The sequence below is a fragment of the Limibacillus sp. MBR-115 genome (genome assembly GCF_040549425.1).
GTDB classification, from domain to species: Bacteria; Pseudomonadota; Alphaproteobacteria; order Kiloniellales; family CECT-8803; genus Limibacillus; species Limibacillus halophilus.
This window is the reverse complement of the sequence record NZ_JBEPTJ010000008.1, coordinates 1-57,671: the sequence shown is the minus strand read 5'-3', so window position 1 is coordinate 57,671 and position 57,671 is coordinate 1. Positions and strand designations below refer to the sequence as shown.

Sequence of the window (57,671 nt, the reverse complement as noted above, 5' to 3'; positions counted from 1 at the left end):
ACAGATTTGTGTGAGATTGAGGGGGCGTGCGATGCCTGATCTTTTCTTTTATGGAACATTGCGCGATGCGCTGGTGCGCGAACGAGTGATCGGTCGGGCCGGTGCGCTGCAGGACCTGAGGAGCGCCACGCTTTCCGGTTTTGCCGTGCGCCGGGTGCGTGGCACGGCGTACCCCATGCTGGTAGCAGAGGAGGGAGCCAGGGCCGAGGGAATTGTTATGATCGGCTTGGTTTATGACGAAATCGCGCGCCTAGACCGGTTTGAAGGTGTGAACTATCGGCGCGTGGCCGGCGATGTGATGTTGGGCGATGGCTGGTCCTCGGTAGAGTTCTATCTGCCATCCAGACCGCTTCCCCAGGACAAGGACCCTTGGGTCTTCGAGCAGTGGCAGCGTGAGGATCGCGATCGCTTTTTTCATCGTGATTTCAATCTTGAGGGTGTGAAGCCGCCCGCCTGATCGATGCCGATGGCGGCCTGCTCAAAGAATTCGGCCGCGCAGGCGTTTGTATAGCTCCATGACGACGACAAGCCCTAGTGCCAGGGGCAGAACTGATACGATCATGTACCAGGTTGGCTGGACGATCCCAAGGGTGCTTCCCAATCCCGGAATCCAGGCAGACGCCAAGTGAAGTCCTAGCGCTAGTAGGATAGACGAGATCAAGACGGGGTTGTCACGCAGCGGCAAGCGAAGGATCGAGACCCGTTCCGAGCGGCTGTTGAGTGCTTGCACGTTCTCGAAAAGCACCATCATCAGCAGGGCCGTCGTTCTTGCCTCCGCTTCACTCCAGCCTTGCGCAATGGCTTGTTGGAAAACGAAGAACGTGGCCACTCCCATGTAAAGTCCCGCCAGCAACACCTGTTCGGCCATACGGCCGTCGAACAGTGCTTCCTCCGGTGGGCGGGGCTTTTGCTTGAGCACATCCCGATCACTCCGTTCGAAAGCCAGCGCGATATCTTGAATGCCATTGGTTACGAGATTGAGCCACAGCAGTTGGACCGCAAAGAGCGGTAGGGGCAGGTTCGCGACCAGCGTCAGCAGGAACAAAACGATTTCACCGAAGCCAGTGGCCAGCAGAAGTAGGGTCACGCGACGGACGTTGTTATAGGCAATTCGTCCTTCCTCGATCCCATTGACAATGGATGCGAAGTTATCGTCCGTGATGATGAGGTCGGCGGCTGCGCGGGCCACATCGGTGCCAGCCTGACCCATGGCCACACCTACATTCGCAGCGCGCAGGGCAGGCGCGTCATTGACGCCGTCGCCTGTAACCGCGACGAAGTGCCCTGTTTCGCGCAGGGTCTCGACGATTTGCAGTTTTTGCATCGGTTCAACCCGCGCAAATACCTGCGCGCGTGCGATGAGGGCCGCGGCACTTTCGCCGGCCTCACGCAGTTCCGTGCCGGTGAGGACCTGATTTGGGTGCTGAGCGATGCCAAGGTCGGAGGCAACGGCCAAGGCGGTTTTCGGGTGGTCGCCGGTGACAAGGCGAACCTCGATTCCAGCTTGCTGACATCGCTGGACAGCGAGTGGTGCGTCGGGGCGTAGAGGGTCGCTGATTCCTGCAAATCCCAAGAACTTTAGGTTCTGAGGGGGCTCCCCCTTTTCAAGGGCCTCGCGCGGGACCTGTCCTTGAGCAACGGCAATTACGCGCAAACCCTCGGCAGCCCAGGAGGCGGCCAACTGAAGCATTTCCCCGGAACTGTCGGCGCAAAGGGGTAACACCGTTTCCGCCGCGCCTTTGACACAAGCCAGATAACCCCCTTTGGCATCGTCGTGGAGAGTGGCTTGAAAGCGCTTTGCGGGTTCATAGGGAATTTCTGCCAGCCGGGGGTGCTCCAGTGCCATTTTCGCGCGCTCCAGTCCGCTTCTGCGGGCGGCCATTAGAAACGCGCAGTCCACGCTGTCGCCTACCGGACCGTTCGGTCCGATCTCTGCATCATTGCAAAGGCAGGCTGCCTCCAAAAGTCGTGCCTTGCCCGGCGATGAGGTGTCGATATCTATTGCCGAGTCCCAGCTCCCGTCGAGAGGCGAAAACAGTTGCACGACCGTTAGCTTGTTCTGCGTGAGGGTCCCGGTCTTATCGCTTGCGATCAGCGTGCAAGCGCCGAGCCCTTCTACGGCAGGGAGCGAACGCACGATGACATGCCGCGCCACCATGCGGCGGCTGGCAATCGATAGGGCAACGGTGATTGCAATCGGCAAACCTTCGGGAATGGCTGCGACGGCCAGGGCGACGGCGGTTACGAAGACCTCTTCCAGGGCGGTGCCTCGGCTGTAGGCGGCAAACCCAATTGCCGATACGGCGAGAAGGCTGAGGATCGATAGGCGCCGGGTGAAATGCCGAACCCGCACGACCAGGGGCGGGTCGCTCAGATCCGGGCTGTGCAGGGATTTTGAAATGCCTCCGATAGCCGTCTTGGCCCCGGTCGCTGTGACGAGGCCCACGGCGCGGCCTCGATCGATCGTCGACCCGGCAAAGATCATTCCCCGTTGATCCGCCAATCCGCATTCTGTCGCAGATTGGTGCTGGGCGTCCTTACTCGTGGGTTCTGATTCCCCGGTTAGCAGAGACTCGTCTGCGGCAAGGGTTTGGGCGAACAAAAGACGTATATCAGCAGGCACGGCATCGCCGCCTTCAACCTCGACCACGTCCCCGGGAACGAGTTGGCTGGCGGGCTGCCGGATGAGCGTGTGACCGGAATCGCTCGGTCGCCGCACACGGGCAATTGTTCCCAGATAGTGATCAAGGGCCTCGGCGCTCCGTTCGGCTTTCCATTCCTGAAACGCACCAACGAGGGCGTTGAACAAAAGGACGGCGCCGATAAACAGTGCGTCCGCAGGCTCTTCGATAAGCAGCGATACCGATGCGGCGGCGATTAGAAGCACGACCAGCGGATTTGCGAACTGGCGCAGGATGATGGCGACGGGGCCCCGCTTCCGTGGCCTTGGGAGGCTGTTCGGTCCTTCCCGCGCCAGACGCCGCGCGGCCTCCTCCGTTTCCAGCCCTTGCATCGACGACCGTAGGCGCTCAAGCGCTGCGTCCGGTGTCAAGGATTGGAAGGGTGCCTCGGCCTCGCCGTTGTTTTCGCGTCGCGGTGGCGTCATTCCAAAGTCACCGCATCACGATAATCGGGAACCCGGCAACGCCAACCGAGGGCTTCCTCGATACTGTGGCGCAAGGCATCGGCGGCGGCAGGCTCGCCGTGCGTGACAAAGGTTGTGCGAGGCGCGCGTTTGAAGGTCGTCAGCCAAGCCAGAATCTCAAAGTAGTCCGCATGTGCTGAAAGCATGTCGAGCATCTCGACCTTAGCGCGCAACGGATAATAGTAACCGTGAATTTTAATTCGGTTAGCCCCCTCGGCCATATCCGCGCCGCGCGTGCCGCCAGCCTGGAAACCGGCGAACAGAATGGTGTTCTTCGGATCCGGCGCGAAATGCTTGAGGTGATGGAGCACGCGCCCGCCCGTCGCCATGCCGCTGGCTGAAATGATGATGAGCGGCATGCTGGAGCGGTCCAGTGCTTTTGAGCCTTCGACGTCGCGTACAAAGGTCGCCGCCCGACACGCTGATCGGCTCTCCGCCGCCGTCAGTCGATGTTCATCGTGATGTGCCAGGAAAAGCTCGCTTGCGTCGATGGCCATGGGGCTATCGAGATAAACTGGCACGTTTGCTATTCGCCCAGTCTGCTTTAGTTGGTGGAGATGATAAAGCAGCGCCTGTGTCCGCCCGACCGCAAATGAGGGGATCAAAACACTGCCGCCGCCCGACACTGTCTGATTAATGACGTCGGCCAGCTTTTCCTCGACATCGCCATCTGGATGCCTGCGGTTTCCATAGGTTGATTCCACCACCAGGTAATCGCATTCAAGCCCAACCGTAGGTGGTAACATGACGGGATCGTTTGGACGTCCAAGGTCGCCGGAAAACAGCAGGCTGCGTTCCTCGGCACGCAGTTCAACCATGGCCGCGCCCAGGATGTGACCTGCGCGCCGTAAGGTGAAAGTGACGCCGTTCCCGAGTTCCATGGACTCTTCGAAGGGGACCTCCCGAAGGGAATCCAACGCTAAGCGGGCATCCTCTTCTGTGTACAGCGGCAAAGCCGGAGAATGCTTCGAGAAACCATGGCGGTTGGCGAACTCGGCGTCGCGCTCCTGTAAATGGCCGCTATCCGGCAGGAGTATGCCGCAAAGCGCGGCGGTCGCGCGGCTCGTAAAGATCGGGCCCTTGTAGCCGTCACGCACGAGCAGCGGCAGATACCCCGAATGATCAATGTGGGCGTGCGTTAGGATCACGGCATCTATTGTTGCTGGGTTAACAGATAGCGGTTCACGGTTCCGCAGGCGCAGGTTTTTGAATCCTTGGAAGAGGCCACAGTCTATCAACAGGCGTTTGCCGGCAGCTTCGACCAGATACTTTGACCCGGTCACTGTTCCCGCCGCACCGAGAAAGGTTATACGCATGGTGACTATGATCTCCGTTCCTGGGGTTGAACCGCCACAATCTCAATTGTCGCTGCATAAACCGATTAGCGGGATGACGTAGATCAATCGGCGGTGTCATTAGCGCCTGAGGCAAGGAACCGTCGGGTGTCGGATTTGTTCTAGTTAGAGTCGAGAGAGGGCTGATTTCTCCAAGTCGCTGCCCCTAGCATCATACGGAGAGGGCAGCACCAAGGGAGTTCGCCACAATGACTGAAGAGAGCCCGCGCCGCCGCCGTCGCCAATCGGCGCGTGAGGATTTTGAAGCGCGTGCGCTAAACCAAATTTCCTGGCGCAACATCGAATCGCCGTTTCCGCCGTTATGTCCTCTGAGCGACGATCAATTGGAAGCGGTGCACGAGGCCTCCCTTCGCTTGCTTGCCGAGCAAGGCGTCGAGGTTATGAGTGTCCGGGCCCGCGACCTGTTTCGCAAGGCCGGGGCCACGGTCGATGAAGCCTCCGGCGTTGTCTGCCTGGAGCCTGAGCTGATCTTGCAGCTCATCTCGACAGCGCCAAGTGAGTTCATGCTAACGCCCCGTAATGCCGGTCACGCAATTCGGATTGGTGGAAATGCAATCAATTTCGGGTTGGTTTCTGGCCCGCCCAACGTCCACGACTGCTTGCGTGGCCGTCGTGCCGGTAATCTCGAAGACTACTGCAGCCTCATCAAGATGGCGCAAAGCTTCAACGTGATTTCCTTCCTGGGCAACCAGGCAACGGCGCCTCAGGAGTTGCCCGCAAACAACCGTCACCTCGATACCTGTCGGGCCAACATCGTCTATACGGACAAGATCTGGAACTGCGTATCGATCGGTGCGGGTCGCGCCCGTGATGCCGCCCAGATCATGGCCTTGTCGCGCGGGCTGACGTTGGAGGAAATGGCCGAGAGCCCCGGCGCCATCACCAACATCAATATCAATTCGCCCCGTAAGCTCGATGAAACCATGGCCGAGGGCGCCATGCAGATGGCCGAATTGGGACAGGCGGTAATTGTCACGCCCTTCACGCTGATGGGGGCGATGACGCCTGTCACCATGGCGGCGGCGTTGGTGCAGCAAAATGCGGAAGCCTTGATCGGCATTGCTCTCACCCAGTTGGTCCGCGCCGGTGCGCCAGTGATCTACGGCGGCTTCACCTCCAACGTGGATATGCGATCAGGCGCCCCCGCTTTTGGCACGCCGGAGAACTGCAAGGCGAATATGGCCGGCGGACAATTAGCAAGACGCTATGGGCTGCCTTACCGCACGAGTGCCTGCAATGCCTCCAACACGGTCGACGGTCAGGCTGTTTACGAGACGCAGTTCGCCCTTTGGGGTGCCGTCAACGGATATGGGAACCTGATCTATCATGCCGCCGGGTGGCTGGAGGGTGGGCTCGTCGCCTCCTTCGAAAAGCTGATCATGGATGTGGAGACGCTGCAGTGCATGGCCAAGGTTCTGGAGCCGATTGTGGTGTCAGAGGAGGAGTTTGGTCTAGAGGCGATCCGCGAAGTGGGGCCGGGTGGGCATTTCTTTGGATCGTCCCACACGATGGAGCGCTATAAGACCGCGTTTTATGAACCGCTCCTCAGTGACTGGCAGAACCACGAGAATTGGGAAATTGCCGGCGCGAAGGATGCCACGGCTCGCGCAACGGAAGTTTGGCAAAGGGTGTTGCAGGAATACGAGGCACCGCCAATCGATCCCGCGCGGCTGGAAGCGGTCGATGCCTACATCGCGCGACGCAAGGAGGCGATCGGAACCGGCGAACCCTGAAGGGGGCGCTGGCAAAGGCGACATTAACGGCCTCTGGCCACTTGGACACGAGAAGCAAGGAAGAAGGCCCACACTATGAAGTCCCACGCGCAAGTTGTTGTCATCGGCGGTGGCGTCGTCGGTTGCTCGGTTCTCTATCACCTCGCGAAGTTCGGTATGAAGGACTCGGTGTTGCTGGAGCGTTCGGAGCTTACCTCCGGGTCGACCTGGCATGCGGCGGGCGGCATGCATACGATCAATGGCGATCCCAATGTCGCCAAGCTGCAGAAATACACCATCGAGCTTTACCGGGAGATCGAGGCGCTGTCTGAGCAATCAACGGGCCTGCATATGACGGGCGGCGTGATGCTGGCGGCGACCGAGGCGCGATTTGATTGGATCAAGGGGCTTGTCGCCAAGGGTCGCTATCTGGGGATCGAAGCCGAGATCATCACGCCGGAAGAAGCGCATCAGGACATGCCCTTGCTCGACCCCAAGTGTTTTGTCGGGGCTATGCGGACGGTTGTCGACGGCCACCTCGATCCTTCGGGCACGACCCATGCCTACGCCAAGTCGGCACGCAAACTGGGCGCCGAGATTCACCGTCATACCAAGGTCGAAGACATCGTACGCCAACCGGACGGGCAATGGCTGGTGGTGACCGACAAGGGCAATATCCTGGCGCAGCACGTGGTCAACGCGGGCGGGCTTTGGGCGCGCGAGGTTGGGCGTATGGTGGGGTTGGAGTTGCCAGTTTTGGCGATGGAGCACATGTACCTCATCACCGAAGACATGCCCGAAGTTGCCGAGGTCAACCGCACCACGGGTAAGGAAGTGGTGCACGCTGTGGATTTCGACGGCGAACTGTATTTGCGCCAGGAACGCGGCGGCATGTTGATGGGGACCTATGAGAAAGCCTGTGTCCCCTGGTCCGAGAAGCGAACGCCCTGGGATTTCGGGCATGAACTTCTTGAGCCGGATATCGACCGCATTGCACCGTCGTTGGAGGTGGGCTTTCAGCATTTTCCGGCCTTCCAGAACGCCGGCATCAAACAGATCATCAATGGCCCCTTTACCTTCGCACCGGATGGCAATCCGCTTGTCGGCCCGGTTCGCGGCTTGCCGGGGTTTTGGTGCGCCTGCGGCGTCATGGCGGGATTCTCCCAGGGCGGTGGTGTCGGTCTCGCGCTGGCGAATTGGATTATCGAAGGTGACCCGGGTTTCGACGTCTGGGCCATGGACGTCGGCCGCTATGGCGATTGGGCAACGCTAAAATACACCAACGCAAAGGTGCGCGAGAATTACTCGCGCCGCTTTTCCATCAAATTCCCCAACGAGGAGCTGACCGCCGCGCGGCCGCTCAGAACCACGCCCATCTACGACAAATTAAAGGAATCAGGCGCCCAGTTTGGTGCCGCCTATGGATTGGAGGTTCCTCTGTGGTTTGCGCCAGAGGGGGTCAAGGACAGCTTTTCATGGCGGCGCTCAAGCGATTTCGAAAAGGTAGGCAAAGAAGCCAGGGCCGTCCGCAGTTCCGTGGGTTTGAGCGAGATTTCAGGCTTTGCAAAATACAGTGTGACCGGCACGGGCGCGCGCGCTTGGTTGGACGGTATCTTGGCCTGCCGGATTCCCAATCAGGGCCGCATGACCTTGGCGCCAATGCTCAAACACGACGGCAAGCTGATCGGCGATTTCACGCTCGCCAATCTGGGCGAAGATGCATTCTTCATCGCGGGATCGGGGATCGCCGAGGAATACCATATGCGCTGGTTCGAAGAGCACCTTCCCGAAGATGGCTCGGTGACGGTCAAGGCGGAGGGTCTGGGACTCGTCGGTCTGGCGCTGGCGGGGCCGAAGTCCCGAGATTTGCTGGCGCGCCTAACGGACCACGATCTGTCGGATCAGGCCTTTCCCTTCATGGCGATTTCCTGGATGGATATCGGCATGGCACCCGCTTTGGTTGGGAGGGTGAGCTACACCGGCGACCTGGGTTACGAGATCTGGTGCCGCCCGGAGTATCAGCGCTACCTCTTCGATGTTCTGATGGATGCAGGTGCGGCGCATAGCATCGCGCTCTTCGGGTCACGTGCGCTCAATGCTCTTCGCCTCGAAAAGGGTTTTGGAAGCTGGGCGCGTGAGTACCGACCGATCTACGGCCCTTATGAAGCGGGCCTTGGACGGTTCGTGTCCCTGACGAAGAACGCGGACTTCATTGGCAAGGCGGCGGCAACCAAGGAAAAGCAGCAGGGCGGCAAGCTCCGTCTTTGCAGCTTCATACTTGCAGCCAAGGACGCCGATGTGATCGGTGACGAGCCGATCTGGTTCAGAGGTGAAGTGAAAGGTTGGGTGACTTCCGGCGGCTATGCGCACGCTTCCGGAAAATCGGTTGCCATGGGCTATGTTCCGAGGGAGATCGCCGGAGAGGCAGAGGGCTGGGAGATCGAGCTGCTAGGCGAGAGATTGTCCGCGCGTCTGCTCAGCGAGCCCTTGTTTGATCCCAAGGGCGAAAGAATGCGCGGTGCGATCTGAGTGCGGTTTTCTGCGACCTGTTTTGAAAGGGAGAGTCGGGGATGAGCATTGATGCAGTAGAGGTTGCCGGCGGGCATGCGAAAGAGCTTGCGTCGATGGCACGCCAACACGGTGCCATGGAGTATACGCAAGCTCCCGTGGACCTGGATGTGGTGCGTCTTTACCGTCTGGGTCGCCTGCGAGAGGAGATGCAGAAAGCCGATGTCGCCGGGTTACTCCTCTATGACCAAATCAACACCCGCTACGCAACCGATGCGACGAACATGCAAATCTGGTGCTCCCATTATGAAGCGCGCTGCGTTTTCGTGGCACTCGACGGTCCGGTGGTCCTTTTCGACTATGCCAACTTGCCGCATCTGGCCGAGGGTCTGCCGACGGTGGATGAGTACAGGGTCAACTCCTCGGCCTACTACTTCACCGCCGGCCCCCATGCCGAAGCGCGGGCCAAGAAGATGGGTCAGGATGTTGCCGAACTCATGCGCCAGTACGGCGGCGGTAGCAAGCGCCTCGCAGTGGATCGATTGTCCCATCTGGGGAGCGACGCGCTGCGGGCCGAAGGTTTGACGCTCCTGGAAGGCGAGGGGATCGCGGAGCGTGCCCGCGCCGTGAAGTCAACGCAAGAACTGGCGCTCATGCGGGCTTCTATTGCGGTCTGCGAGGAAGGCTGTCGCGAGATGCGGTCCATCCTTGAGCCCGGCATCACGGAGAACGCACTCTGGGCCAAGCTGCATGAAGTAAACATTCGTTTGGGCGGTGAGTGGATCGAAACGCGGCTGTTGTCTTCCGGGCCGCGAACCAATCCCTGGTTTCGAGAATGCTCAATGCGTGTCATCGAGCGAGGGGATATGGTCAGCTTCGATACGGACCTCATTGGCCCCTATGGCTACTGTGCCGACATTTCCCGCGCTTGGCTGTGCGGTGACAGGCCGAACGACGAGCAGCGCCGTCTCTATGCCAAGGCATATGAGCAGATCGAGCACAACATCGCCGTCCTGAAGCCTGGCATGAGCTTTCGCGAGCTTTCCGAGGCCTGTTGGCGGATCCCCGAGGAGTTCCTCTCGTTGCGTTATCCAAGTTTGATCCATGGGGTCGGGCTGGCGGACGAGTACCCCTCCATCAAGCATTGGGAAGATTTCCCGACGAAGGGCTATGACGGCATCATCACGCCGGGCATGACGCTTTGCGTGGAAAGCTTTATTGGCGTTGCCGGCGGTAGAGAAGGCGTCAAGTTGGAAGAACAGGTGCTGATCACCGAGACCGGCGTCGAACGCCTTTCCAGCCTGCCCTACGAGACCGACTGGCTTTAGTTTGCTTCGGGTGCGGCAAAGGTCAATTTTTCGACCGCGCTTCGGAAATCACTTTCCTCTCGAACGCCTTGGCGGGCCAGGAGGCCCATGCGATCCAGGACTTCGCGCGGTTGCGGCTGCAGGCCGGTCAGAATGACTTCGGTGTCATGGCGTCGGCACCGGGCGACAAAACTTTCCAGGGCCTGAGCGCCGGTTGCATCTACCATTGGCACCAGACGCATCCGCAAAATGAAGATCTTTGGCGGCGCGCTGATCCGCTCCATGACCTCCCCCAAAAGGTCGGCGACACCGAAGAAGAAAGGCCCGCGAATTTGATAGGCCTCCACCCCAGGCGGCAAGGCGGCGCGCATGCCGTCCTTGCCGTTACCGTTCGCGGCATCGAGTGTGTCTTCCTGGTCTTCCTCGATCAGCAGATCATGGGATTGAATTGCGACCGCACGGGTCATGCGATGCATGAAGAGCATTGCCGCAAGGACGACCCCTACCTCGATGGCCACGGTCAGATCGACAGCCACGGTTAAGCCGAAGGTGATGACCAGCACAAGGCGCTCATCCCAGGGAGCGTGGAGGAGTAGGCGCTTGAAGCGATCGACCTCGCTCATGTTCCAGGCAACGATGAACAGGACGGCGGCGAGGCCGGCCAGGGGAACGAAACTTGCCAAGGGGGCCAGCAGCAGCATGAATAACAACACAAATAGAGCGTGAAATATGCCCGCAAAGGGTGTCCGGCCGCCGGCGCGAATGTTGGTCGCCGTGCGGGCGATCGCGCCAGTCGCGGGAATCCCGCCAAAAGCGACGGACGCGCTGTTGGCAAGGCCTTGAGCAACCAACTCGCAATTTGATCGATGCCGCCGACCGGTCATGCCATCGGCAACCACGGCGGACAGCAAGGATTCCACGCCTGCCAGAAAGGCGATGGTGAAGGCGCTGGGTAGCAGTTCCGCCAGGCGTGCAAAATCGATCCTTGGCAGACTGGGAGAGGGTAGAGTGCTCGGAATGCCGCCGAACCGAGTGCCGATGGTCTCGACGGGGAGCGTGAACAGCGCCGTGGCGGCAGCCGCCACGGTCACGGCGATCAGGAAACCCGGTGCTTGAGGTCGCCAGCGGCGCAGGGCGATGATCAATCCCAAGGAGGCAAGGGCCAGGGCCAGTGTCGTGGGATGAATCAGATCGATATGGGTGAGATAGCTTTGCCACTGCGCGGCGAACCCGGCAGGCGGCTGCTCAATGGCCAGCCCGAGGAAGTCTTTGACTTGGCTGGAAAAAATAATGACCGCGATCCCTGCGGTGAAACCCACGACGACAGGTTGCGGGACGTACTTGATCCAAGTACCGAAACCGGCAAGCCCCGCCAGCACCAGTAAGGCGCCGGCCATTAAGGTCGCCAGGACAAGGCCGTCGTAGCCGTACTGCGCGATGACTCCATAGACAACAACGACAAAGGCGCCCGTCGGCCCGCCAATCTGAAATCGGCTTCCGCCGAAGGCAGAGATCACGAAACCGGCAATGATAACGGTAATCAAACCCCGCTCCGGCGTCGTGCCGGAGGCGATCGCCAAGGCCATGGCTAACGGCAGGGCAACGATGGCGACCGTCAGTCCGGCCATACCGTCGGCCTTCAGGTGCGGCCAGCCGTATCCTTCCTTGATGCAAGTTACCAACTTCGGAATAAAAAGACGCCACCGGTTCGGCGCAGCATGTTGCGACATATTAAGGCTGATCTCATTCTCGATGAAACGAAGCAGGACTATAGCCACCGACCGGAAGGGACGCAGCCCGGTAAGCCATGCTTATTTAACACAACAGCAATGTTAAACAATAGCTCTATGATATTCGTCAGTGGAGGCTTGGGCGTTCGATCCTACTGAAGAAGCGCCGCGGCCTGACGATAACAGAGGCGTTCAGGTACGTCCGAGAATCCAAAGGCTTTGGCGTCGTCAACCACGATGGCTAGGAGATCGGCCTGCCCCAGCCGGCCCAACGCAAACACCAGCATCTGCGTAAAAACATCCCGCTGTGCGTGACTGCCGCCCATTTGCCAAAGTGACCTGCGCGCGGGGAACAGGGCGGCGACGACATCCTCGTATTGGGCTTGTCTGAAGGCGATTGCGCCGCGCGCCGCCGGAATTGCAGCGGCGCGATAGCGCGGACCCAGGGTTCCCTTGTCAGTGGCAGCGAAAGCCTCCATCGATGCCAAGAGACCATAAGACTCTTCGAAGCGTCCGCTAGCGGCCAGGATCAGCGCGTAATGAGGGCTGGTGAAGGGGCTGGTGTGGTCCTCCAACCGATTGAGCGTAAGTTCTAGCAATTCCTCCCAACGGTCTCCGACAGGGACCTTGCACATCTCCAAGCGCTGCAGCATTGAGGCGCCGTTCTGCATGTCGATGTAAAGGTCCGCCATGGATTTGAGCAACGGAAGTTCGCGGTTGCGGATCCAATTGTCGTAGATGTCGATTACCGCATCGAACTCGCCGCGCTCCAGGTGGAACAAGCAGCGATGCCACCAAAGATGCAACGCCATCTGATTGGCCTCGCCCCAATGGTCTTTTAGCCCATCGAGCCAGGCGATACCCTCGTCTATCCGATTCTCCATGATCATTACATGAGCCATGGCGTGCGTGCCCCAGACATCGGTTGGGTCGATCTCAACGGCCTGACGGGCAAGCTTCTCCGCGCCGCGATAATCGCCGCTTTCTTCCAAGTCGAAAGCGCGGCAGGAAAGGTGGATGCCGTAGCTGGGCACCGCTTCGCTCCAAGCGGGAGCGACACGGGCCGAAATATCTGCGGACCACTCCATTTCGCCGATCCAGAACAACTCCATTTGAGCGAGGCGCTGAGCAAAAAGGTCCAGGGGGTGTTGAACTAAAATTGTCTCGTAGAGCGCAACCGACCCGGCGATGTCGCCTTGGAAAGCTGCTTTCAGAGCCGCTAGGTAGAGTTGCTCGCGAGGCGTCATCGCCGTCGCGGTTTCTTCGGCGCTGGCAATGGCCGCGGCAATTTTCGGGCGAAAGTGGATGTTGCGTGCGCCGTGAAGAATCAAGCCGCTGACGATGTGGGCAAACCCAAAGTCAGGATCGGTCTCGAGACTGCTGCGTAATGGAGGGATGACGGCGGCCCGCCAATGCAGAAAATTGTGAATCGCCAAGTCCAACGCAGCGGCCGCGTCGGCGCTGTCGCTGGTCAATGCATGACCACGTTCATCCTGCTGCACGCCAGATCCTCCCGCTTGATACTATCCAGTCTGATACCGGTCATAGTAGCGGAAGGATCACATGAGGCCAGAGCCTCCTGCCGTTTTTTGGGCCGTGACCTGACTTCTCAAGCGTACCTACTAGCGGCCACTGCCCCGGTGGCGATTGTTTATCGACATCAAGAAAGCATCGGTGTCGCTGTTTCCTGTCGCAGCGATGTCCTTGCCGTCGGCTTCAATGTAGTTACCTTGGGACGATCCGCCTTGCGTGCAGGCCGACACGACGAAGGCCGTTAGCGCAACAAGAGAGATATTCTTGAAACTCAACATCGGTCCGCTCCTATTCAAATTGCCATGGGTTTCGACGCTGCCGCCAAACCCCGTCCAGCACAGTGACTATTATTTCAGTGAAAACTGGATGAAATAAAATACACAATCGTGCGATTTCTATGCGATCAGACCTCGAGAACCCCAATCAGAGGGTTATTTCTTCATGCAGTTTGCGAATGTGTTCGGGTCCGATGCCGCAGCAGCCACCCACGATACATGCACCGGCTTCAACCCAACGGCGCACGAATGTCAGATAGCTATCGGGTGTCAGATCGCGACGAAGACCGGAGGTGCTTTCATTGGCCCCTTCAGCGCTGCTGCGATCCTCGAATGTGTTGGCGTAAACGCCGAGCTTCAGAGCCGTTTGGCCTAAGGTGGCTTGCTCCCTGATCGCTGTTGCGGCCAGAGTGATTGCAGGCAACATGACCTCGGGCTGGCTGCAGTTGAAAAGCAGGGCATGGGCGCCAAGCGCATGCGCTGCGGCCACGCTGTCGGCAATGCTTTCACCAGATCGAAGACGGGGAGGGTGCAGCCTGTCGTCAGCGATATCCTCCAAAGTAAAGGACAGCCAGAGCGGCCGTTGATCTTCGCTGTCGGCGCGGTCGAGGCCTATCTTGATCGCCTCGGCTTCGGCAATGCTGCCCAAAGTTTCGCCGAGCCAGATATCAACCCATGGCGACAGGCCTGCGATCAGGGGTTCCAGGATACTTTGCGCTGTCGGCGCATTGAAAAGGTCTGGGCGATATGACCCGAATAGCGGCGGCAGCGATCCGGCGACCCTGGCGGTATGGGAGGTTCGCTCAACAGCTTGACGCGCAAGACGTCCGGAGAGATGTGCAAGCGTTTGAGCCTGATCCCGGAACCGCTGCTCGCCGATGTGAAACGGCACCAATGCATAGCTGTTGGTTGTCACGATCTCTGACCCGGCCTGCAAGAAAGCCTGGTGGACGGCCTCTACTGTCTCGGGAGCCTCCATCAGTGCTAGAGCCGACCATTCGGGTTGGCGAAATGGTGCGCCGATTCGCATGAGTTCGCGGCCCATGCCGCCGTCTAGAAGGATAACGCCACCTTGCATCTGATGTCCCTTTCCCTGTCCCCGGCTGCCGTAGGCTCGCCGCGAACCGACCCGATCCCATCGATAAGAAAAAAGTGCCCCGATAGCGCTTTCTTTTCGTGTGCTGCGCCGATAGCCTGACCTGCTTCCCTCACAGGATACGAGAGATTGATCAGCATGAGCGACGAGTCTGCGCCTGATACCAAGAAAGGCCCTCTTTCGGACTTACGAATTCTCGACCTGAGCCGAATTTTGGCTGGCCCAACCTGCACGCAGTTGCTAGGCGATTTGGGCGCCGATGTCATCAAGATTGAAAAGCCCGGTGCCGGGGACGATACCAGGACCTGGGGGCCGCCCTTCGTGAAGGCGCCCGACGGACAGGAAACCAGCGAGAGCGCCTACTATCTTTGCGCCAACCGGAATAAGCGCTCTGTTACGGTTGACGTAGCTTCACCCGAAGGAGCGTCGTTGATCCGCGAGCTTGCTGGTCACTGCGATGTGCTGGTGGAAAATTTCAAGGTTGGTGGATTGGTCAAGTACGGCCTGGGCTATGAAGACCTCAGGGCGCTTCATCCGCGTCTGATTTATTGTTCGATCACAGGCTATGGCCAGACAGGGCCGCATGCTTCCAAAGCCGGGTACGACGTCATGGCGCAAGGCTTCGGCGGTATCATGAGCTTGACCGGTGCGCCCGAGGGCGAGCCGATGAAGGTTGGTGTGGGGATCGCCGACGTCATGTGCGGTATGTATGCTTCGACTGCTATTCTTGCGGCGCTGCGTCATCGCGATAAAACGGGCGAGGGCCAGCATATCGATCTGGGGTTAGTCGACACACAGGTGTCCTGGCTGATCAACGAAGGAACGAACTATCTGACCTCCGGGAAGGTGCCGCAAAGGCGCGGCAATCAGCATCCCAACATTGTGCCCTATCAAGTTATGGAGGCTGCTGACGGTCACGTCATCATCGCCGTCGGGAATGACAGCCAATACAAGCGATTCTGCCAGTTTATCGGCGTGGCAGAGCTTGCCGAGGATCCGCGCTTTGCGGTCAATCGGCAGCGATTGGCCAACCGGGAAGAGTTAATACCGCTGTTGGAAGCCGCAGTCAGGAAGATCGCCAAACAGGACTTGCTGGAGGGGCTGGGTAAACTCGGTGTTCCCGCCGGACCCGTCAATAATCTGCAGGAGGTCTTCGATTCCGATCAGGTGGCGGCGCGGGAGATGCGGGTACGCATGGCGCATCCGCTGGCTGGCCCCGAAGGTGTTGAATTGATCGGCAACCCGACGAAGCTCTCGGCTACCCCTGTGACCTATCGGCGACCGCCGCCCTATCTAGGGCAGCATACTGCCGAGGTGTTATCCGAACTGCTCGGCGCACAAGGATACGAGAAGGCCCGCGCGAGCGGCGCACTTGGCGTGATGACTGAAAGAAACAAGGACTGATCGGCAATGTTTGATTTGACCAGCGGGCAACAAGATTTACGGGCGCGGGCGCGCAGTCTTGCAGAATCGCATGTAGCGGGCCGGGCAGCAGAAGTGGATGCAAGCGAAGCCTACCCGGTCGACACCGTGGAAAAACTCACAGCGGCCGGTTTCATGGGCATGACCGTCCCCAAGGATTTGGGCGGCGCCGGCCGCAGCTATCTGGACACGGTCCTGGTCATCGAGGAGATGGCGCGCGTTTGCGGCGTGACCGGACGCATTGTCGTTGAAGGCAATATGGGTGCCATTGGCGCAATCCTGCGGTATGGATCGCCTGAACAAAAGGAACTGGCAGCCAAGCTGGTGCTGGCCGGAGATAAGCCCGCCATCTGCATCACCGAACCGGGCGCCGGCAGTGCTGCGACTGAAATGACCACGACGGCTGAAAAGCAGGGAAACCACTTCGTACTGAACGGAACCAAACATTGGATAACGGGCGGTGGAGTGTCGCGCTTGCATCTGATCTTCGCGAAGCTGGTCGAGGATGGTGAGCCGAAGGGTATCGCCGGGTTCATCGCTCTTCGCGATGAAGATGAGGGGCTGGAGATTGGGACCCGTGAACCGGCATTGGGGCTTAGGGGGATTCCTGAAACGCGGGTTCATTTTCGCAATCTGAAGTTGGGCGCAGATCGTTTGCTCGTACCGCCGGAGGGCATTGCCCGTGGGTTTGCGGGCCTGATGACGGCTTACAATTCCCAGCGAGTCGGTGCGGCAACAGTGGCGCTGGGAATAGCCCAGGGCGCGTTCGAGACGGCTCGGGACTTCACCAAGAAGCGGGAGCAGTTTGGACGTCCAATAGCCGAGTTCCAAGGGCTGCAGTGGATTCTGGCGGACATGAAGGTTGCTATCGATGCGGCCCGGTTGATGATCTGGCAGGCTGCCGCCAGTGCCGAGACCAACGGCACCGGTTTCCCGGACCCTCTGCTTGCTGCCCAGGCAAAGATATTGGCGTCGGAGACTGCCGTTAAGGTCACCAACGATGCCTTGCAGTTGCACGGGGCGGCGGGCTATTCCCGAAACAACCCGATCGAACGGATGCTTCGGGACGCGCGCATGTTCACCATTGGCGGCGGCACCGCCCAAATGCTGCGCAATCTGGTTGCAGGAAAGATCCTGGGCATCAAGACCCCGCAAACACGCGACGGTTACCATAAGCTTATGAAAGGCAAAGCCGGATCATGACCACTGCATCCGATCTGATCGCCAAACGGCTTTACGATGCAGGCTGTCGCTACGCCTTCGGCATCCCCGGTGGAGAAGTATTGGCGATCATGGAGGCCTTGGATCGGGTGGGAATCAAGGTCGTGCTTGCCCGGCATGAAAACTGCGCCGGGTTCATGGGTGAGGGCGCCCACCATCACGACGGTGCCCCCGCCATCTTGGTGGCGACGATCGGTCCGGGTCTGGCGAACGCTGCGAACGTGATTGCCAATGCGCATCAGGACCGTGTCCCGATGATCGTCTTGACGGGTTGCGTTCCGGCCCGCGAGCGGCACAGCTACACGCACCAGGTTTTCGACCACGTGCGGCTCATCGAGCCTATTGCCAAGGCTGCCTACCGTGTAGAGGCAGGGAACGCGGCGCTGCTGATCGACAAGGCTGTAACACTGGCGAGCGAAGGACGTCCTGGGCCGGTACTCTTGGACCTGCCCATCGATGTGCAGACAATGGAGGAAGAACCCATTCATCCGCGCCGGCAAGCCCTGCAAGCGGTCGTCCCGGCGGCGGGCGATGGGCTGGAACAGGCGCGCCATTGGCTCTCCCAAGCAGAACGCCCCATAGTGATCGCGGGCGTTGGGGTGCTTGATGAAGTCGGCGCCGAGGCCGTGGCGACGTTCTGTCGGCAGTTTCGGATCCCCTTGATCACGAGTTACAAGGCCAAAGGCATCTTGCCGGAAGACGATCCATTGGCGCTGGGCGGCGCTGGGTTGTCGCCGCGAGTGGACGCGCATTTACTGCCCTTGATAGCCAAGTCTGACTGTATCGTCCTAGCCGGGTACGATCCCATCGAAATGCGTGTCGGGTGGCGCGATCCTTGGCCGGAAGGCGCTCGGGTGATCGACATATCGGCTGTGGCCAATGATCACGGAATGCACCAAGCCGCCCTCAACTTCGTCGGTGACGTGGCCGCGTCCCTCAAAGTGCTGGGTGCCGGGTTGTTGTCTCGCAAGAACTGGGCTGCGGGTGAAGCTGCCGAGGTTCGTCGGAAGCTGTGGGCGGAAAGTGGCGCGGACGAGACCTGGGGACCAGCCGCCGTGGTCGACGAGTTGCGGCGCGGATTGCCGCGCGAAGCGGTGGTCACGACGGACAGTGGGGCGCACCGTATCCTTTTGAGTCAACTCTTCGCATGTTACCGGCGTCGCGGCCTATTGCAGTCCTCTGCGCTCTGTACCATGGGCTGCGCGGTGCCCTTGGCCATCGGACGAAAGTTGGCCGAGCCGGACTGTCCGGTCGTGGCGACGGTCGGCGACGGCGGATTGGAAATGTTCCTTGGAGAGTTGGCGACCATTCGCGACCTGAATCTCTCTTTGCCAATCATAGTGTTTGTTGACGAGCAACTTGCCCTGATCGAGGTCAAGCAGCGGCGCTCGAACCTGCCACCGCTGGCGGTGGATTTTGGCGCGACGGATTTCCCTGCTGTCGCCAAGGCTCTCGGAGGTGCGGGTGAATGGTGCCGCAACCGCGCGGAGTTCGCCGAAGCGTTGCAGCGGGCCTTGCAGTACCCGGGCTTCACAGTGATTGCCGCGGTCATCGGCAAACGCGCGTACGACGGGCGTCTTTAAGCTTATTGCATCGGAAGGGGCCACCGCCGTGAAACGGAGGTGTGAAACGTTCGCTGCTTACGTCGCCGGTCTGTGGGTATTTCCTATAAGTATTTGAAAAATCACAATTATATGTAGCCAAACTGTGTCATGTCTGTGACAGCGGTTGTTGACCCTCGTGGGCTTTCCTAGGTGGTTGGGTACGTTCGATTGCAGCCCCATTCGCCATGACGACGCTTGGGGTGTTGCAGGAAAAACGCAAAAGGGAACTGCACAGTAAGAAGACGTACGAGGAACGCGGTTCCGAAAGGAGGACAGGCATGAGCTCCCTGGCAAAAACGATGATGATTCTGACGGTTGCCGCTCCGCTGGCAGCCTGCGGGAACACGCAAGGTGAGCGCGCCCTGAGTGGTGCCGGTATCGGTGCGGGTACAGGTGCCGTTGCAGGTGCCCTGACCGGCGGCAGTGTCCTTGGCGGTGCTGTCCTGGGTGGTGCAGCGGGTGCTGCGGTCGGTGCGCTGACCGACGAAGACCAGATCAACCTTGATCACCACCATCACCGATGACGTTGAGCGTCATAGATTCGTTGTGACCGAACTCAGCAAGGAGAGTGTGATGAAACGCGAAACGACATTCTACAACCGTACGGCCACCGCCCTTGTCGTGGGGCTTGGTCTGACTTTCGGCGCCGCCGCTTTGCCTGCTTCCGCCACGGCCTCCACGGAAAGCGATCGAGCCGCCTACCTGGAGCGCCAGGAACAGCAGATCATGAAGGCTGAAGAGATGATCGAACAGCAGCCCGACTCCGAAGAGCCCGCCATGGCCGATCTTAAACGAGCCTGGCAGCAGGTCGAACACGACTGGGCCCGCTTGAAGGACTCGGCGGCGGAAGACTGGCAGGACGCAAAGCAGGCCTTTGAGGAAACCTGGACTGGGTTTCAGGAGGAATGGGACGAGATGACCGCTGAGTAAAAACGACTCGCTATTATTGTGGCCCGGTGAGCCGTGCAGGCTGCCGGGCCATTTCTTTGCTGCCCCCCGCTTTGTCGAAGACCGGGGTTACTTGCAAGGGAACGCCAGATGGGACGTCTTGCCGCGAATCCCCGCCAGAGCGTAAAAGAACAAATCATCGTTAGATAAAATTTTACTTTTAAGCCTCATGCTCTCACCCGGTTCAGCGCTGAGAGGAGAAGACAAGAGGTGCCAATGAGATTGAGAAAGCTGCTTCTCGCGACCTTGTCGTATGAAGCTCTGCCCTTTTACCTCTTGTTCCTACTGGCGGTCGTATCGACGCTCGGCAGTGCCGCGCCCGGTGTAAGTGACCCTGATTATTTCTGGCATCTATCGACGGGTCGCTATATCTCGGAAACTGGAGCAGTCCCCGGCGGCGATCCGTTTTCCTTCAGCATGAAGGGCGCGGAGTGGGTGCTCGAAGAATGGCCGTTTCAATACCTCGTGTTTCAGATTTACCAACTGTGGGGACACGCGGGCAATCTGGTGATGGCCGCTTTGGTGATGGCGGTTTCGCTGGGGATTACCTACCGGTCTGCCCGCTTGTTCATGGCCAATGCTTTTCCAGCCTTGATACTCACGGCCGCCGCCAGCTTGCCAATGCTGGCCTTTACGGCGCCCAGACCGCATCTGACGACCTATCTGCTGTTCGCTGTCTTTCTGCATTTACTGTTTAAGGCCAAGTATCTCGGACGCCATCGTATTCTCGCCTGGCTTCCGGTCATCATGATCGTATGGGTTAACCTCCACGGAGGTTTCATGATCGGACTGGCCCTTCTTTTGTCTTTTCTGGCCGGCGAAGCGGTGCGGTGGTTCTTTTTCGACAGAACCGAAAATGGCGGCGCGCGCTTGGTGACAGTTCTGGGATGGTCATTCCTGGCTTGTATTCTGGCCAGCTTCATAAATATCGACGGCCCGCAGAGGCTCATCTACCCGCTGCAGGTTGTTGGCATGAGCATTAATGCCGATTTGGCAGAATGGCGGCCGTTGAATTTGAACGACACCTTGCCGCGCATCTTCGCGGCAACGCTTTTGGCCTACCTTCTGGCGCTCGTTTGGCGGCGTGGAAAGGCGGACCTAACTGAGGTTGCTCTACCGATCGCTCTGTCATTTGCGGCCTTTAGCGCCGCCCGGCACCTGCCCTTTGCCATTATGGCATTGATTCCTCTGACGGCTCGCTTCATGTCGAGCTTGGCGCTTAGGGACGGTCTTGAGGACGCGCGCACGCGATGGAACTGGCTTTCTGATTGGATCGGGAAAATGAACAGCCCTCGACAGGGCAAAGCAGCGGTGGACGGCCTGTTTTGCCTTCTCGTCGCTGTTGCGGCTGCGGTTCTCGTGCCGATGAGCGTAGCGCGGTCGCTGACATCCGAGGTGAATCCGCTGATCGAAGTGGCGGACTATTTGGAGGCCAATCCGCGCCAAGGCCGAATGCTCAACGCCTATGGCGACGGCGGCTATCTCATCTGGCGGCTTTTTCCGGAAACGGAGGTCTTCATAGATGGCCGCGCGGGGCTCTATCGGAATGCCTTCGTCAGTGACTATTTTCAGGCTGCAACGGGTGGCCGGAACTGGCGCACCTTCCTGGAACGATGGGACTTTGACTATGCCGTCCTTCCCGCGACGCTGCCGCTTGCGCAGTTGATGATCGCAAGCGGCCAATATCACGAAGAGCGCCGCATTGGCGCCCACAGCCTCCTCCTACGGGATCGCAACAAGGATTGAGAATGTCATGACCCGGTTGCGACAGAACCCAATTGCAGTCTTGGTTAGCGCCGAGATGGTGTCCTTCGTCACCTTGATCTTCATCTGTCAGCTCGTCATGCAGACCGGGATTGCGCCGGGCCTGGCCGATCCGGACTACCAGTGGCATCTGAAGGCCGGGGAGCTGATCGCCGCGACCGGCGCCTTGCCGACAGGCGATCCTTTTTCCTGGACCTTTGAGGGTCAACCCTGGGTCTTGCATGAGTGGCTGTTCCAGCTTCTTCTCTATGGTGTTTATAGTCTTGGTGGCGAGCCTGCCGTGCTTTTCATGACCGCGCTGGTTGGCGGCGCGGCGCTGTTCGTTGCCGCGCGTCTGGCCGATAGGTTTATTCAAAGGCCGTTGGCGAGCTGTCTGCTTACGCTGTTCTTCTGCGTGATCCTGGTGAGTTTCATGGCGCCGCGTCCGCACCTGTTCAGCTACCTGTTTTTCGGCGTGCAGTTGGGTCTTTTGTGGCGCGCGCGTTATGAGACCAAACAAGGCGGCCTTTTCCTGCTGCCGGTGCTGATGGTGGTCTGGGTCAACCTGCACGGCGGTTATTTCGTCGGCCTTGCCTTCTTATTTGCCTTTGCCGCATCGGAGTCGCTGCGGTTGCTCTTGGTGGAGCGCGTCGCGCCGACGGGCCCCGGCGGGGGTTACTTGGCGCGGCTATGGATTGTTTTGCTTCTGACGCTCGCGGCCAGCGGCGTGAATCCCTACGGCTTCGGTCACCTTCTTTATCCGCTGACGGTCATGCAGATGGAAGCCACCAGCACGATCAGTGAGTGGGCGACCCTGAACTTTAGCGATCTGAAGAATCTATCGTTTGTCGTGGCGTTCATGGGATTCGTGGTCTTGATGGTGGGGCGGCGCGATAAACCTGATCTCACCGAGATACTGCTGCCTTTGGTTACGGTTGCGGCCGGCATCGCTTCAGCCCGGAACGCGCCCTTTGCGGTGGTTATCATGGTGGCCTACGCGGGCAGATTTATCGGCGATGGTGCGTTGCTGCCGCTGGCGAGCGCTTTCGGTTTGGACAGGCGTTCTGCCGAGTCGCAGGGGGATTCGCTCAACCCGAGGATAGAGCGTCTGCTAAATGGGCTTATCGTCGTTCTGCTTGCCGGTTATGCAATCGGTGCCAGCAACAGTGCGCAGTATTTCTCCAGGATTGCGGCGTTCAGACCGACTGAGTTGACTAATTTCATCAAGCAGCAGGACCTCCAGGGCCGGATGATGAACGAGTACGGCCTGGGCGGGCACCTGATCCGGGACCTTTATCCGGAGCGCAAGGTGTTCATCGACGGCAGGGCGGATCTCTATGGCGATTCCTTTGTCCTCGCCAATCATCGGGCTACTAAACAGGGTGAAAACTGGCGGCGGCATTTGGACGATTGGCAGATCGATTACGCCGTCGTCCAAAAGCAGGACGCTATTGCCAAGCTATTGTACGAGGCGGGCGACTTCGCCTTGGTTTTCGACGGAAAGATTTACGAAATTTATGTTCGACGGGGCGACAAGAACGGTGCGGTCATTCAAAGGTTCGAGACAACTAGAACCGACGGAAGGCCTGGTAACCAGGGTGTAAAAGAGTAGTCATCGAATGTTGAATTATAGGAACACACTGTTGCAAAATTGCATCAACAGGCCGGTCGAAGCTTGTTTTGGATCGCTTTTTCTCGCCAAGAAACAAGATGATTGCTACCATAATTCATAATTCGTTACATTTGAGCGCCTTATCGTGTAGAGTGTAACGAATTGTTTAGTAAATGTGCCTTAAGAGTACATACGGCCAATAACCTTTCATCCCATAAAAGTGGGGGTGAGGTTTGGCCTCGCTGCAAAGCGAAGGGGAAAAACGAAGGTGAACGTGAAAATAGGAGAAGCAAGTTATGAAGAAGCTTAACAAACTTATCGCTGGTTTCGTCCGTGACGAAGACGGCGCGTCCCTGATCGAATACTCGATCCTGATTGGTCTTATCGCAGCTCTGGTGGTCGCCATCATTGGCGCCGTCGGCGGTTGGATCAACACCCAGTGGGATACGCTGAACACGGCGTTGACGTAAGCCGGGTGAAGGTTCAGCAAAAAATTGCTGGACTTCTAAGCTAGGTCGAGGGGGCTGGAGGCTATCAAGCCCCTGGCCCCCTCGATTACTTTGCGGCTCATTCGAGAGCTCGCAGTTGATCTCCGGGTACATTTGTCACAAGGGGCGGATTGCCGGGGGTTCTCGTAGGAGGCGCCGACGGTTGCTTCTGACGTAAGGGGAGAAGGTCCATGCGTGCTCGCGGATTTCTGATCGTTGCTCTGGCGCTGATTTTGGCAGTTGGTGCAGTGTTCCTGGTTCAGCGATGGATGTCGCAGCAACAAGGCTCGGCCGTCGTCGAGCAAAGGGGCCCCCAGATGACCACCGTGGTCGTGGCCCGTACGCCGTTACGTTATGGCGACCGTATCCGCGGTGAACATATCCGGGCCGTCGAATGGCCCGCCGAATTTGCTCCCGAAGGAGCTTTTACGAAAACGGAAGAAGTTTTGGTCGAGGAAGGCCGGGTGGCCTTGCGCGCCTTTGAGCCTAATGAACCGCTCCTGCGTAACCGGGTCTCCGGTCCGGGCGGTCGGGCTTCGATGTCCACGCGCATCGACCCCAACAAGCGCGCCGCGACGATCGTGGTGAACACGGTTTTGAGCGTCGGCGGTTTCGTCGAGCCCGATGATCGGGTCGATATCCTTTTGACCTGGGAACGCGAAGACGGGTAGATGGGTACGGACGTACTGCTTCAGAATGTCCGTATTCTTGCCGTGGACCAGCAGATCCAAGCCGACGACAAGACTGTCGTTGCCAAGAGCGTAACCGTAGAGTTGTTGCCCGAGCAGGTTCAGAAGCTGACTTTGGCGCGCACTGTCGGTCAGTTCGCGATCGCGCTGCGTAACGTTGGCGATGTCGAGGCAATTCAAGCGCGCACTATTACGATGCAGGACCTGCAGGCCAGCGAAGCGCCGCCGACACAAGCGGTCGTAGAACCTGAGCCGGTTATGACGCCGACGAGCCCGGTCCTCGCGGAAACGCCCAACATCAGTCAGCCTGAGACCACAGAAATGACGGCGGAGCAGAAGGCCGCCGCCGCCGCCGCCGAGGCAGCCGCGGTCGCAGCGGCGCAAGCCGCCCAGGCAGCCGCTGCGGAAGCCGAGAAGGCCGCGATGGAAAAGGCGAAGATGTCGCAGATCGTCGTCGCACGGGTGCGCTTGCCCTTCGGCAGCCGCATCGGTGCACAGCATCTGGCGCTACGTGATTGGGAGACCGATCAGATTCCGGAAGGCGCCTTTACCTCGATCGATGACTTGATCGGCGCGCAACCACGCAAGGTGCTGCAACCGATTGAACCGAACGAGCCTTTGTTGGTTTCCAATGTGACGGACCCGGGCGGACGGGCAACGCTGTCAGCGATTGTCGAACCGGAAAATCGCGCTGTTACGATTTCAGTCAACGAAGTGTTGGGTGTGGCCGGTTTCGTAAAGCCCGATGATCGCGTTGACGTGATTTTGACGCGCGAGGCGCCCAGTGGCCCGGAATCCAGGACATTGCTCCAGAACATCAAGGTGCTTGCGGCTGATCAGCAAGTAACCAATGAAAACGAGGTTCCTGAGATCGTTACGACGGTGACGCTTTCGGCTGATCCCGTGCAGGCCAAGAAGCTTGTTCTGGCCAGCACGATCGGGACGATGGCCTTGATGCTGCGGTCCAACAAAGACGACGATGTGGTCGACGACAAGGCAGTGACATTGGGGAACTTGTTCGCTGATCAGCCTGTTGTCACGAAGGCGGCGAGTAACACGCCGGCATATAATCCCTTTGCGACGGTCAAGGTTCATCGAGGTCTAACTTCGACAACCGAGAGCGTTCGCAAGGAATAGTGTGGGGGTCGCAAAGGTGAAGCTGGGGGAGGCAAGACATATGATGGCCAGTTATACACGGTCAATGAACGTGATCGTCAGTATCCGGTCCGGGTTTTTCGCGACCCTGATCGCATTGCTCGGATTGGTGGTGATGGCAAACGCCGCCACGGCCCAGATCACGATCGAGAATGGACGCGACACCGGTCGACATGCCGGCGAGATCATCGTCCCGCTTAACAAGTCACAAATCTTGCGCACCCAGGAGCCTTTCACAGAGATCATGATTGGTAATCCTGAGATCGCGGACGTTGTTCCGTTGACCAATAAATCGGCTTACGTCCTAGGACGCGCGCTCGGTAATACGAGCATCACGATTTACGGGGCGGGACGTAAGTTGATCGCGATTGGCGATCTGGTGGTTGGCTACGATGTCGCCGGCTTGAAGGCGAAACTTTACGAAGTGATGCCCGATGAGCGGATCGAAGTTCGCTCGGTCAACGACGCTGTGCTCTTAAAAGGCCATGTTTCCAGCACGCCGATTGCCGCACGGGCCGCCGCCATCGCGGAAAGCTATGCGCCGGGCAAAGTGCAGAACGGTCTATCGGTGGATTCGAGCCAGCAGGTCATGCTGCAGGTCCGATTTGCCGAGGTGTCGCGTTCGGTTGGCAAGGCACTCGGGTTGTCCTTGGATACCTCTTACAGCAGCGGTGATTTCACCTTCAGCGGTGTCACAACCGGTGGGCTGGCGAGCGCATTCGGCACGATCGGAATTGGCGGCACGTTGGGCGCCCTGGCCATTGATGCCACGCTTGACGCGCTGGAAACGAAAGGGCTGGTACACAGCCTCGCAGAGCCGAATCTTGTCGTGCTATCAGGTGACACGGCCAGCTTCCTCGCTGGTGGTGAGTTCCCGGTCCCCGTGGCGCAGGACAACGATTCCATCACGGTTGAATTCAAGGAGTTTGGCGTATCGCTGTCCTTCACGCCGACCGTGCTCGATGGCGATCTCATAAACCTGATCGTCCGACCCGAGGTCAGCGCTATCGACCCGACGCGCAGCTTCGCTGTTCCGGGAAGCGGTTTGAACATTCCCGGTTTGATTACGCGCCGTGCCGAAACCACGGTAGAGCTTCGCGACGGGCAGAGCTTCGCAATCGCGGGGCTTTACCAGAGCAGTTACGACAACGCCATCCAGCAGTTCCCATGGTTGGGCGACATCCCGATTATAGGGGCGTTGTTCCGCAGCTCCGACTTCCAGCAGGACGAATCGGAACTGGTGATCATTGTCACGCCGCGCCTTGTCAAACCGGCGCAGTCTCCTGACGATCTCCGGGTTCCAACCGACCTTTATCTGCGTCCCAACGAGGGAGAATTCTTCCTTCTGGGCCGTACCGTGGGAGCTGGCCAAGGCGGCACGGCCGCTGCGCCCATGGCAGCGGGTTCTGCCGGCGGGATGGCCGGTAACCATGGCTACATTTTAAAGTGAGGTCCAAGATGAACGGCACGACACCAAAATTCGCGGCTTGCCTGCTCATGCTCCTTGGCCTCGCGGCCTGTGAGAATCATGCGAGCACCTGGAACTTCGGGCCGCCGCGCCAATCCTTGATGTCCGGCGAGTCCTCGTCTTTCAACGCTAGTGTTCATACGATTGATCCGGCGCCGGAGTCGGCGAAGAATACTGATATTGAAATGAATGGTACGCGTGCGGCAGCGGCCTATGGCCGTTATGTCACGGGCACTGTAATTGCTCCTGAGGAGATTATCACCAGTGACGTAGGAGAGGATTAGCCGCTGTAGGGATTGCTAACCGCGGATAGCGTCGGCCAACTAGGGCCGACTGGGTGAGAATGCGCCGAACCGTGGTTGAAAAGAGTCGAAATCGGCCGCTAGGCGACGTGAGAAGTAATATAAGCGGGGACAAATGAACATCGTAGCGATCGCACAAAGTGACCAGGTCAAGACGACCGTAAAAAAAGTCGCTGATGATTTGCAGAACTCGAAGGTGAGTGTGCTAGACGGCCGCTTGGCTGAGGCGATGGAGAAGTCGGCGTCTTGGCAGCGCGCAGATGTCATCATCGTTGAGATGCACTTGAATCAAGAGACGGATCGGGCCGCCTTCACGGATTTGGTACGTAAGGCACGCGGTTCGGTTATTGTTACGGCAGATGATGCGAAGGTCGAGGACGTGCGCTGGCTTATGCGCAACGATGTCTCGGATTTCCTTCCGCACCCTCTCTCAGAGGCAGAACTCGCAAATTCGCTCACTTCGGTTGCGAAGCAATCAAGTGACGCAGGCGGCACAGAACACGCCCACGCCGTTATTCTGGCTGTACTGGCGGCCTCCAAGGGTTTGGGCGCGGCCACGGTAGCCTGTCAGACGGCTATCAGGGTTCGTGAGCAGGCCGCGAAGACCGATAGCGTGTGCCTAGTCGACCTGGACTTTCAATTCGGCAAGGTGTCCACACACCTGGATGTCGAGGGCCGCTTGGATATTGCGGAGATTTCCAATGCACCCTCCCGGCTGGATGAATCGTTTCTGAGTTCGTTGGTCGTCAAGCATCCCTCGAAGATCGATGTGCTCGCGCCTATCGAACGGCTTTCGCTCTGGGAGAACGTAACCAGCGAAGCGGTGTGCCGTTTGATGGAGATCGTGGCACACGCTTATGACTACGTGATCGTCAACATGCCGCCTTACTGGGCGTCTTGGACATCGGAGATTTTGCGGGGTGTGGATGCGGTCAACATCGTGTTCCAGGTTAATGTGGAATCGATCCGCCACACCCGCCTTTTGATCGACACCATCTTCGAAAACGGCGGTGGTCAGGTGCCGATGTTCCTGCATGCCAATCGTTTCAAGAAGAAGTTCCTTTGGTTTGGTGTCAATATGAAGGATGTGGAGAAGGCGTTAGGCCGGGAGATTTCCTTCTATGTGCCTGATAACCCGACGATCGTGACCGATTCCATCAACCGCGGCGTTCCTTTGAAGGAAGTGAAGCCGGGGAGTGATGTAGAAAAGGCGATTTCCGATGCGGCCGACGAGATTCTAGCCTCGATACGCCAAGGGCGTGGCGCCGTCGCCGCCTAAGTAAGCGCTCTTAAGAAGGGAGCAGCATATGTTTGGACGTTTTTTAAAACCCGACGAAGTGCAGCCGAAGCCATCGCCGGACCAGAAGGCGCCAGCGACTGCACCGGCGCCTGAAGTCGCACCCAAGGCGCCAGTCAATCCGAAGCGGAACATCGCCACTGCTGGGCACGGCATGTCCGCAGAAGCGCGTGAAGCTTCCGATAAGATGACCGACCTCAAGGTCAAGCTGCATCGGACATTGTTGGACCGCATTGATTTTTCGAAACTCGATCAGATTCCCGAAGCCGAGTTCGCGCCGCAGGTCGAGCGCCTGATCCGCGAACTGATCATTTCCGAACGTTTGCCGCTCAACAAGACCGAGCAAGAAAGTCTTATTACCGACGTCGTCAACGAGGTTATCGGCTATGGCCCGATCGAGCCGCTGCTGAAGGACCCGACCGTTACCGATATTCTGGTGAATACCCATAGCAAGGTCTTCGTTGAACGCTACGGCAAGCTCGAGCTGACCAACGCCCGCTTTGCGGACAACCGGCACTTGATGCGCATCATCCAGAAGATCGTTGCCCAGGTTGGACGCCGTATCGACGAGTCCCAACCACTGGTCGATGCGCGCTTGCCGGACGGCTCGCGCGTCAATGCGGTGGTTCATCCCATCGCCGTTGATGGTCCCTTGGTGTCCATCCGTAAGTTCGCCAAGGTGCCAATCACGATGCCCCGGTTGATCGAGCTTGGGGCACTGGCTCAGGATATGGCTGACGTCCTCAAGGGCTGCGTGGAAGCGCGCCAGAACATTATCATCTCGGGTGGTACCGGTTCCGGTAAAACCACGATGCTGAACGCATTGTCGGCTTACATCGGGAACGCGGAACGTATTGTTACGATTGAAGACGCAGCGGAGTTGCAGCTGCAGCAAATCCATGTTGCGCGACTGGAAACCCGGCCCCCCAACGTTGAAGGCCGTGGTGAAATTCGGCAGCGCGAGTTGGTCAAGAACGCACTGCGTATGCGTCCTGACCGTATTATTCTTGGTGAGGTACGTGGCGGTGAAGCGTTTGACATGCTGCAGGCCATGAACACCGGCCATGAAGGCTCCATGACGACGATTCACGCCAACACGCCGCGCGACGCGCTTTCGCGTATGGAACAGATGATCGGCATGTCGGAGATCGAAATTCCGACAATCTCCATGCGGTCTCAGATTGCATCGGCCATCGACGTTATCGTCCAGACGCAGCGCTTGAGCGACGGTAAACGGCGATTGGTCAGTGTTTCCGAAATAACGGGCATGGAAGGCAGCGTCATCCAGATGCAGGAGATCTTCCACTTCCAGCGCAAGGGCATTGCCGACGACGGCACCGTGATGGGTGAATATCGCGCTACCGGAATCCGGCCGCAATTTGCCAAGGAATTCAAAACCCGTGGGATTGAGATCGACCCGGAAGTCTATCGCGAAGATCGCGTTCTCGGATAAGGGAAAGCGGGCATGGAAACTACAACCATCATCATTCTCGGGGTCGTGTTCCTCGTATCATTCCTTCTCATAGAAGGATTGTATTTCCTAATTTCAGACTGGCGTAAGAGCAAGTATCGCCAGATGAACCGACGCATGGCGATGCTGTCCGAAGGGCGAAGCTCTCAGGAAGTCATGCTGCGTCTGCGCCGCGAGAGTGCATACGATGCTCAGGGCAATATCCTGGAGGTCCTGGCTAACAAGCTGGACGGGCTGCTGGCGCAGTCCGGCGCTGGCGTATCGATCCCGCAGCTTTTCATGATCTGCACGATGTTTTCCTTGATCAGCGTCGGGGCGTTTTTTGTACTTCAGGCGCTCAACCCCTTGACCATCGCGGTTTCGGTTATTCTGCCGTTCCTCCTACCGTTGCTGATACTCAAACTCGTTCGCGGCCGGCGCATATCGAAGTTCAATGAGCAGTTGCCGGAGTGCATCGACGTTGTTGTGCGCGCCTTGCGGGCCGGGCATCCGATATCCTCGGCTATCGGTCTGGCGGCGTCGGAGCTTCCTGATCCCATCGGCTCTGAGTTTGGCCTTGCCGTGGACGAGATGCAGTATGGTTTGGACCTCAATGAATCGCTGACCAACATGGAAAAGCGGGTTGGTAGTCCCGACCTCCGCATGTTGGTTATCACAGTGCAGATTCAGGGCGAGATAGGCGGCAATCTGGCTGAGATCCTATCCTCGATTTCCAGGGTTATTCGCGAGCGCTTCAAGATTCGCCGTAAGGCCAAAGCTCTTTCCGCGGAAGGTCGGTTCTCTGCGATCGTTCTGGGAATTCTGCCAATTGCCGTGTTCCTGGCCATCAACGTTCTATCGCCCAAGTACTACACACTCGTTCAGGATGATCAGGGTTTCATCATCAGCATGGGCATCGGAATGATTCTGATGTTCATTGGTTATTTCGTCATGTACCGCATGACCAACTTCAAGATCTGAGGACGGAGCAAGTATGCCGGACTTCCTGGCAAATCTTCTAGTACTGGCTGAAGCCAATGCGCCGATAGTCGTCGGCGGCTTGGTGTTTTTGGTTGCCGGCTTGCTCTTCTTCGGATTGACGGCGGTCGCGGGCGGCGAAGGCGGTTTCGCGCGGCGCTTGAGCCAGAAGCCGACCGATCGTGAGGAGATCAGCGCCAACCGCAAGGACAAGATTGCCAAGGTCCTTTCGAAGGTTGGTGAAAGCCTCCCGCAAGATATGACCGATCTATCGCGGGTCCGTCGGCAACTGGTGTTGGCCGGTTATTATTCGGCCCGTGCCGTCCCGATCTTTTACGCGGTGCGCGCTGTTATTGCGATAACCCTGCCGGTATTGTTTTCACTGGTTTTCCCGCTGGTCACGCGTGAGTTCACGGTTTCTACCGCAGTAGGTGGCGCCGCAGTGCTCGGCATCGTCGGCCTTTATCTGCCGGTTATGTTCTTGAAGCAGAAAATAGGCGCGAGGCAACAGCAGGCCCGGGATGGCTTCCCCGATGCGCTGGATTTGTTGGTGGTGTGTGTGGAGGCCGGCTTGTCGCTCGACCAGGCCATCGAACGTATCAGCCGAGAAATCGGCAGATCATATCCGGTGCTGGGTGAAAACTTCAGAATGATGGCTAGTGAGTTGCGCGCGGGTCAATCGCGAACCGAGGCGCTGCGCAATGTGGCTGAACGTATGGGAGTGGACGAGGTCAAGGCCTTTGTCGTGTTGCTGATCCAATCCGAAGAGTTGGGAACCAGCATCGCTGAAACGCTCCGTGTCTACACCGACGAGATGAGAGATAAGCGGGTCACCCGCGCTGAGGAGAAAGCACAGGCGCTACCGGCCAAGTTGTCGGTGCCGCTGGTGCTGTTCATTTTCCCGGTGTTGATGATCGTCATTCTGTCACCAGTCATCATTCGAATGATGAAGGTGATGTGAGCGGGCCGCTGTCTGGCGCCGCCGACATTTAGAGGACGAGGGGAGGGTATGATCATGAGAAACAAGCTGCTCCAGGGCGCGGGCTTGATCGTAGCCATGTCGGCGCTGAGCGCCTGCGGAAGCCTTGGCAATTCTGCGGCACAGTTGACGGCAGCTCCTTCAGCACCGGAGAAGGTGAACCAGGAAACGACGTCGCAAGCCCAGTCTGCCGTCACTGTTTCGCAGGAATATGAGCAGGGCAAGCAGGAGTTGAACCGAGGCAATGTCGGTAAGGCGATTGAGTATTTTTTGAAGGCGCATCGCAAGGCGCCGGATTCTCTTGAGGGTATCAATGCCCTGGCGGTCGCTTACGATATGGTTGGGCGCCCAGATCTTGCCGATCGCTATTTCAACAAAGCCTTGGCGCTGGCGCCGCAAGACCCGGATGTTTTGAACAACGTCGGTTATGCCCATCTCAAGCGCGGTGATGAACAAACAGCCCAGCGCTACCTGAACGAGGCCAGGGCGCTCTCGGCTGGCAATGATGTCATTCTAGCCAACATCGCCTTGCTCGAGAACAAGCCGGCACCCACTTCCGACATACAGGAAGACACGCCGCCTGCGGCACAGGTTGCCGAGCTAACGAAACCCTATGTCGCAAAGACATCGGACCGAAGCCAGATCATCGTTACTCAGCCGTCGGCTGAGATGACCGCTTTGGCTCCGCAGCCAAGTCAGCCCGAACCGAACCCGCCGGAACGACAGATGCCGGCAACCATCCAGGAGGCTAGCTTGCCGGCCCCGCAACGGTTGGTGCCCGAGCATACCGAATCCTTTGCGCTTGAGCCGGTGAGCTTGACGCGGACACCGGAGCCTTCGGCCTCGGAATCATACGATACATTGCCGTCGATACCGCTCCCTGCAGTGAAGCCCGATACGCTTTCTCAGGTTGTTAGTGGTCCGTTGAAAGCCGGACTAGGCAGTCCCGGACTGATGCCCGCGAAGCCGGAGCAAGTCGCGCTTGCGGTGCTGCCCGACGGATCGAGCCCGGAAAGGCAAGAGCCGGCTGGTCCCACGGAGATGCCGGCCCTACCGGTTACGGCGGTGATCGTGGAGCCTTTGGAGGCTCCGTCCGTGACACCAAGCGACGGCAAAGGTGATAGCGTCGCGTCGGTGATTGATGCCGCACGAAACTGCTCGCTTTCCATCGGGGAGGCGCAGATTACCTTGGTCAATGGCAATGGTCGCGAGGGGATGGCGCGGCGGACGCGTGGTTGGCTCAAACATGATGGGCTGGTCACGGCGCGTCTGTTGAACGCAGATCATTACAATTATGCGAGCAGCACCATTCACTACCGTTCTTCGGCCCGCTGTACGGCCGAGCGTCTGGCAGTAACCTTCGATTCCTTGCCGCGGTTGGTTAAGGACGATACCTTGGCCGAAGACCTGCGTGTCCTGCTTGGCGCGGATGTCCTGATTTTTGACACGATGGTGGCCCAGGCGGAAAACAACTGAGAACCTGGAGCTAAAGGGGGGAACCATGACGTTGCGACCTACCGAGGCTTCGGCCCAGACTGGAAATCGTTCCCGTCTGGCGGTTGCCTTGATACCTCTTGCCGCGCTCATTCTCAGTGGTTGTCTGACGAGCGAGCCCGAAGGCCCGCCGGCGTCGCAGGTCCGCGGTCTGGTCAAAGACGTAATCCCACCTGGCGATCTCGATCGATCGGATGAACTTCTGGCCGACGGGAGAGTTTACGAAGCGCAGCAGGAATACGCACGCGTGCTGCAGGATGACCCCAGCAATCCGCGGGCCATTTATGGATTTGCCGAAACGCTTCTCCAAACGGGACAGTTGGACGCAGCTCGGAAGCATTTTGCTTCGATCGTCGGGGACCCGGAGTATGGCGCCCGCGCGCTTCAGGGTGAGGGACTCATTCTTCTGGTGCAAGGTGAGCTTGGTGAAGCAAGGGCGCGGCTTGAACTCGCGGTCCAGCGCGATCCCGGTCTATGGCGGGCCTGGAACGGCCTGGGCCGGGCCAAGGATGCGGGGCGCGACTGGGTCGGTTCGTCGGAGGCTTATACCCACGCGATGGAGTTGGTGCCTCGGTCACCGGTTCCGGTCAACAACCTGGGAATGTCGAAGCTGCTTCAAGAACAGTACGTTGAAGCAGAGAACACCTTTCGGCTGGCGATTGATCTCGATCCGAAGTTTGTCGCGGCGCAGAACAACCTGAAGCTGGCAATCGCCTGGCAGGGTCGCTATGTGGAGGCTCTCATGGGGGTCTCTCCCGAAAACCTGCCGGAAGTCATGAACAACGTGGGTTATGTCGCCATGCTGCGCGGCGACTATGATGTTGCGGGAACTTATTTTAACCGGGCTCTTGACCTCAGTCCCGCTTATCACGCCCAGGCGGCGGAAAACCTGCGCTATCTGGAAAGTTTACGTAATTCACCTGTTGCATCGGCACAGTAAGGCCTAGCGCACCCATTTCATTGCTGACGATCAGTCTGCCTGTGCCGGTTGTGGCACCTCCGTGGTGCCTGCGCTCTGGCCATTGACTTTCTCGCGCAAGGATTGGAAGAGCGCGAAAAGCGGCGGGATGAAGAAAATTCCCAGAAGTGTAGCGCCCAACATGCCGCCAAAGACGGTGGTGCCGACAGATTGCCGACTTGCCGATCCGGCGCCGCTGGCAAAGACCAGCGGGAGTACGCCTAGAATGAAAGAGAGCGCTGTCATCATCACGGCCCGGAATCGCAGATCGGCGGCCTGTAGCGTCGCATCGAATATGCTTTTCCCTTCCTCGCGAAGCTGTTTGGCGAACTCGACAATCAGGATCGCGTTTTTGGCCGCCAAGCCAACCAGCAGGACAAGCCCGACCTGCGCGTAAGCATCGAGCGCAATACCGCGCCAGCCAAGCAATGCTACAGCACCAAGCACCGCTACGCCGATCGAGAGCATGACAGAGAAGGGAACGGTCCAGCTTTCATATTGTGCTACCAGGAACAGGTAGGCGAACACGATGGAGAGAATCATGACCATCGACCCCGCCTGTCCGGCCTTGATTTCCTGCAGGGCCATGCCGGTCCATTCGAAGCTGTAGCCGCTAGGCAGCGTTTCCTGCGCCAAAGTCTCCATGGCTTGCAAAGCCTCGCCCGAGCTGCGGCCGGGTGCCGGATTTCCGTTGATGGTCGCAGAACGATAGAGATTGTAGCGCTCCACCTGTTCTGGTCCCAGAATCGGCTTCACCCGCACGAGTGTGCGCAAAGGCACCATCTCTCCGTTGCTCGCGCGGACGTAGATGTCCTCAATATCTTCCGGCGCATTGCGACGTTCCGCTTCGGCCTGGAGCATCACCCGATAGACCCGACCGAACAGATTGAAGTCGTTGACATAGAACGCCGTCAAATTCGCCGCCAAACCCTGAAATACCTCGCCCAAATTGACGCCGCGGGTCTTAACCGATTCACGGTCGACGTCGACGAAGAGCTGCGGAACATTGGCTCGGAACATGCTGAAGACGGCGTTCAGCTCGGGCCTTCCATTGGCTTCAAAGATGAACCCGCCGAGTGCCGAGGCGAGTTCGGATGAATCCCGCCCCTCGGTGTCCTGTAGAACGAATTCGAAGCCGCCAGTCGTACCCAAACCGGGGATGGGGGGCGGATTGAAGGGGATCGCCGTCACGCCGGGGAGCGTATAAAGTTTCGCGCGTAGCTGCGCGAGTATGGCGTTGAGGTGAAGGTGCGGCTCCTGACGCTCGTCCCAGGGGTCAAGCACAACGACAAGCATTCCGCCATTGGGCACTACCGCGCCGGAAAGGAGTGAATAACCGCCGACCGAGGTAATGCTTTCCACACCGGGAATCGCAGCGACGACAGCTTCGACTTCTTCCAGTTGAGTTGCTGTACGGGGTAGCGCGGCGGCATCGGGCAAGCGCATATCGATGAAGAGCGCACCGCGATCCTCCTCAGGTACGAAGCCGGTGGGCAGGCTCTGCAGCAACCAGCCGGTAGCGGCCAGGCTGGCGACAAAGACAATACCGGTAATCGCCAGCCGCCGGGTCATCAGTCCGACAATGCCGGTGTAACCCTTCCGTGTGCGGTTCAGAAGCTTCTCGAACCAGAACAATGGGCCGCGTTTGGCGGGCTTGGGGAGTCTGAGGAAGCTCGCACAAAGTGCTGGACTGAGCGTCAGGGCATTGATTGATGAAATCGCGACTGCGACCGAAATGGTGACGGCGAACTGCTCATACAGGCGCCCCGTCAGACCGGGCGTGAAGCCCACCGGCACGAAAACCGCCAGCAGCACCAGGGTGGTGGCGACGACCGGGCCACTCACTTCCTTCATCGCCAGCCAAGTGGCTTCGCGGGGCGCTTTGCCTTCGGACATATGTCGTTGGACGTTCTCGACCACCACGATTGCGTCATCGACCACCACGCCGATCGCCAGGATCAACCCGAAGAGGCTCACGGTGTTGATAGTAAAGCCCATGGCCAGGAGCGCCGCCAACGTGCCGATCAAAGAAACCGGTATGGTGATGGTCGGAATGAGCGTGGACCGCCAGTCTTGCAAGAACACAAAGACCACCAGGATGACCAGCGCCATGGCCTGCAGCAGGGTGACGAGTACCTCGCGCATGGATGTTTGAACGTAACGGGTCGTGTCGTAGGTAACCTTGTAGGCTAGCCCTTCCGGGAAGTTCGTGGAAATTTTTGCAAGCTCTGCCTTGATGCCCTCCGCGACGTCGAGCGCGTTGGCGTCAGGCAGCTGATAGATGGCGATAACCGCTGCTGGTTTGCCGTCCAGCCTGGCAAACCAGCCATAGGTTTGCGCGCCCAGATCCACGCGCGCCACGTCGGCCAAGCGGACCAGTGTGCCGTCACCGCCAGCCCGAATGACAATTTGCTCAAACTCCTGAACGCTTTCCAATCGGCCCTTGGTTTGGATGCTGAACTGGAACTGCTGCCCTTCGGTGGTTGGTGCCTCGCCGATGTTACCTGCAGATACCTGAACGTTCTGCTCGCGAATTGCATTGATCACGTCGCCAGCCGTCATCTCTAAGCTCGTAAGGCGATCCGGGTTCAGCCAAACGCGCATGCCGTAATCGCGTGCACCCAGAATATCCGCGCTCGCCACACCGGGCACACGGGCCAATCTGTCCCGCACGTTGATGCTCGCGTAGTTGCTCAAGAAGATGTCGTCAAACCCGCCGTCCGGCGCATAGATATTGGCCAGCATCAGCATCGACGTGCTTTGCTTCTTGGTTGTTATGCCCTGCCGCACGACCTCTTCGGGCAGTCGCGCAGTGGTTAAGGCGACGCGGTTCTGCACATTTACCTGTGCTTGGTCGCCGTCCGTTCCGACTTCGAATGTTATGGTCAGCGTGTAGCTTCCGTCGTTGGAGCTTTTCGAGGACATGTAAATCATGCCTTCGACGCCGTTGACCTCGGATTCGATGACTGCCGCAACTGTTTGCTCAACAACTTGAGCATTGGCACCGGGATAGCTGGCCTTTACCTGGACTTGCGGGGGCGTCAGCTCCGGGAACTCTGCAATCGGTAGCCGCGACAGCGACAGCATTCCCGCCAGAACGATGACAATCGCGATGACGAAGGCAAACTTAGGCCGGTCGATGAAGAAACCGCTGAGCATGTCAGGAACCCGAGCCGACTGGGGTGATCACGGTTGGGCTTACCTTGGCGCCCGGACGCACCTTCTGAACACCCTCGACGATCAACATTTCGCCGACCGCGACACCCTGCTTCACAACGATGTCTCTACCGCTGCGCTCGCCGAGTTCGACGGGTTTTGCAGTCACTTTGTTGTCTGCATCTACGGTCAGCACAAAGGCACCCGCCTGGCTTGTCTGGACCGCAGCCTGGGGCACCACGACCTCATCGCGCGGCTCGCTGCTTACCAGGAGGACGTTGACGAACTGGCCCGGTAAGACCAGCCCCTCCGCATTGGGAAACCGAACTCTTAACTTGATGGTGCCGGTCACGGGATCAACTTGGTTGTCGATGAAGTAAAGCTCGCCCGGTGCTTCAAGCATGGTGTCGTTTGCCAGCCGTAACTTCGGCTCGAAACTGCGGGCCTCGCCCGTTGCCTTGCGCTGTTGGTAGTCGAGCATCTGCCGTTCCGATATCGCGAACTCGACCTCTATGGGATCGAGATCGAGAATTGTCGCCAGCACACCGGCATCCGGTCCAACAAGGTTTCCCGCATCGACCGTCGTAGCGCCGATGCGTCCCGAAATCGGTGCGGTAATGGTTGTGTAGCCAAGGTTCAGTTCGGCTGCGGTAAGGTCGGCCTGTGCCGCGGCCAAATCGGCCTGAGCTTGGGCGGCGGCGGCCGTCGACTCGTCAAGCTTGGCTTGGCTGACTGTGCCACGAGCCGCGAGGGTTCGGCTTCGCTCCAAAGTTTTGTTGGCATCGACAAGGGTGGCCTGCGCTCTTTCAACGCCTGCGGTCGCAACCTTCTTGGCCGCTTCGAACTCAGCCGGGTCAATCTGATAAAGCAGTTGACCCCTATTGACGTCACTGCCCTCCTTGAAGGGGCGCTCTAGCAAGAAGCCGGTAACGCGCGCACGTAGTTCAACCTGCTGATTTGCGCGTGTACGACCGACGTATTCAAGCGACGTCGATATCTGTTTCGACACGATGGGGGCTACGGTGACGCTCGGCGGCGGCGCTGCCGGCGTTTGCGAGGTTTTATCTTGCTGATCGCAGGCCGCTAGCAGACCCAGCGTGCAGATAAGCAGGAATCCGTTACGGACTCCCCAAAAATGTTTCAGCAGCAAATTCTTTCCCCCGAGCCGACGCAATTACGCCGTTGATGATCATTGTAACAATGACTTGGAACCGACGAATTCAGAATAAGGGCAATGTCGCACAGGCTTCAATCGAAAGTATTACATTGTATTATTGCGACGAATTGTCCGTGGATTGATGGCGACGATGGCCAGCGTTTCACGCCGTCCGCGCAAAGTAATTTCATGCCGTTCTTGAGCGGGTATATCTAGGCCGCTTAGTTCAAGGGTCGAAACGGAGACGACGAGATCATTGCCATATTCCTTAGTTAGTGCCTCCATTCGGCTTGCGGCGTTCACGACGTCGCCAACGGCGGTCAGGCTACGCGCGTCGCCAAAGCCTATTTCGCCGATAATGACTGACCCGGCGTGAATGCCGATCCCCATGCGCAGCCGCTCCGGTAGGTCATGCGCCAGGCTTTCGTTCAATTGATCCAGCCGCTCCGCCATCAAGGCCGCAGCGCGCAAAGCCTGTTGGGCGCCAATTTCGCCACTGCTTTCCAGACCGAAGAGCGCCATGACTCCGTCACCCATGAACTTATCGATCTTGCCGCCTGCTTCGGTGATAGCCTCGCCCATTTCACGGGCGAAGCGATTGAGAAGGAAAATGACATCATAGGGCAGGCGGCCTTCGGCCAGGGTTGTGAAGCCGCGGAGATCGGCGAAGAGTACTGTGGTCAGGCGCTCCTCGCCATGGCGGCGCCCGACAAGCGAGTGGACGTGTCGCGGCGCGCTCTCGGGCGGCAGCAATGGGTGTACCTCCAAATCAGAGGCTGGCCTCAACTGACAGGCGAGGCGTACGTTGGCCGGCGCGTGAATACGATCTAGGACCCGTTGCTCTTCGTCGCTGGACTTGGGCAAGGATTCCAGACCTCGCCTGACCCCAATCCGGCAGGTCGAGCAGCGACCACGTCCACCGCACACGGATGCATGGGGGATGCCGGCGAACTGGCTGGCCTCCAACACCGATGTGCCCTTGGCAACCGTCACCCGCGGCCCGCTGCTGTACTGCACAACGACCCGGCCGGCACGGTGTTGCAGACCATAGCGGACCAAACGTGCGCTCAGCGCCAGGGCCAGCAATGCCGCCTGCAGGCTCAGCAGCAAGGTTTCGGCTAAGCCCAATGTTGCGACTTCCGGCTCGCCAAGAACCTGAAGCGCGGCCCGGTAGGGTTCAGCCCAATCCGGATTAGCGCGTGCGCGAAGCAGTGCCTCGCGCCCCGCCGCGGTGAATCCTGAGAGTGCGAGCAAGGGAACACCAACGGCCGAAGCGAGCAACAGCGCCCGCACCTGCGGGAAAAACCGCTTTAGCCGCAGCCAAAAATAAATACCGAAACAGCCGTGCGTCCAAGCCACAAGCAGCAGCAGCGACTGCTTGAGGGCCAGCATTGAATCGCCGCCCCAAAAGAGAAGCAACAGAGTGCCGTAGCTAGTCTCCAGATCGTACAGCTCAACGGCCAATCGCGTGCCGAAGAGATGCGCCGCGAGGAGTGGAGGAATTGTCAGGCCCAGAAGCAACTGCGCCCACTCGGATACAGGCATCCGTAGGCGGCGTCGTTTGTAGATCGCCCAAAAGGCCAGCAGCAAGTGGATGACCAAACTGCCATACAGCAGGATAGTGCCTGGCAGGGAGCGCCATAAGCCTTGCAATAATTCGCGCAGGTTCTCCATCGCAAAGAGACCGGCAAGCCCCATGGCATGATTAATCAGATGACCGCTGATGTAGGTAAAAAGGATCAGCCCGGTAACAAGTCGCAGTCGACGCAGGGACGGGATTTTCACTCGGCGGCCCCTTCCTTGGCGAGGTTTCGGTAATCATAGTCGTTTGTCGGCTGAACGTGAACGGCAAGTCGTTTATGGTTGCAGCGTTTACTTGATCTTGGCCCGGCGCCATAAGAGGAGCGTGAGTTTGGAAGACGGGAGTAAGATAGTGAATCCGGAAGATCGAGCCGAACGCCGCCGCCGCCGCCGCGAAGCGCTCGGGCGTAAGATCGACACCACAATCCCATCGCCCTGTATTTCGGTCTGCACGCTTGATCCGGTTACGAACTGGTGCATGGGATGCCACCGAACCATCGACGAGATTCGCAACTGGCCGATTCTGTCGGCTGAAGAAAAGCAAAGTATCCTGGCGGCGATCGAAGACAGGTGTTCTGGCGCAAGCGAGCGATAAGCCTTGGCGCAGGGCGTTAATATCCCTGAGTAAATTTAGTACAAACTTCAACTTGAGCTGGGTCCGCCACTCATGGAGATTGCCTTTACCAGGGCCATGCGCTGTTCTTCCAGTTGGTCTAGGTCGGTCGTCATCTCCGGCCGGTAGGTTGAACGATGGGGGTGTTCGCCTACAGCTAAGAGATATCCTCGCAAATACTGCCGACCCTCGATGGAAGAGAAGTTTTCTTTACGTCGGGGGTCGGTTTTTTTAGTGGCGCTTTAGGCCGCCACTTCGCTACTGGAGCGCGGCTTCGATTGCTGTGGTTACCGGCTCCTCGTCAGGCTTCACGGCTGATGGCCATGCGTCCAACAGTTCCCCCTCTGCCGACAGCAAGTATTTGTGGAAGTTCCAGCGCGGCTCGCCAGCCTCGCCCAAACTCTCGCGAATCCATCGATACAGTGGATGTGCATCGGGACCGACAACCTTCTCTTTCCGGGTCATCGGAAAATCAATACCGAACCGCGTCTCGCAAAAGGTCTTTATTTCGGCTTCGCTGCCCGGCTCCTGTGCGCCGAAGTCGTTTGAGGGCACGCCAAGAACCACCAATCCCCGTTCACGGTAGGTCTCCCAAACACGCTGAAGGTTTTCGTATTGGGGTGTGAAACCGCACTCGCTGGCGACATTCACCAGCAACACGGGGCGTCCGGCAAAGGTCTCCATCGGTAGGGGCGCGCCTTCAATGGCGGTGAAACCAAAGGCATGGGCGTTCCCTTGGGACTCTGCGGACATGGCGGATCCTCCATTGGTGAATAGAAGGGTTGCGCAGATCAGGAGCAGTCGGAGCATTTGGCCAAACCTTTCCCGCGTTCGTAATCTTCGTAATCTAAGAAATAGCGCAGGTCGCTTCGAGATCAAAGGGAGGCCAGGACTTTGTGCGCAACGGCCTCAAGAATCTCAGGGTCCTCGGCATCGATAACTTCGCGTGCCGTTGCGTAGGCGAAGCCTCTTCGCGCCAGCGCGGCCAGGTCCCGTTCCCGCGTCTCCGCTCGCTTCTCCGAGGGGCGGTAAGGGCCGAGGCGCCGCCGCCTGGCATAGGTTGCCGCCGCGGCCAAATCCGTGTCTTCGTCCGCTTCCTCGAACTGCTCGATGGCGGCCTGACGATCCTCTTCGGCTAGGCCCTTCTGCCGGAGTGATTGATCGATCGCTTTCAAGGACTGGCCTTTGCGGAACAATCCACGGGCTCGGGATTGTGCGTAGGCACGGTCGTTCAGCAACCCTGCGCGTTGCAGTTTCGAGACCAATGCGACGATCGCTTTGCGACCCTCTTCGGGATCCGTGCCATGTTCCTTGGCGCTTCGCTCCACGCGCCGCCATAGAACCCGTTCGAAATTGGCCGAGGATGAGCCATAGCGCTCCAGATACCAGAGGCCGACACGCTCAAGATACTGCGGTGTTACTTTCTTGATGCGCCTGCGTCGCGCGCCTTGTCGCCGCTCAGACATCCGGCCATCGTCTGCATCCTTGTCGGTCATCCAGGGAATATGCCACGAAAGACGGCGTCTGGTCATCTGCTTGGCGCCTGTAGGAGAGGGTGCATTGCCAGTCCGGAACTTGCTTTCAGAAAGGAAAGAGCCTAAGTGGTCATGCCATGTCCAATACCGGTTTCGATACACCCCTGCCGCGCCAATTGGGTGCGGTCAACTGGCGCGGCTTCTGGACGCTCTACGTCAAGGAAGTTCGCCGGTTTCTGAATGTATTCACGCAGACGGTCTTGGCGCCGATGGTGACCACGCTGCTGTTTCTCGCGATCTTCACACTGGCCTTGGGCGGGCGGGCGCGCGCGCCTAGCAACATTCCCTATGACCAGTTCCTGGCTCCCGGCTTGATCATGATGGCGATGGTGCAGAATGCTTTTGCAAACACATCGTCATCAATTCTGATCGCCAAGGTTCAAGGCAATATCGTTGACCTTCTGATGCCGCCGCTATCGCCTGCGGAGTTGACGTTGGGTTTGATTCTTGGCGGAATCACGCGGGGTCTTGTCGTTGGAAGCGCGGTGCTGGTCGGCATGTGGATCTTCGTCCCAATGCAGATACCGCACCCCGGTTTCGTGATCTTGCACGCGTTGATGGCGTCGTCTTTGCTTTCGTTAATTGGGTTGCTGGGCGGTATATGGGCCGATCGATTCGATCATATAGCGGCGATTACCAACTTTGTTGTGACGCCTCTAGCATTCCTGTCCGGTACTTTCTATTCAATCGAGCGCTTGCCCGATGTCTGGCAAACAGTCGCCCATTTCAACCCGTTCTTCTATATGATCGACGGCTTCCGTTTCGGTTTCATCGACCGCGCCGATGGTAGCTTGCTTTTGGGTGTTCTTGTGCTTGGTTCGGCTAATCTGATCCTCGGATTCGTCTGCTACCGGCTGCTAAAGAGCGGCTGGCGATTAAAGAGCTGAGGGCGATGAGCCTGCCGCGCACACTGCAGCCGAGGGCTTTCGGCGCCCTAAATTCCATCGGACTGTGGACGCTCTTTTGGCGATGCGTTAGCCGATTCCTGAAAGAGGCCGTGGAAACAATTGGTGGCCCTATGGTTTCCGGCGGGCTTTTCCTGGGCGTGTTCGCGGTTGCCTACACACCGGGCACTATCCTTGAGGGCGGTTTGCTGCCGGTAACTTTTGTTGCCCCGGGTATCATCATCTTCGCGTTAGCGCATTCGGCCTTCGAATTCGGTGCCGTACCGCTGCTGTATGACAAGCTCGAGGGCATGATCGGCGACATTGTCTCCGCGCCGCTGTCAGCCGGCGAAATGATGCTTGGTTACGTCCTTGGAGCCGCAGTGGTCGGCTTGATTGTCGGCTGTGCGGTATTTCTCACGCTGACGCCATTTGCCGGCTTTTCGTTTGCGGCCCCACAGATTTCACTTCTGTTTGCCATGCTGACCGCGGTTTTGTTCGGTTTGATTGGCGTTCTGGCGGGCCTCTGGGCGGATCGATGGGAACACTACGCGGCAACCGATACTTTTATGATCTTGCCACTGGGGTTTCTGTCGGGGGCCTTCTTCCCCACAACCAGTCTGCCGGACCTGGCGGCGATGGCCATTCGCCTCAATCCGGTTTTCTACCTGGTCGATGGTTTCCGCTATGGCTTGATAGGCAAAAGCGAAAGCAATCTTCTGGTTGGCTTCCTGGTGCTTGTTGGTGTGATCACTTTCTTGGCGTGGCTTTGCGCGCGCCTGTTCCGGTTGGGGTACAAGATCAAAGCCTAAATAGCGCCGGCCTGCTCAAGGCTTGTTTCTCCCGGGCGCAACCCCCTGGTTGTCTTGACACAAGCGGGGCCATCGGCAAAAGTCAGCTCCTTCCCACACGGGACGTACTTATGGAGTGGAGGAACCTCTGTGATTTCCGCCGTTATGCCCACCTATGCGCGCGCCGATCTCGCTTTCGAGCGGGGCGAGGGCGCTTATCTCTTCACCAGCGACGGGCGGCGCTACCTGGACTTTGCGGCAGGGATCGCCGTTAACAGTCTGGGGCATAGCCACCCGCACCTCGTCAAGGCGCTGGAGGAGCAAGGGCGACGACTTTGGCATTGCGCGAACCTCTATCGAATTCCCGCAGGCGAGCGTCTGGCGGAAAGGCTGGTTGCGGCGAGCTTTGCGGACACCGTGTTCTTCACGAACTCCGGCGCGGAGGCGCTGGAGTGTGGAATCAAGATGGTGCGCAAGTACCATGACGACACCGGTTCTCCGGGGCGTTACAAGATCATCACCTGCCGTGGCGCTTTTCATGGTCGTACGTTGACGACTATCTCGGCGGCCGGGAACGAAAAGTACATGAAGGGGTTCCTGCCGGAAGTGCCGGGCTTCGTTCACGTGGCTTTCGGCAATCTGAACGAGCTGCGTGCCGCCATTGATGACGAGACGGCGGCGATCTTGGTTGAGCCGGTTCAGGGTGAGGGCGGTATCCGCCCGGCCGATTTGGAATACTTGCGCGCCTTGCGAACGATCTGCGACGAGTTCGGCCTGCTGCTGTTTCTTGACGAAGTTCAGTGTGGCATGGGGCGCACCGGAAAGCTCTTCGCCCATGAATGGGCGGGAATCACCCCCGACGTCGTCGCCTCGGCAAAGGGGATCGGCGGCGGCTTCCCGCTGGGCGCATGCCTGGCAACCGAGAAAGCCGCGGTCGGCATGACGGCCGGCACCCATGGCTCCACCTATGGCGGCAATCCACTTGCCATGGCCGTCGGCAATGCGGTGATGGATATCCTGCTTGAAGAAGGTTTCTTCCAAGAGGTCGATCATGTTGGCCGTCACCTTTGGCGTGAACTGGCAGCGCTCTGCGACCGGCACCCCGAGGTGCTGGAAGAGGTGCGTGGCGCCGGCTTGATGCTGGGGTTGAAGTGTCGGGTTCCGAACACGGATTTTGGACTTCAAGCACGCGAACTGGGGCTTTTGACGGTGGGGGCGGCTGAGAACGTTGTGCGCATTCTGCCGCCGTTGATCATTAAGGAGGCCGAGGTCAAGGAAGCGGTCGCTATTCTTGAGCAGACCTGCAAAGCCATGGCGAAGGCGGCCTGATATGAATAGCCCAAGACATTTTCTGGACATCGATCGGTTGGACGCCAAGTCCCTGCGGAACATCTTGGAGTGGGGCAAGGCCTACAAGGCCGGTAAGCCGCCGGAGGGCGATGCCAAGCCTCTGGACAACAAGTGCGTTGCTCTGATCTTCGAGAAGCCCTCGACGCGCACAAGGGTTTCCTTTGAGGTGGGTATCAAGCAGCTGGGTGGTTACCCAGTCGTTCTGGAGCCCGGCGGATCGCAGTTAGGGCGTGGTGAGACAATTGCCGATACGGCCCGCGTCCTGTCGCGCTACGTCGATGCCATCATGATTCGCACAACCCGTGAAGAAAAGCTGCTGGAGTTGGCGGAGTTTGCCAGCATTCCTGTCATCAACGGGTTAACGGACCGCACCCACCCCTGTCAGTTGATGGCCGATATCCTGACCTTCGAGGAACGCCTGGGCAGCATCGAGGGGAAGGTGGTGGCTTGGTGTGGGGACGGCAACAACATGGCGGTATCCTGGTTGCAGGCGGCCGCGCGCTTCCGTTTCGAGTTACGACTTGCCTGCCCCGAGAAGCTGATGCCGCCTTCCGATGTCGTGAATTGGGCGCGGGGTGAGGGTGCGACCATCGTCGTCACCGGCAACGTCGAAGAGGCGGTGACCGACGCCGACTGTGTCGTCACCGATACTTGGGTATCCATGGGTGACGACGTTGGCGATAGCGAACGTCGAATGAAGCTGCTTAGTCATTATCAGGTCGATCAGAAGGTTATGGACATGGCTCACAAAGGCGCCATCTTCATGCATTGCCTGCCAGCCTACCGCGGCAAGGAAGTCGCTGCCGAGGTGATGGATGGGCCTGCCTCTGCCGTATGGGACGAGGCCGAGAATCGTTTGCACGCCCAGAAAGGGATCCTCCGCTGGTGTCTGATGTAAGTACGACGTCTGAGGCGCAGGCGGGTTCGACCGATCAGATAAAGCCGTTCATGGTCGAGGCGGCGGGTGTGCGTGGCCGCGTCGTCCGCTTGGCCGACGCTGTCCAGGAAGTCTTGTCGCGCCATGCCTATCCCGCGCCCGTTGCCGGAGTCCTTGCCGAGATGCTGGCGTTGGGTGCGGCGCTGGGCAGTCTTCTCAAGTTCGAGGGCATCTTTACCCTTCAGACGAAGAGCGATGGTCCGGTCCGCACGATGGTTGTCGATATGACCTCCGAGGGAAACTTGCGGGGATATGCCGACTACGATGCCGATGCCGTTGCCGCTGTGGCAAAGGATAGGACCAGCTTGGAAGTCAGCGACCTCTTAGGTGAAGGCTATCTGGCCTTTACAGTCGATCAAGGCGCCAACACGGAGCGCTATCAAGGGATTGTTCAGTTAACCGGCAGCAAGTTGGCCGACAGCGTGCAGCACTATTTTCGCCAATCGGAGCAATTGTCGACGGCACTGCGCTCGGCGGCCGGCCAAAGCGAGGACGGCGGCTGGCGAGCAGGCGCCATCATCCTGCAGCAGATGCCTGCCGAAGAGGCGAAGGAGCAAGGGCTCTCCAGGGACAGTGAGCGTGAGGAAGGTTGGCTGAGGGCTTTGACGCTGCTGTCGACGGCCAAGGATCAGGAGTTGCTTTCTGAGGAGTTGACGCCCAACGAGTTGCTGTTCCGCCTGTACCATGAAGACGGCGTCAGGGTGTTTCCAGGACGCGACCTTGCTTTTGGTTGCCGTTGTTCGAGGGACCGGGTCAGTCAGGTCTTAATTTCCGTTGCACCCAATGATCTGGAATCCTTAAAGGACAATGGGCGCGTCGAAGTGATATGCGAGTTCTGCCGCACGGCTTATCATTTCGATGATGACGACCTGCGCGTGTTACAAGAAAACGCCGACGCGGAAATGCCGAGGAACTGAGACGAACCGCAAGCTCTGGAGGTCTGCCAAGGCGATGCGAGCGCTGTTGAAACGAAGATGTGTAATGGCCGTGTTACTGCTGTTGGGTGTGGTGGCCTTGACAGGATGCAGGACACCGCCGCCCGAGAACAGCTTTCCGGAACTCACCTGGGCTCATAAGAAACCTTATTTTCTGGCGGTCTCGGAAATTGTCGTCGAGCAGCAGTACCGGACCAGGTCACAACTGCCCAACATAGAAGAACGCGCACCGCTACCGCCGGTCAAAGCTGCTGCCGACTGGGCTGCGGATCGCCTGAAGGCGGTGGGTAGTGGCGGGCGTGCACGTTTCATTATCCTAGACGGTTCGATTCTGCGTCGTGAGCTCGAAACCAAGGGTGGTTTGACCGGGCTGCTGACCAACGATCAATCCCGTCAGTATGATGGCCGGATCGCCGTCGAGTTGATCGTTACGGACGCGCAAGGTAACACGACGGGTCGTGTGTGGGCTGAAGCGCGGCACTCGCGCAGCATCGCTGAGAATGCAACGCTCAACCAGCGCGACCGCATTCTCTTTAGGATCGTCGAGCAAATCATGAGAAATCTAGACGCGGAACTCGATAAGGAAATTCCGCGCTATTTGGGGCCGAGTTTGCGCTGATCGGCAACCTAGGTCGAGGGATGTGAAAGCCAGGCGGCAAGCTTCCGCATGAAGGTCTCGCAGGCCTCTACCTGGGATAGAGCAATAAACTCATTGGGCTTATGGGCCTGCTCGATTGATCCGGGGCCACAAACCACGGTGGAAAGCCCTGCTGCCTGGAACATGCCGCCCTCGGTGCCGTAGGCGACGACATTCGTTGCGTTGGCGCCCGTCAGATGACAGGCCAGCGCTTCGGCGGCCCCGTTTTCTTCAGGTTCCAATGGTGGCACGGTGCAAATTGACCGTGTGGTAATCTGGGCCGCGGGGAAAGTGGCACGCAGATAAGGCAGTACTTCCTCCGCCACGGCCGCTTCGTAGCGCGCGATAATCGCCTGGGCGTCGTCGCCAGGTAGCAGACGGAACTCCCAGACGAACTCGCAATGTCGCGGTACGATGTTGAGCGCCGTGCCGCCATTGATCTGGCCGACATTGAAGGTGGTATAGGGTGGTTCGAAGGGGCAGTCCGCCGACGCAGATTGCCGCTTCTCTTCCGCCAGATCCGCGATCAGGTTGACCAGCCGGCCGGCGGCAAGATTGGCGCTGGCGCCCAGGTGCGGCAGGCTGGAGTGTGCAGCCTGACCGTCGATCGTCGTATGAAAGCCGAAGACACCCTTGTGAGCGTTGACCACCTGCATGCTCGTCGGTTCTCCAACCAGAACGATGCTGGGTGTCGGTATCACGTCCTTCAACCCCTCGATCATGCTCCCCACCCCCAGGCAACCGACCTCCTCGTCGTACGAGAGCGCGATATGGATAGGTTTTGTGAGCTTCGATTCTTTGAATGTTGGGACCATCGCAAGGGCAATGGCCAGGAACGATTTCATGTCGGCGGTGCCGCGACCATAGAGGAGTCCGTCTTTAGCAACGGCAGTGAAAGGATCGCTGTCCCAGGCTTGATCGGTCACCGGCACCACGTCGCTATGCCCCGAGAGCACGATGCCGCCCTTGACGTCGGGACCAACCGAACAAAGAAGGTTCGATTTGTTTCCCTCGCTGTTAGCGAAGCGATGGTGCCTAATTCCGTGGCTGTCCAGATAGTCTTCAACGAAGGCGATCAACTCCAGGTTGGACTTCGCCGAAGTGGTGTCGAATGAAACCAACCGCTCGATCATCTCCAACGGCGAAAAAACCTTGCCCGTCATGAACCCCTATGCCCTTTCGTGTCAAGCGCGCCAGAATGCCGGCAGGAATAGTACCAAAATCGTGAAAAGCTCCAGGCGACCGAGCAACATACCCACGGACAGCAGCCACTTGGCGCCATCCGGCAGGGTTGCGAAGCTTCCGGATGCGCCGATGATTTCGCCGAGGCCCGGTCCAACGTTGGAAATCGCGGTTGCCGCTCCTGAAACGGCGGTGGTGAAATCCAAACCCATGAATCCCAAACCCAAGGCCAAGGTCGCAAAGGCCGCGCCGTAAAGGAAGAAAAAGCCCATGACCGATTGTGCCACGCCCTCGGGGATAGGCTTTCCGGCATAGTAAGGTATGAAGATGCCGTTGGGCTGGATTAGTTTTCGCAACTGGGCGTGTGCCTCTGCGTAAATTACCTGGAAGCGGAAAATTTTGATGCCGCAAGTTGTCGAGCCCGCGCATCCGCCGATGAACATCAACACGAAAAGCAGGGTGGAGGGAAAACCGCCCCACATCCCAAAATCAGTGGAACTGTAGCCGGTTCCCGTCATCACCGAGACCACATTGAAGACCGCATGCCGGGCTGCGTCGTGGCTGCTATTGTAGAATCCTTCACTGAGCAACCACAGGAGTGTGATCATGCTGGCGCCAAATAGAATGGCGATCATCCAGCGGACCTGGCCATCACGAAACAGGGATCGGGCATCGCCGCGCAATACGCGCAGATACAGCACAAACGGCACGGAGCCTAGGATCATGGTCGCAATGACGATCCAATGAATCGCGGGGACATTGAAAGCGCCGAGCGAGGCATCACGCGTGGAAAAGCCTCCGGTAGCGATTGCCGTCATGGCATGGGCGAGCGCATCAAATCCGCTCATGCCTGCGGTCCACAGCAAGACCGCCGTCACGAAGGTCAGGCCGACATAAACAATTGAAATCTCACCGGCCATCTGCGCGGCCCTCGGCAGGACCTTTTCGCTGGTCTCAAAGGCCTCTACGCGGAAGATCTGCATGCCACCGACCTGAAGTATCGGCAGAATTGCCAGAGCCATGACAATGATGCCGATCCCGCCCAGCCACTGAAGAATAGCGCGCCACAGCAAAATGCCAGGCGGTGCGTTGTCCAGACCCACGATGACCGTTGAGCCGGTCGTGGTAATGCCGGACATGGACTCGAAGAAAGCGTCGGTCATATCCAGTTTCAGCTCGGAGAAAGCCAGCGGCAACGCCCCAAAAAAGGCGATGACCACCCAAGCTGACGCTGTCATGACGAAGGCTTGGCGCAAGCTAAACCCGTGCCAACCGGACCGCGTCGAGAGTATCAACGCGACGCCCACGAACAACGTTACGGCAGCCGCCGCCAGGAAGACCTCCCAGTCCCGATGCCCGAAAGCGTAATCCACGATCGCCGGCAAGGTCATGGCGACCGCCAGGATCGACAATAGTATTCCTAGCACGAAGCATACCGGTCTCAGGTCCATCTTCGAGGCGCCTCTCGTGCGGAATGTTCCCTAGGATACCCGATTGTCATGCAGTCATAGGGCCAAAAGCCGACGCTCCACTCAACAAAAAAGTGATCGGCCACCCCCAAAGCCGTTGCTCTGGACAGGCAAGCCCCGGTAACGGCTCTCAGGACTTCATCATCCCATCATGCCGGAGCTGGCGCTGTTCCCGGGGTTTCCCACCAAGGACAAAAACTCTCGCCGTGTCGAGGGGTTGCTACGGAAGAGGCCGAGCATGCGACTGGTAACCATGGTGACGCCGGACTTATGAACGCCACGGGTCGTCATGCACTGGTGTGCCGCCTCGATTACGACCGCAACGCCCTTGGGCTGAAGAACTTCCTGGATCGTGTTGGCGATCTGCGCGGTCATCTTTTCTTGTATCTGCATGCGCTTCGCATAGGCCTCGACGACGCGTGCGAGCTTGCTGATGCCTACGACCCTGCGGTCGGGCATATAAGCGACATGCGCTTTGCCGATGATCGGCGCCAGATGGTGCTCGCAATGCGATTCGAATCGGATGTCGCGCAACAGAACCATTTCATCGTAACCGTCGATTTCCTCAAAGGTGCGCTGGAGCAATTGAACCGGGTCGGTATCATAGCCGGAAAAAAACTCTTCATAAGCGCGCGCAACGCGGTCAGGCGTGCCCTTCAGACCTTCGCGAGAAGGGTCCTCGCCGGCCCAACGAATAAGAGTCTCTACGGCTTTCATCGCCTCCTGCCGGCTTGGCTTCAAGTTGTCGGCATTTTCCTCCAAAGGCGCAGCGCCGCTGGACACAGGTTTGATCGCACTCACAGTTCAGGTCCTTCTTGAATTCATCCCCGCACGCAACCTACAGCCAGAAAAATGCGTGCCGACTTCCTTATGCAATAAAACAATACCATAGCTTCCGGCGGTATCTAGTTAAGGTGAACCGCCTGATGCGGGCTGTCGAGTGAAAAGGCGGGAATGGAAACCTTGAACAGTCGCCCTTCTCTGTCGACCATCTCGTAATGACCAACCATGACGCCGGAAGGCGTCGATAGCGGGCACCCGCTCGTGTACTCGAAGCGCTCACCCGGTTCCAGGACAGGCTGCTCTCCGACAACGCCAGGACCGCTGACTTCCTGAACCTGGCCGCGAGCGTCGGTTATATGCCAATAGCGATTGAGCAACTGAACCCGCTGCTGACTGAGGTTCTCGATCCAGATTTGATAGGCCCATACATAACGCCCCTCAAGCGGGGACGATTGCTCCTCCAGATAGATCGGGTTCGCGCTGACGCGAATATCCGCTGTGATCTGGCTGTAGGGCGGTTGGAAGCCTTCTTCGGTCATATTGCTTTTCTGTTCCTTGTGGGCGCTGCAATCTCACATAGATAGGCGCAGGCGGTGGGCAAAACAATCCGAAGAACCCGCATGCCCTGCGGCCCAAGCCATTCCATCAAGATTAGCAGAAAGCCGGCAAAAAGAATGGCGCCGCCCGAAGGCGGCGCCATCCCTTTCGGTCCGATTCGAGTCTGTTACTACTGCAACAGGATCTCGACGCGGCGGTTGGCCTGCTCACGCACGCCGTCAGCGGTCGGCACGGCCGGCTCGCTTTCGCCACGGGCTGCGACACTGATCTTGCTGGCTTCGACGCCCTTTGCAACGAGGACATCGCGAGCAGCTTCAGCGCGGCGCAGCGACAGTTTCATGTTGTAATCCTCCGAACCGGAGCGGTCAGCGTGACCCGTCAGGGCGAAGCTGGCGCCAGTGCGGTTGGCTTCCTTGATGGCGGCGTCGATGATCTTCATTCCAAGATCGGTAACGACAGCGCTATCGAAGGCAAAGAGGATCGTGTAGGTGGCCGGAATGACGGCAGCCGGGGCCTGGGGCTCCAACTCCTTCATGGCCGCCCAGAAGGCGTCCTTACAAGCCGCGATATGATCGGGCTGGAAGTTTTCTTCCTGCTGCTCAACCCAGCAATCGAATTTGGCCTGGGCGAGAGCGGCCGTCTCGGGCTTCCTGGTCGTTGCACCGGCATTCAAAGCCGCAACGAGCGCCGCGCGGGCGGTCGTAAGTTCGTCTACGTGCTCAGCCGGAAGGTCCCAGTTCTCGAGAACGGCGGGCTCGACAGCTTCGCCGCCTGCTGCACGAGCGGCCTTGTCGGCGAAGTAGTCGGCGTCGATCCAGTCGTACATCTCATAGGCCTCGAACTCGGCCAGAGCCTTGTACTCACTGAAAAGCGCATTGGTGAACGCACTGCCGGACGGCTCAACGTCGCCCAGAGTCTCGGTTTTGGTACCCACGCAACCGGCGAGCAATGTAATTGCAGCCAGAGCGCCTAGAATTTTGGTTTTGACCATAGCTAACCCTCCAGGGTTTTAGTGATCCACGATACGAATAGTTAATGACTTAACTGCCATCTCATAATTGAGGTGACGAATAGCTGTTTGCTGTTCGCTGTTCTTCAGTCGTCACCACTTCCTAGCATGAGTTTCACAAAATTGCGACCTTCAATGAGTATTTCACGGTAATTATTGCAAAAATGCAACAACTGTTGCTTTCTCGTCACTATGTGACTTTGAGCCATGAATTTACTAATTATTTTGCGAGCACGCATGGTCCAGACAAACGCCTGTTGCCAGCGCCGCCGAGAAGCCTTAAAAATCGCCGATCCGTGGTTAGACGGTGCGGGCGTAGCTCAGCGGTAGAGCGTCAGCTTCCCAAGCTGAATGTCGTGGGTTCGATCCCCATCGCCCGCTCCAATTTCTCCAGAGCGTGATCAAAAACTAGAGATGCTTCAGTTCCTGCGTTATGCGCGGCGGATTGGTCAGGGTCTGATAAACCACGCAATAACGCTCGGTGAGGCGGACGAGGTTCTCGATCTTGTCTGCGGGGCTGTCGCTGTCGATCGCGAAGGTCATGCGGATGTCCTGGAAACCGACCGGTGTCTCCTTGCTGGTACCCAACGTACCTCGGAAATCCATATCGCCTTCGACCAGCACCTTGCCGCCCTTGATCGCGATGCCCATCGCCGTGGCCACCGCGTTCAGGGTAACGCCCGCGCAAGCGGCGAGGGCTTCGAGCAGCATATCACCGGAACAGGCCTGGGTGGCGTCGCCGCCGGCCGCAGGATGCAGGCCCGCTTCCGCCAGCCCGGCGAAGGTCTGTACGTTGCAGGCAAGCTTGGGCTGCACCAAGTCGCCTTCAACCCGCATGGTCACCATGGCGCTGGAGGGGTCGTCCTTGTAGCGCTGCTTTATCGGAGCTTGCAGATTTCGCAGTTCTTCGGCGTTCATGGCTTAAGCCTCGTTTTGTTGTTGCTTTGGACCTTCAGCATCGGGATTAAAGGCGCTTCGTTGCGCGGTCAAGCGGCGTTCATTCCTCGTTGAAGGAACGGATGGTTTCTTGAAACAGGCTTTCCGGCAGGTCACGGACGATGAAAACAATGCGGGAGCGATGATCGTCATCCGGCCAACTCGGCAATTCCACCGGCGGATGAAAGACATGCTGCACGGCATGGATGACCAGCGGTTTTTCTTCCCCGGCGATGCAGAGGATGCCTTTGATCCGCAAGATTTGCTGACCGTAAAGCGTGATCAACATATCCACCCAGGCGTTCAGTCGATCCCAATCCAGCGGCACGTCGTAAGTGACGCAGAAAGACCGCACTCTTTCGCCATGCCGATTCACGTCGTGGTGATGCTTGTGCCCGTGCCCGTGCCCGTGCTTATGCCCCTCATCATGTTCGTAGGCTTCGGCCTTCAACCAGCGTTGCACGTCCAAGGATTTGGATGCGGGGTCGTAGAGGCCACAACCGAAAAGTGAGCTAGGTTCTGTCTTGCCGTTTTCCACCTGCAGGATCGGCGCGGCGGGATTCAACTGCGCCAGTCGTTGAGTGAGGGCGTCTATGCGGTCCTGGTCCACCAGATCGCATTTGGTCAACAGCAGGCGGTCGGCCATTGCTGCCTGTTTGACCGATTCGATCTGTGCATCCAGGGTGGCTTCGCCATTGGCTGCATCGACCGTAGTGATTACCCCATCCAGGCGAAACCGTTCGACCAGCAGGGGGTCGCTCATCAAGGTTTGAAGGATAGGCGCCGGGTCGGCAAGTCCCGTCGTTTCGATGACCAGACGACGGAATGGCGGTATCTCGCGCGTGATCCGACGTCTGTAAAGGCTGCGCAGCGTTTCGACCAGGTCGCCGCGAATCGTGCAGCATAGGCAACCGGCATTCATCAGGACCATGTCCTCGGTTGCCTCAGCAACAAGGTGATGGTCGAGCCCGATCTCGCCGAACTCGTTGATGACGACGGCGGTTTCATCCATTTCCGGGTGGCTTAAAAGGTGTCGAAGCAGGGTGGTTTTACCACTCCCCAGAAAGCCTGTAAGCACTGATGCGGGTAGGGGTTCGGTCGGGATGTCCAAATCTTGAGCGTCGGTCATGCCAAAGTCTCCCGTCCGGGGCGCAATTGATAAAGCGCGAAGACGGTTGCGGTGAGCAGCAGCATGGCGCCTGCCTGGTGCAGGGCGCCGAGAGCCACCGGGACTGCGGCCAGCAGCGTGGCGATGCCCAGTCCGAACTGCAGCAGCGCCGCCAGGCAAAGCAGTGTAAAGGCGGCGCGTGCCACCGGGCTCAACTCGCCGCGCCGTGACAAGAACCAGAGTCCGATGGCAAAGGCGACCGTCATGATGGTCAAGAGACGGTGATTGAATTGGACGGCTGGCGGATTCTCGAAGAAGTTCAATACGAAAGGTTCGTACTGCCCGTACTCGGGCGGCACGATGTGTCCTCCCATCAAGGGGAAATCGTTGTAGATCAGTCCGGCATTCAGGCCCGCGACGAGAGCGCCCGAGGTGAGTGTCACCGCAAGGAAGGCAAGAAACGCGATCAAGAGAACACGCAGCGATGCCGCATCTCCGCTGCGTTCGGGCCGCGGATCGAGAAAAGTCAACGCCATCCAGAAAACATAGGCATAAAGGAAAAGGGCGAGCCCGAGATGTGCAGCCAAACGGTACTGGCTGACGTCCGTGCGATCGGCAAACCCGCTGGCGACCATGAACCAGCCAAGCAAACCTTGGGCGCCTCCCAGGATCAGAATGCCGAAAAGATGCGGCAGGCTACGGCGTTTCAGTCGGCCGCGCAGTAAGAACCAAATCAGCGGTAGCCCATAGACAACACCGATCAGCCGCCCCCAAAGCCGGTGTATCCATTCCCACCAGAAGATTTCTTGGAATTCCGCCAGACTCATGCCGCGGTTCACGGTCTGATACTCCGGGATCGTCTTGTAGAGATCGAAAAGACGTTGCCATTCGGCCGCGCTCATCGGCGGCAAAGTGCCGCTCAAGGGCGCCCACTCCATGATTGAAAGACCGGATTCGGTCAGCCGCGTGATCGCGCCGATCAGCGCCATCGCAAAAATCATCAGGGCGGTGCCGAGCAGCCAGAGGCCCACGGCGGGGTCATTACGGCGCTCGTGAATGCTGGGTGTGTAGTGGCTGTAGGTTGTCATGCCCGGCCGTTGCCCGCGTTTTTTGCTTATCCTGCCGCGTGGTTTCGCACGTCACGGGCCGGGCTGCAACCGACTCGATCAGCAATCGGCCCGCCCTGCGGCCGATTGGCCTTATCCGCGCACCGAGAAACGCTGGATATTCAATCAATGCAAGCGGTATAGGGCGTCGACATGTCCGGCTTTGGGCGGATCGATCAAGGAGACATTCGCTACCTTGACCGAGTAGAGCTTTCCTTCCAGGTGATTGTCCCAAAAATCCAGAAATCGTTTTAAGGTGGGGAAGTCGGGAGCCAAGTCATATTCCTGCCAGATGTAGCTTTGCAGGAGCGAGGGGTGATCGGGTAGGCGGTAAAGGATTTCAGCCGTGGTCAACCGATAATCCTTCATCTGTAAGGCCAGGTCAGACGTCATACCATTCAGTCTCCTCGTTGCTTTTAGTCGCTCATGAGCAAGGGTGACCAAATGATTCTCGTGCAGATTGGCGTTTCACGCAAGAAGTAATGTAGAAAAAATACATACAAAACAATACACTAGCAGCCTGTTCGGCAGAGTGCTGCTAATCGGTAATTTTCTTCGCCTCGATGCATTCTTTCCTCTTGAACCATTGAAAGAACTGCCCCACCTATCTTCTGGCACTCGATGGGGGAGAGTGCTAATTCCCAGGCTCCCCTCCAACGCGTGCTCAAAGCAGCTTTGGAACGTTCGCTCAAAGGAGGACTACAATGAAGTTTCGTCCGCTGCATGACCGTGTGCTGGTCAAGCGTGTTGAATCCCAGGAAAAAACCGCGGGTGGGATCATCATTCCCGATACCGCCAAGGAAAAGCCGATGGAAGGTGAAGTGATCTCCGTTGGCGCTGGCGCGCGGGATGAGAACGGCAAGATCGTGCCGCTCGACGTAAAGGCCGGTGACCGGGTGCTCTTCGGCAAATGGTCGGGCACCGAGGTGAAGCTTGATGGTGTCGATTACATCATCATGAAGGAAAGCGACATCATGGGCATCCTCGACGATGCCGGGGCCAAGAAGAAGGTTGCCTGAGAGCAATAGGGACTTTCTTCGACAGAGGAGTATGAAAGATGAGTGCTAAAGAAGTAAAATTCGGTCAGGACGCGCGCGAGCGGATGCTGCGCGGCGTCGATACCCTGGCGAACGCTGTTAAAGTTACCTTGGGTCCCAAGGGCCGCAATGTCGTGCTGGACAAGTCCTTCGGTGCGCCGCGGACCACCAAGGACGGCGTCACGGTCGCCAAGGAAATCGAACTCTCCGACAAGTTCGAAAACATGGGCGCGCAGATGGTGCGCGAAGTCGCCAGCAAGACCAATGACGTTGCCGGCGACGGCACGACCACGGCGACGGTTCTGGCCCAAGCGATCATTCGCGAAGGTGCCAAGGCGGTTGCGGCGGGCATGAACCCGATGGACCTGAAGCGCGGCGTCGATACGGCGGTCGCGGCGGTTGTTGCAGACCTGCAGAAGCGCTCGAAGAAGATCAAGAG

Annotated in this window: 50 protein-coding genes, 1 tRNA gene and 1 pseudogene; 32 read left to right on the top strand and 20 right to left on the bottom strand. The window is 58.5% G+C overall.

Annotated features, from left to right (window positions below; translation table 11 throughout):
• Positions 1–31: 31 nt before the first annotated feature.
• On the top strand, positions 32–457 hold the full coding sequence (locus ABIE63_RS14920) for a gamma-glutamylcyclotransferase family protein (protein ID WP_354505449.1): 426 nt from the start codon (positions 32–34) through the stop codon (positions 455–457).
• Positions 458–478: 21 nt separating this feature from the next.
• On the opposite strand, the gene ABIE63_RS14915 is transcribed toward ABIE63_RS14920, so the two are convergent.
• Together ABIE63_RS14915 and ABIE63_RS14910 are read right to left on the bottom strand one after the other, a co-directional pair.
• On the bottom strand, positions 479–3,106 hold the full coding sequence (locus ABIE63_RS14915) for an HAD-IC family P-type ATPase (RefSeq protein ID WP_354505446.1): 2,628 nt from the start codon (positions 3,104–3,106) through the stop codon (positions 479–481).
• Positions 3,103–4,461, bottom strand: a complete 1,359-nt coding sequence (locus ABIE63_RS14910; RefSeq protein WP_354505443.1) for an MBL fold metallo-hydrolase — start codon at positions 4,459–4,461, stop codon at positions 3,103–3,105. Before ABIE63_RS14910 ends, ABIE63_RS14915 begins: the two co-directional genes overlap by 4 nt.
• 227 nt (positions 4,462–4,688) lie before the next feature.
• On the opposite strand from ABIE63_RS14910, the gene ABIE63_RS14905 reads away from it, so the two are divergent.
• From ABIE63_RS14905 to ABIE63_RS14895, 3 genes are all read left to right on the top strand, one after another.
• Positions 4,689–6,233, top strand: coding sequence for a trimethylamine methyltransferase family protein (locus ABIE63_RS14905; RefSeq protein ID WP_354505440.1), 1,545 nt, complete (start codon positions 4,689–4,691; stop codon positions 6,231–6,233).
• A 75-nt stretch (positions 6,234–6,308) separates the two neighbouring features.
• Positions 6,309–8,741 (top strand): FAD-dependent oxidoreductase, encoded by a 2,433-nt coding sequence (locus ABIE63_RS14900; protein WP_354505437.1) that lies wholly within the window; start codon positions 6,309–6,311, stop codon positions 8,739–8,741.
• A gap of 41 nt (positions 8,742–8,782) precedes the next feature.
• Complete coding sequence (locus ABIE63_RS14895; RefSeq protein ID WP_183417084.1) at positions 8,783–10,048, top strand: Xaa-Pro peptidase family protein; 1,266 nt, start codon at positions 8,783–8,785, stop codon at positions 10,046–10,048.
• On the opposite strand, the gene ABIE63_RS14890 is transcribed toward ABIE63_RS14895, so the two are convergent.
• The 4 genes from ABIE63_RS14890 to ABIE63_RS14875 all read right to left on the bottom strand — a co-directional run bounded on the left by ABIE63_RS14890 (position 10,045) and on the right by ABIE63_RS14875 (position 14,643).
• Positions 10,045–11,757, bottom strand: a complete 1,713-nt coding sequence (locus tag ABIE63_RS14890) for a SulP family inorganic anion transporter (RefSeq protein ID WP_354505434.1) — start codon at positions 11,755–11,757, stop codon at positions 10,045–10,047. The genes ABIE63_RS14895 and ABIE63_RS14890 overlap by 4 nt on opposite strands.
• A gap of 152 nt (positions 11,758–11,909) precedes the next feature.
• Entirely contained in the window at positions 11,910–13,259 is a 1,350-nt protein-coding gene (locus ABIE63_RS14885) for a tetratricopeptide repeat protein (RefSeq protein WP_354505431.1), read from the bottom strand.
• A gap of 120 nt (positions 13,260–13,379) precedes the next feature.
• Positions 13,380–13,568, bottom strand: a complete 189-nt coding sequence (locus ABIE63_RS14880) for a hypothetical protein (protein WP_183417087.1) — start codon at positions 13,566–13,568, stop codon at positions 13,380–13,382.
• A gap of 145 nt (positions 13,569–13,713) precedes the next feature.
• Complete coding sequence (locus tag ABIE63_RS14875; RefSeq protein ID WP_354505428.1) at positions 13,714–14,643, bottom strand: homocysteine S-methyltransferase family protein; 930 nt, start codon at positions 14,641–14,643, stop codon at positions 13,714–13,716.
• Between the two features lie 156 nt (positions 14,644–14,799).
• Here ABIE63_RS14875 and ABIE63_RS14870 point away from each other — a divergent pair, with 156 nt between their 5' ends.
• From ABIE63_RS14870 to ABIE63_RS14785, 18 genes and pseudogenes are all read left to right on the top strand, one after another.
• Positions 14,800–16,065, top strand: a complete 1,266-nt coding sequence (locus ABIE63_RS14870) for a CaiB/BaiF CoA-transferase family protein (protein ID WP_354505425.1) — start codon at positions 14,800–14,802, stop codon at positions 16,063–16,065.
• A gap of 6 nt (positions 16,066–16,071) precedes the next feature.
• Entirely contained in the window at positions 16,072–17,286 is a 1,215-nt protein-coding gene (gene acdA, locus ABIE63_RS14865; RefSeq protein ID WP_183417090.1) for a 3-sulfinopropanoyl-CoA desulfinase, read from the top strand.
• The gene (locus ABIE63_RS14860; RefSeq protein WP_354505422.1) at positions 17,283–18,887 is read left to right on the top strand and encodes a thiamine pyrophosphate-binding protein; all 1,605 of its coding nucleotides are present in this window, start codon (positions 17,283–17,285) and stop codon (positions 18,885–18,887) included. Before acdA ends, ABIE63_RS14860 begins: the two co-directional genes overlap by 4 nt.
• 299 nt (positions 18,888–19,186) lie before the next feature.
• Positions 19,187–19,432: a hypothetical protein gene (locus tag ABIE63_RS14855; RefSeq protein ID WP_354505419.1), complete on the top strand. Its 246-nt coding sequence runs from the start codon at positions 19,187–19,189 to the stop codon at positions 19,430–19,432.
• Positions 19,433–19,481: 49 nt separating this feature from the next.
• Complete coding sequence (locus ABIE63_RS14850) at positions 19,482–19,838, top strand: hypothetical protein (protein WP_354505416.1); 357 nt, start codon at positions 19,482–19,484, stop codon at positions 19,836–19,838.
• A 234-nt stretch (positions 19,839–20,072) separates the two neighbouring features.
• Positions 20,073–21,602: a hypothetical protein gene (locus ABIE63_RS14845; protein ID WP_354505413.1), complete on the top strand. Its 1,530-nt coding sequence runs from the start codon at positions 20,073–20,075 to the stop codon at positions 21,600–21,602.
• 7 nt (positions 21,603–21,609) lie between these two features.
• Positions 21,610–23,211, top strand: coding sequence for a hypothetical protein (locus ABIE63_RS14840; protein WP_354505410.1), 1,602 nt, complete (start codon positions 21,610–21,612; stop codon positions 23,209–23,211).
• A 296-nt stretch (positions 23,212–23,507) separates the two neighbouring features.
• Positions 23,508–23,681: a Flp family type IVb pilin gene (locus tag ABIE63_RS14835; protein WP_183417095.1), complete on the top strand. Its 174-nt coding sequence runs from the start codon at positions 23,508–23,510 to the stop codon at positions 23,679–23,681.
• A 209-nt stretch (positions 23,682–23,890) separates the two neighbouring features.
• Positions 23,891–24,529, top strand: a pseudogene (gene cpaB, locus ABIE63_RS14830) (Flp pilus assembly protein CpaB); the annotation flags it as partial.
• Positions 24,530–24,583: 54 nt separating this feature from the next.
• On the top strand, positions 24,584–25,525 hold the full coding sequence (gene cpaB / locus ABIE63_RS14825; RefSeq protein ID WP_354505728.1) for a Flp pilus assembly protein CpaB: 942 nt from the start codon (positions 24,584–24,586) through the stop codon (positions 25,523–25,525).
• 40 nt (positions 25,526–25,565) lie between these two features.
• Positions 25,566–26,993: a type II and III secretion system protein family protein gene (locus ABIE63_RS14820; protein WP_354505407.1), complete on the top strand. Its 1,428-nt coding sequence runs from the start codon at positions 25,566–25,568 to the stop codon at positions 26,991–26,993.
• Positions 26,994–27,001: 8 nt separating this feature from the next.
• Positions 27,002–27,295, top strand: a complete 294-nt coding sequence (locus tag ABIE63_RS14815) for a hypothetical protein (protein WP_183417098.1) — start codon at positions 27,002–27,004, stop codon at positions 27,293–27,295.
• 133 nt (positions 27,296–27,428) lie between these two features.
• Positions 27,429–28,592 (top strand): AAA family ATPase, encoded by a 1,164-nt coding sequence (locus tag ABIE63_RS14810; protein WP_183417099.1) that lies wholly within the window; start codon positions 27,429–27,431, stop codon positions 28,590–28,592.
• A gap of 28 nt (positions 28,593–28,620) precedes the next feature.
• Positions 28,621–30,063: a CpaF family protein gene (locus ABIE63_RS14805; protein WP_354505402.1), complete on the top strand. Its 1,443-nt coding sequence runs from the start codon at positions 28,621–28,623 to the stop codon at positions 30,061–30,063.
• 12 nt (positions 30,064–30,075) lie between these two features.
• The gene (locus ABIE63_RS14800) at positions 30,076–31,041 is read left to right on the top strand and encodes a type II secretion system F family protein (RefSeq protein WP_183417101.1); all 966 of its coding nucleotides are present in this window, start codon (positions 30,076–30,078) and stop codon (positions 31,039–31,041) included.
• Between the two features lie 13 nt (positions 31,042–31,054).
• Complete coding sequence (locus ABIE63_RS14795; protein ID WP_183417102.1) at positions 31,055–31,999, top strand: type II secretion system F family protein; 945 nt, start codon at positions 31,055–31,057, stop codon at positions 31,997–31,999.
• Positions 32,000–32,053: 54 nt separating this feature from the next.
• Positions 32,054–33,493 carry a LytR C-terminal domain-containing protein gene (locus ABIE63_RS14790; RefSeq protein WP_354505398.1) on the top strand — a complete coding sequence of 480 codons (1,440 nt, stop codon included), beginning with the start codon at positions 32,054–32,056 and terminating at the stop codon, positions 33,491–33,493.
• A 25-nt stretch (positions 33,494–33,518) separates the two neighbouring features.
• Positions 33,519–34,451 (top strand): tetratricopeptide repeat protein, encoded by a 933-nt coding sequence (locus tag ABIE63_RS14785; protein ID WP_354505395.1) that lies wholly within the window; start codon positions 33,519–33,521, stop codon positions 34,449–34,451.
• Between the two features lie 30 nt (positions 34,452–34,481).
• Here the strand turns inward: ABIE63_RS14785 and ABIE63_RS14780 are convergent, their stop codons facing one another.
• From ABIE63_RS14780 to ABIE63_RS14770, 3 genes are all read right to left on the bottom strand, one after another.
• Positions 34,482–37,628, bottom strand: a complete 3,147-nt coding sequence (locus ABIE63_RS14780) for a multidrug efflux RND transporter permease subunit (RefSeq protein ID WP_354505392.1) — start codon at positions 37,626–37,628, stop codon at positions 34,482–34,484.
• 1 nt (position 37,629) lies between these two features.
• A complete protein-coding gene (locus tag ABIE63_RS14775) occupies positions 37,630–38,775 on the bottom strand; it encodes an efflux RND transporter periplasmic adaptor subunit (protein ID WP_354505389.1) in 1,146 nt (381 codons plus the stop codon).
• Between the two features lie 111 nt (positions 38,776–38,886).
• The gene (locus ABIE63_RS14770) at positions 38,887–40,566 is read right to left on the bottom strand and encodes an adenylate/guanylate cyclase domain-containing protein (protein ID WP_354505386.1); all 1,680 of its coding nucleotides are present in this window, start codon (positions 40,564–40,566) and stop codon (positions 38,887–38,889) included.
• A gap of 148 nt (positions 40,567–40,714) precedes the next feature.
• Here ABIE63_RS14770 and ABIE63_RS14765 point away from each other — a divergent pair, with 148 nt between their 5' ends.
• A complete protein-coding gene (locus ABIE63_RS14765) occupies positions 40,715–40,957 on the top strand; it encodes a DUF1289 domain-containing protein (RefSeq protein WP_322091254.1) in 243 nt (80 codons plus the stop codon).
• 276 nt (positions 40,958–41,233) lie between these two features.
• Here the strand turns inward: ABIE63_RS14765 and ABIE63_RS14760 are convergent, their stop codons facing one another.
• A complete protein-coding gene (locus ABIE63_RS14760; protein ID WP_221205886.1) occupies positions 41,234–41,728 on the bottom strand; it encodes a glutathione peroxidase in 495 nt (164 codons plus the stop codon).
• 122 nt (positions 41,729–41,850) lie between these two features.
• A complete protein-coding gene (locus tag ABIE63_RS14755) occupies positions 41,851–42,507 on the bottom strand; it encodes a regulatory protein RecX (protein WP_354505382.1) in 657 nt (218 codons plus the stop codon).
• Positions 42,508–42,587: 80 nt separating this feature from the next.
• On the opposite strand from ABIE63_RS14755, the gene ABIE63_RS14750 reads away from it, so the two are divergent.
• The 6 genes from ABIE63_RS14750 (at position 42,588) to ABIE63_RS14725 (ending at position 48,026) form a co-directional block, all read left to right on the top strand.
• Positions 42,588–43,397 (top strand): ABC transporter permease, encoded by an 810-nt coding sequence (locus ABIE63_RS14750; protein ID WP_354505379.1) that lies wholly within the window; start codon positions 42,588–42,590, stop codon positions 43,395–43,397.
• Between the two features lie 5 nt (positions 43,398–43,402).
• Entirely contained in the window at positions 43,403–44,206 is an 804-nt protein-coding gene (locus ABIE63_RS14745; protein ID WP_354505376.1) for an ABC transporter permease, read from the top strand.
• A 129-nt stretch (positions 44,207–44,335) separates the two neighbouring features.
• Positions 44,336–45,514 carry an aspartate aminotransferase family protein gene (locus ABIE63_RS14740; RefSeq protein WP_354505373.1) on the top strand — a complete coding sequence of 393 codons (1,179 nt, stop codon included), beginning with the start codon at positions 44,336–44,338 and terminating at the stop codon, positions 45,512–45,514.
• A 1-nt stretch (position 45,515) separates the two neighbouring features.
• Entirely contained in the window at positions 45,516–46,433 is a 918-nt protein-coding gene (gene argF, locus ABIE63_RS14735; RefSeq protein ID WP_354505370.1) for an ornithine carbamoyltransferase, read from the top strand.
• A complete protein-coding gene (locus tag ABIE63_RS14730; protein WP_354505367.1) occupies positions 46,421–47,389 on the top strand; it encodes an Hsp33 family molecular chaperone HslO in 969 nt (322 codons plus the stop codon). The genes argF and ABIE63_RS14730 overlap by 13 nt, the downstream gene beginning before the upstream one ends.
• A 64-nt stretch (positions 47,390–47,453) precedes the next feature.
• Positions 47,454–48,026, top strand: coding sequence for a hypothetical protein (locus tag ABIE63_RS14725; RefSeq protein WP_183417115.1), 573 nt, complete (start codon positions 47,454–47,456; stop codon positions 48,024–48,026).
• An 8-nt stretch (positions 48,027–48,034) separates the two neighbouring features.
• On the opposite strand, the gene argE is transcribed toward ABIE63_RS14725, so the two are convergent.
• From argE to ABIE63_RS14700, 5 genes are all read right to left on the bottom strand, one after another.
• On the bottom strand, positions 48,035–49,207 hold the full coding sequence (gene argE, locus ABIE63_RS14720; protein WP_354505363.1) for an acetylornithine deacetylase: 1,173 nt from the start codon (positions 49,205–49,207) through the stop codon (positions 48,035–48,037).
• A 21-nt stretch (positions 49,208–49,228) separates the two neighbouring features.
• Complete coding sequence (locus ABIE63_RS14715) at positions 49,229–50,677, bottom strand: TrkH family potassium uptake protein (protein ID WP_354505360.1); 1,449 nt, start codon at positions 50,675–50,677, stop codon at positions 49,229–49,231.
• A gap of 159 nt (positions 50,678–50,836) precedes the next feature.
• Entirely contained in the window at positions 50,837–51,412 is a 576-nt protein-coding gene (gene folE, locus ABIE63_RS14710; RefSeq protein ID WP_221205898.1) for a GTP cyclohydrolase I FolE, read from the bottom strand.
• A gap of 188 nt (positions 51,413–51,600) precedes the next feature.
• The gene (gene apaG / locus ABIE63_RS14705) at positions 51,601–52,017 is read right to left on the bottom strand and encodes a Co2+/Mg2+ efflux protein ApaG (protein ID WP_183417118.1); all 417 of its coding nucleotides are present in this window, start codon (positions 52,015–52,017) and stop codon (positions 51,601–51,603) included.
• Between the two features lie 188 nt (positions 52,018–52,205).
• Positions 52,206–53,027 carry an OmpA family protein gene (locus tag ABIE63_RS14700; protein WP_354505357.1) on the bottom strand — a complete coding sequence of 274 codons (822 nt, stop codon included), beginning with the start codon at positions 53,025–53,027 and terminating at the stop codon, positions 52,206–52,208.
• A 327-nt stretch (positions 53,028–53,354) separates the two neighbouring features.
• Between ABIE63_RS14700 and ABIE63_RS14695 the strand changes: the two genes are divergently transcribed.
• A tRNA-Gly gene (locus ABIE63_RS14695) sits at positions 53,355–53,429 on the top strand.
• A gap of 24 nt (positions 53,430–53,453) precedes the next feature.
• On the opposite strand, the gene ABIE63_RS14690 is transcribed toward ABIE63_RS14695, so the two are convergent.
• The 4 genes from ABIE63_RS14690 to ABIE63_RS14675 form a co-directional block, all read right to left on the bottom strand.
• Entirely contained in the window at positions 53,454–53,963 is a 510-nt protein-coding gene (locus ABIE63_RS14690) for an OsmC family protein (protein WP_354505354.1), read from the bottom strand.
• A gap of 79 nt (positions 53,964–54,042) precedes the next feature.
• Positions 54,043–55,110 (bottom strand): GTP-binding protein, encoded by a 1,068-nt coding sequence (locus ABIE63_RS14685; RefSeq protein WP_354505351.1) that lies wholly within the window; start codon positions 55,108–55,110, stop codon positions 54,043–54,045.
• On the bottom strand, positions 55,107–56,177 hold the full coding sequence (locus tag ABIE63_RS14680; RefSeq protein ID WP_354505348.1) for a COX15/CtaA family protein: 1,071 nt from the start codon (positions 56,175–56,177) through the stop codon (positions 55,107–55,109). The genes ABIE63_RS14685 and ABIE63_RS14680 overlap by 4 nt, the downstream gene beginning before the upstream one ends.
• Before the next feature lie 144 nt (positions 56,178–56,321).
• Entirely contained in the window at positions 56,322–56,588 is a 267-nt protein-coding gene (locus ABIE63_RS14675) for a Usg family protein (protein WP_354505345.1), read from the bottom strand.
• A gap of 311 nt (positions 56,589–56,899) precedes the next feature.
• Here ABIE63_RS14675 and groES point away from each other — a divergent pair, with 311 nt between their 5' ends.
• Positions 56,900–57,214 carry a co-chaperone GroES gene (gene groES / locus ABIE63_RS14670; protein WP_183417124.1) on the top strand — a complete coding sequence of 105 codons (315 nt, stop codon included), beginning with the start codon at positions 56,900–56,902 and terminating at the stop codon, positions 57,212–57,214.
• Positions 57,215–57,252: 38 nt separating this feature from the next.
• Positions 57,253–57,671 (top strand): TCP-1/cpn60 chaperonin family protein (locus ABIE63_RS14665; protein ID WP_354505342.1); only part of this gene is annotated, 419 nt, incomplete at its 3' end.

Bases quoted from the DNA above. Each gene is read 5' to 3' on its own strand.
- ABIE63_RS14920 (WP_354505449.1), top strand. From the start codon at position 32: ATGCCTGATCTTTTCTTTTATGGAACATTGCGCGATGCGCTGGTGCGC.
- ABIE63_RS14915 (WP_354505446.1), bottom strand. From the start codon at position 3,106: ATGACGCCACCGCGACGCGAAAACAACGGCGAGGCCGAGGCACCCTTC.
- ABIE63_RS14910 (WP_354505443.1), bottom strand. From the start codon at position 4,461: ATGCGTATAACCTTTCTCGGTGCGGCGGGAACAGTGACCGGGTCAAAG.
- ABIE63_RS14905 (WP_354505440.1), top strand. From the start codon at position 4,689: ATGACTGAAGAGAGCCCGCGCCGCCGCCGTCGCCAATCGGCGCGTGAG.
- ABIE63_RS14900 (WP_354505437.1), top strand. From the start codon at position 6,309: ATGAAGTCCCACGCGCAAGTTGTTGTCATCGGCGGTGGCGTCGTCGGT.
- ABIE63_RS14895 (WP_183417084.1), top strand. From the start codon at position 8,783: ATGAGCATTGATGCAGTAGAGGTTGCCGGCGGGCATGCGAAAGAGCTT.
- ABIE63_RS14890 (WP_354505434.1), bottom strand. From the start codon at position 11,757: ATGTCGCAACATGCTGCGCCGAACCGGTGGCGTCTTTTTATTCCGAAG.
- ABIE63_RS14880 (WP_183417087.1), bottom strand. From the start codon at position 13,568: ATGTTGAGTTTCAAGAATATCTCTCTTGTTGCGCTAACGGCCTTCGTC.
- ABIE63_RS14875 (WP_354505428.1), bottom strand. From the start codon at position 14,643: ATGCAAGGTGGCGTTATCCTTCTAGACGGCGGCATGGGCCGCGAACTC.
- ABIE63_RS14870 (WP_354505425.1), top strand. From the start codon at position 14,800: ATGAGCGACGAGTCTGCGCCTGATACCAAGAAAGGCCCTCTTTCGGAC.
- acdA (WP_183417090.1), top strand. From the start codon at position 16,072: ATGTTTGATTTGACCAGCGGGCAACAAGATTTACGGGCGCGGGCGCGC.
- ABIE63_RS14860 (WP_354505422.1), top strand. From the start codon at position 17,283: ATGACCACTGCATCCGATCTGATCGCCAAACGGCTTTACGATGCAGGC.
- ABIE63_RS14855 (WP_354505419.1), top strand. From the start codon at position 19,187: ATGAGCTCCCTGGCAAAAACGATGATGATTCTGACGGTTGCCGCTCCG.
- ABIE63_RS14850 (WP_354505416.1), top strand. From the start codon at position 19,482: ATGAAACGCGAAACGACATTCTACAACCGTACGGCCACCGCCCTTGTC.
- ABIE63_RS14845 (WP_354505413.1), top strand. From the start codon at position 20,073: ATGAGATTGAGAAAGCTGCTTCTCGCGACCTTGTCGTATGAAGCTCTG.
- ABIE63_RS14840 (WP_354505410.1), top strand. From the start codon at position 21,610: ATGACCCGGTTGCGACAGAACCCAATTGCAGTCTTGGTTAGCGCCGAG.
- ABIE63_RS14835 (WP_183417095.1), top strand. From the start codon at position 23,508: ATGAAGAAGCTTAACAAACTTATCGCTGGTTTCGTCCGTGACGAAGAC.
- cpaB (WP_354505728.1), top strand. From the start codon at position 24,584: ATGCAGGACCTGCAGGCCAGCGAAGCGCCGCCGACACAAGCGGTCGTA.
- ABIE63_RS14820 (WP_354505407.1), top strand. From the start codon at position 25,566: ATGATGGCCAGTTATACACGGTCAATGAACGTGATCGTCAGTATCCGG.
- ABIE63_RS14815 (WP_183417098.1), top strand. From the start codon at position 27,002: ATGAACGGCACGACACCAAAATTCGCGGCTTGCCTGCTCATGCTCCTT.
- ABIE63_RS14810 (WP_183417099.1), top strand. From the start codon at position 27,429: ATGAACATCGTAGCGATCGCACAAAGTGACCAGGTCAAGACGACCGTA.
- ABIE63_RS14805 (WP_354505402.1), top strand. From the start codon at position 28,621: ATGTTTGGACGTTTTTTAAAACCCGACGAAGTGCAGCCGAAGCCATCG.
- ABIE63_RS14800 (WP_183417101.1), top strand. From the start codon at position 30,076: ATGGAAACTACAACCATCATCATTCTCGGGGTCGTGTTCCTCGTATCA.
- ABIE63_RS14795 (WP_183417102.1), top strand. From the start codon at position 31,055: ATGCCGGACTTCCTGGCAAATCTTCTAGTACTGGCTGAAGCCAATGCG.
- ABIE63_RS14790 (WP_354505398.1), top strand. From the start codon at position 32,054: ATGAGAAACAAGCTGCTCCAGGGCGCGGGCTTGATCGTAGCCATGTCG.
- ABIE63_RS14785 (WP_354505395.1), top strand. From the start codon at position 33,519: ATGACGTTGCGACCTACCGAGGCTTCGGCCCAGACTGGAAATCGTTCC.
- ABIE63_RS14780 (WP_354505392.1), bottom strand. From the start codon at position 37,628: ATGCTCAGCGGTTTCTTCATCGACCGGCCTAAGTTTGCCTTCGTCATC.
- ABIE63_RS14760 (WP_221205886.1), bottom strand. From the start codon at position 41,728: ATGTCCGCAGAGTCCCAAGGGAACGCCCATGCCTTTGGTTTCACCGCC.
- ABIE63_RS14755 (WP_354505382.1), bottom strand. From the start codon at position 42,507: ATGACCAGACGCCGTCTTTCGTGGCATATTCCCTGGATGACCGACAAG.
- ABIE63_RS14750 (WP_354505379.1), top strand. From the start codon at position 42,588: ATGTCCAATACCGGTTTCGATACACCCCTGCCGCGCCAATTGGGTGCG.
- ABIE63_RS14745 (WP_354505376.1), top strand. From the start codon at position 43,403: ATGAGCCTGCCGCGCACACTGCAGCCGAGGGCTTTCGGCGCCCTAAAT.
- argF (WP_354505370.1), top strand. From the start codon at position 45,516: ATGAATAGCCCAAGACATTTTCTGGACATCGATCGGTTGGACGCCAAG.
- ABIE63_RS14725 (WP_183417115.1), top strand. From the start codon at position 47,454: ATGGCCGTGTTACTGCTGTTGGGTGTGGTGGCCTTGACAGGATGCAGG.
- argE (WP_354505363.1), bottom strand. From the start codon at position 49,207: ATGACGGGCAAGGTTTTTTCGCCGTTGGAGATGATCGAGCGGTTGGTT.
- ABIE63_RS14715 (WP_354505360.1), bottom strand. From the start codon at position 50,677: ATGGACCTGAGACCGGTATGCTTCGTGCTAGGAATACTATTGTCGATC.
- folE (WP_221205898.1), bottom strand. From the start codon at position 51,412: ATGAAAGCCGTAGAGACTCTTATTCGTTGGGCCGGCGAGGACCCTTCT.
- apaG (WP_183417118.1), bottom strand. From the start codon at position 52,017: ATGACCGAAGAAGGCTTCCAACCGCCCTACAGCCAGATCACAGCGGAT.
- ABIE63_RS14700 (WP_354505357.1), bottom strand. From the start codon at position 53,027: ATGGTCAAAACCAAAATTCTAGGCGCTCTGGCTGCAATTACATTGCTC.
- ABIE63_RS14690 (WP_354505354.1), bottom strand. From the start codon at position 53,963: ATGAACGCCGAAGAACTGCGAAATCTGCAAGCTCCGATAAAGCAGCGC.
- ABIE63_RS14685 (WP_354505351.1), bottom strand. From the start codon at position 55,110: ATGACCGACGCTCAAGATTTGGACATCCCGACCGAACCCCTACCCGCA.
- ABIE63_RS14680 (WP_354505348.1), bottom strand. From the start codon at position 56,177: ATGACAACCTACAGCCACTACACACCCAGCATTCACGAGCGCCGTAAT.
- ABIE63_RS14675 (WP_354505345.1), bottom strand. From the start codon at position 56,588: ATGACGTCTGACCTGGCCTTACAGATGAAGGATTATCGGTTGACCACG.
- groES (WP_183417124.1), top strand. From the start codon at position 56,900: ATGAAGTTTCGTCCGCTGCATGACCGTGTGCTGGTCAAGCGTGTTGAA.